The following is a 57,671-nucleotide window of genomic DNA, read 5'->3' as shown; positions in this document are numbered from 1 at the left end:
GATAAGGAAAAGAACAACTCTGCCAAAGGGCAGGAATAATTCCATAAAATAATCAGGCTCCGGGAAATTTCCATTCCCTGGGGTTTTGCTTTGCATTGGAAAAACTTCCCTCATCTGCCAAAAAACACTTTATCCGCACCGGCAGTTGTGCTATACTGAATACTGGATATCAGATACTGGATACGAAACCTGTTTTCCATTTTCAGGGAAACGATCACAGGGATTCATAAACGAACTTCGGAGGACGTACATGGACAGAATCAAGCAAAAAGACAACGGCGGCTGGCGGAACAATTACTTCCTGAAAGCCTTTTTCCTTGGCATGGGGCTTTCTCTGCTTATTTTTCTGCCATTCCTGGTGGTGGACGGCGGGCGCTTCCTGTTTTACGGGGACTTTAACGTCCAGCAGGTGCCCTTCTACCGGCTGGCGCACGACGCTGTGCGGGCGGGCGAATGGGGCTGGAACTACAAGACCGACCTGGGCGCGAACTTTATCGGCTCCTATTCCTTCTATCTGCTGGGCAGCCCCTTTTTCTGGCTGACCATTCCCTTCCCCTCGGAGTGGCTGCAATTTTTGATGGGTCCCCTGTTCATTTTGAAATTTGCCTGCGCATCGCTGACGGGCTACGTTTACATTCACCGCTACACCAAAAACAGGGACAGCGCCCTGATCGGCGCGGTGCTGTACGCGTTTTCCGGCTTTTCCATCTACAATATCTTTTTTAACCATTTCCACGAAGCCATCATTCTGTTCCCGCTGCTGCTGGCGGCGCTGGACGAATACATGGAGAACCGCCGGCGGGGGCTGTTCGCCCTGGCGGTGGCGTTCTGCTGCCTGACAAATTACTATTTCTTCGTAGGGCAGGTCACCTTTACGGTCGTCTATTTCTTTGTGCGGCTGCTGTGCAAAAGCTGGCACATCAGCTTTAAGGACTTCCTGCTGCTGGCGCTGGAGGCTGTTCTGGGGCTGGGCATTTCCTGCGTCCTGCTGGCGCCCTCGGTACTGGCTGTGCTGCAGAACAGCCGGACGGAAAACCTCATCAACGGCTGGAACGCGCTTCTCTACAACAAGAATCAGCGCTACCTCCACATTATCGAGTGCTTCTTCTTCCCGCCGGACCTGCCCGCCCGCCCCAATTTCACCCCGGAATCGGAGTCGAAATGGGCGTCGCTGGGCGCGTGGCTGCCGCTGTTCAGCATGACCGGGGTCATCGGCTGGCTGCAGCTGCGGAAGCGCCACTGGCTGAAAAAAATGATGTGGGTGCTGTTCGTGATGGCGCTCGTCCCCGGGCTGAACTCCGCTTTTCAGATGATGAACAGCGCTTATTACGCCCGCTGGTTCTATATGCTCACCCTGATGATGTCCCTTGCCACGGTGATGGCGCTGGAAAGTGAGCGCACCGACTGGAAGCGCTCCATCACGTGGACGCTGGGCATTACCGTCGCCATTTCCGCAGCGATCGGGCTGATGCCCTACGCGGAAACCACCGACGGGGTAAAATCCTGGTACGTGGGGCTGGAGCAGTATACCGCCCGGTTCTGGAGCTATGTGGCGATCGCTCTGGTCTCCCTGGCGGCGCTGCTGTACGTGTTCCTGTTCTGCCGGCGGAACCGGAAAACCTTTTATCGGACGCTGCGCACCGCCCTTTCCATTGTCACGGTATTCTATTCCATTTTCTTCATTTCCGTGGGGAAAACCCAGTCCGATTACACCTGGGACCATTTGATCCCTTACGCGTTAAACGGCGGCAAGGATATCGACCTGCCGGACCTGCAGGAATGCCGGTCGGATTTTTACGAATCGCTGGACAATTCCGCCATGTTCTGGGAAATTCCCTCGATCCAGGCGTTCCACAGCATCGTGCCCGGCTCCGTCATGGAGTTCTATGAATCCATCGGCGTCACGCGGGACGTGGCTTCCCGCCCGGACACCACCCACTATGCCCTGCGCGGGCTGACCTCCGTGCACTGGCTGTTTGACGATGACCATGACAACGACTATTTTGCCGGGGAGGAAAGCGCAGATCCCGCCATGCCCGGCTGGGTCTATTACGGCAACGCCAACGGCTTTGACATCTGGGAAAACCAGTATTACATTCCCATGGGCTTTTCCTACAACTATTACCTCACCCGCAGCGAGTACGACAGCATGAGCGAGGATAAACGGGAAAAAGCCATGCTTCGCGCCGTTGTATTGGAGGACGGGGATCGAAGCGACTTCGGGGCGCTGCTGGGCGAGCTGCCCGCGGACAACCGGCTGTTCACAGAGGAAAGCTACCTGAAGGACTGTGAGGACAGGGCAAAGACCGCCTGCTCCTCCTTCCAGTACACCTCCACCGGCTTTACGGCGGAGCTGAGCAGCAGCCGGGAAGCTGTCATGTTCTTCAGCGTTCCCTTTGAACCCGGCTGGTCCGCCCAGGTCAACGGGGAAGCTGCGAAAATCTATCAGGCAAATGTGGGCTTTATGGCGGTGAAGGTCCCCCAGGGGGAAAAGGTAGTCATCGAATTTACCTACCGCACGCCGGGTCTGCTCGTCGGGTTCCTCATCACGCTGCTGTCTTTACTGCTTCTCATTGGATACCTTGTCCTCATGCGCCGCATGAAAGACAGGGTGCCCCCTGCCCCGGCGATCGAAGGCTCCCTCCATGCCGGAAGGTTTTCCGACTATGCCAAATCCAGAAACGCCAGCTTCCTGCGTCCAGACGCTCTGATCCCCCGGTTCCACCGGGAACCCATAGTTCCGCCTGCGCCGGAGGAGCTGCCGCCGGAGATTATAGAAGAAGAGCCGGAGCAGGAACAGCCCGGCGAAGAAATCGAGAACAAAACTGAGGAGGAATAACCATGCAGCCTACCGTATATTTTGTCATTCCCTGCTACAACGAGGAGGAGGTCCTGCCGGAAACCGCCCGGCGGCTGACGGACAAGCTTCATGCCATGCAGGAGCAGGCGCTTGCGAATCACGCGAGCCGCATTCTGCTGGTGGACGACGGCAGCAAGGATAAAACCTGGGAGCTTATCTCCCGGCTGCACGAGGAAAACCCCATGATAGAGGGCGTCAAGCTCGCCCATAACCGGGGGCACCAAAACGCCCTGCTCTGCGGGCTGATGACCGCCATGGAACGCTGCGACTGCGCTATCAGTCTGGACGCGGATCTGCAGGACGACATCGACGTGCTGGACGAATTTGTCCGAAAGTATCTGGACGGCTGCGACGTGGTGTACGGCGTGCGGAACAAGCGGGACACGGACACCTGGTTCAAGCGCACCACCGCCGAGGGGTTTTACAGGTTCCAGAAGCTTTTGGGCGTGGATATCGTGTTCAACCACGCGGATTACCGCCTGATGAGCCAGCGGGCGCTGGAGGGGCTTTCCGAGTATAAGGAAGTGAACCTGTTCCTCCGGGGGCTGGTGCCGCTGATCGGCTACCGCAGCGACTATGTGTATTATGACCGGCACGAGCGGTTCGCCGGGGAATCCAAGTATCCCCTGAAAAAAATGATCTCCCTTGCGTTGGACGGGATCACCAGCTTCAGCGTGAAGCCCTTGAAGCTCATTTCCAATCTGGGCATCCTGATCTCTATTCTCAGCATTTTCGGGCTGCTGTACGCCCTGATCTCTTACTTTGCGGGCTGGGCGGTATCCGGCTGGACCGCCATCGTCTGCTCCATCTGGCTGCTGGGCGGGCTGCAAATGCTCTGCCTGGGCGTGGTGGGCGGCTACATCGGCAAAATTTACAGCGAGGTAAAAGCCCGTCCCCGTTACCGCGTGGAAAAACAGCTGGAACACCCGGGAAAGAGCGGCCCGGCAGGATCGGAACAAAAATAAATTGGTAAAAACTCCTCTGTGTAAACACAGAGGAGTTTTTTGTGATTTTTTGAAAGAGCATGCTTGATTCGGTCCCGCTCCGTTTCCGGCAGGGACTGTCCCTGAAAGCTGCGCAAAAGCCCGCCGTACAGGAAATGCCACTGCGTTTTTACAGCGGTTTTTTCAATCTTTTCGCTGGCAGGCAAGCCATTCCAGTAGGGAAACTTCCCTTCCGCCCAGGGTGACCGGCTTGCCGTCAAAGTCCGTGCGGCAATCGTCGTTCAGCATGGGGATCCAGGCGAAATGCCCCAGATACTCAAAGGGCTCTCCCTTTTCGTCCCGGAAACCCTCGTGGATATCCCGAATGCAGTCCCAGAAGGTGAAGTGGACGTTTTTCGCCCCCGCGGCTATCAGGCGGCGGTAGGTGGGCAGCACGCTGTCCTCCGGCTTTACCACCGGGTCGTTTTTCGCGTGGGTGAACCAGATGGGCAGGTCCCGAATGCCCATGAGCTGTTCCTCCGTAATGGTCTCATCATACAGCGCCTCGCACACGGGAAATGCCGCCGCAAAGGTATTCGGATAATCCAGGATCATTCTCATGGTCATAAATCCGCCGTTGGAGTCCCCGCCGATATAGATCCTGTTTCGGTCAACGCCGGGATTCCTTTCCACAAACTCGTCGATCAGGGCTTTCAGCGCTTCCCCATAAATGCTTTTGCCTGTACGCCCGTATTCGCCGGTGCCGTCGTTCATCCAGAAGGTTCTGGTCTGCGGCGCCAGCACATAGGCGCCCCCAAAAATTTTCTGGATCTTCGGGGAAGCCAGGTTCGTCACCTTGTTTGCCGCGTATGCCACAGTGGGGTCTATGCCGCCCTCCCCCGCGCCGTGCAGCCAGACCAGCAGCGGTCTGGGAGTGGCGCTCAGCTCCTGCGGGACAAAATACCCGTAGTTCAGGGGTTCCCGGAAAGAGGAAGTGGCATTGCGGAACACGGCGACCTCCGGCATACGGTTCTCCAGCAGGAAATCATAAGAAAGCCCGGTGAGAACAGTTTCTTCCCCCTGAATGGGTTTTGTCTGGGTCACAAAATGCCGGGGGTGAATGAATACATTCAAGCCGTTGGGGGCGGAGACCAAAGCGGACAGGGGCTTGGTCGGACCGTACTCCAGCTCCAGCACCAGGTACTCCCCCTCGTCCTGCCTGTCCCCCGCGGGGTCGGCAGGGTAGGCGTCGCGAACAGAGAGGTAACCCCGGCTGGGCTCTCTGTCGTCTGCCGCCATCCAGCTTTTGGGCAGCAGCATTACGTCCCCTTTGTCGTCCAGACGCTCCACATACACGGAAAAGCTGTCCGGGGGAACCTCCTTTACCCTTTCGGGAAGGGGCAGGATCAGCTTTGTAATGTACGGTCCGTAATCCGTGATCCTCGTCAGTGCATAGTATCCTCGTGCCATAGTATCCGTCCTTTCGTTTTCATTTTTGCCGTCTCGAAAACTATCCGCTATTTCTATTATGCAGCAAGTCCGGCAAAAAAGCAAGAGGACCCCTGCCTGATGCAGGAGTCCCTGGTTTAGGAGGATAAGAAAATTCTGTTTATTCCACCTTGGGCAGGGAGGCAAGGCTCTGCTCCAGCTCCTCGTCGGTGGGGATCGTATCGGTCATCTTGCCGTCATTGAATTTCTCATAGGCGGTCATATCAAAGTAACCCGTGCCGGTCAGACCGAACACAATGGTTTTGGCTTCCCCGGTCTCCTTGCACTTCAGCGCTTCGTCAATGGCAACGCGAATGGCATGGCTGGATTCGGGAGCGGGCAGGGTGCCCTCCACCCTGGCGAACATTTCCGCCGCTTCAAACACGGCGGTCTGTTCCACGGAGACAGCTTCCATCAGCCCGTCGTCATACAACTGGGACAGCACGGAGCTCATGCCGTGGTACCGCAGCCCGCCCGCGTGGTTGGCGGAGGGAATGAAGTTCGAGCCCAGGGTGTACATTTTCGCCAGCGGGCAGACCATGCCGGTGTCGCAGAAATCATAAGCGTATTTTCCTCTGGTAAAGGAGGGGCAGGAAGCGGGCTCTACCGCGATAAAACGGTAGTCTGCCTTCCCTTGTATCTTTTCGCCCATGAAGGGGGCGATCAAGCCGCCCAGATTGGAGCCGCCGCCGGCACAGCCGATGATGATGTCCGGCTTGATGCCGTATTTGTCCAGCGCCGCCTTGGTTTCCAAGCCGATGACGGACTGGTGCAGCAGCACCTGGTTCAGCACGGAACCCAGCACATAGCGGTAGCCGGGAGTGGAGGTCGCCACCTCCACCGCTTCGGAAATGGCGCAGCCAAGGCTTCCCGTGGTGCCGGGGTGCGCTTCCAGTATCCTTTTGCCCACCTCAGTGGTCTCAGAAGGAGAAGGAGTGACGGCAGCGCCGTAGGTGCGCATGACCTCCCGGCGGAAGGGCTTCTGCTCATAGGAGACCTTTACCATGAACACCTTGCAATCCAGATCAAAGTAAGAGCACGCCATGGAAAGCGCCGTGCCCCACTGCCCTGCGCCGGTCTCGGTGGTCACACCCTTGAGCCCCTGCTTCTTGGCATAGTATGCCTGGGCGATGGCGGAGTTCAGCTTATGAGAGCCGGAGGTATTGTTCCCCTCGAATTTGTAGTAGATCTTCGCCGGGGTGCCCAGCGCCTTTTCCAGAAAATAGGCGCGCACCAGCGGAGAGGGGCGGTACATTTTGTAGAACTGCTGAATTTCCTCGGGGATCTCAAAAAAGCGGGTGTCGTTGTCCAGCTCCTGCCGGACCAGATCGTCGCAGAACACCGGGGTCAGCTCTTCAAAGCTCATGGGCTGATGGGTAGCCGGGTTCAGCAGGGGGGCGGGCTTATTCTTCATGTCTGCCCGCAGATTGTACCATGCCCTGGGCATTTCGCTTTCGTCCAAATAGATTTTGTAGGGAATTTTCTGTTCTGCCATAGGGTTCATTTCCTTTCAGAAAAATTTTTCAGAAAACCAAAAAAGGCACCTGTCCCAATTTCTTAGGACAGATACCTGACTGCATCTGCGGTGCCACCTAAATTCGCCGAATATGAACCGGCAGAGCCATTTCATATTTTGCGCGCCTCTTTTTCGCGTACTTTCATACGCTAGCCGCTGTAACGGTCAGCCTCCGTCCTTCCTAACGCAGAGTGGAAAGGTGTGCTGTTGTAGCGCCCGCCCGTTCCCTGCCTCGGTCAGCCCTCACAGGTCCATTCCCGCTTCGCCGCACCGCCGTGATCCCACCCTCCACGGCTCTCTGAGGGCTTTCGCCCTATCATGCAGACCTGAAACGGTACTACTCCTGCTCACAGGTGTATTGGTGTTCTGATTTGTGCCCTAGTATAGCACGGCGTTTTCGTCCTGTCAAGGGATTTTGCAAAAAATTTTTTTCAGATTGCAAATCCTCTTTTTTCTTTGCTTTGCGCAAAAAGAAAAAGCAGGAAAATTCCTGCCTTTTCACGAACATCTTCTGTTTTTTGACAAGCTTTCCCTGTCGGATTTTGCAGGAAACCAGCTTATTTCTTGCCAGTCTCCTTAGCAGCGGGCTTCTTGGGCTCCGCTTTCGCCTTGGCTTTGGAAACGGTCTTTGCGGGGGCGGGCTTTTTCTCCACCGCGGTCTCTGCCTTCTTTTCCACCGCGGGAGCGGGCTTTGCAGCCGGAACGGCTTTCTTTGCTGCCGGCTTCTTGGCGGCAGGCTTTTTCGCGGTCTTGGAAGCGGCAGCCTTGGGCGTAGCAGCCTTAGGGGCAACCAGCTTCCACTGCTGTCCGGCGCCGTCCACATCTTCCCATATCTGGGCAGGGGCGCCGTCCTCATCGCTCATATCCACAATGTCCAGCACCTTGCCGGAACGGACATTGACCAGCTTCTTATAGGAAGCAGAGGCGGAAACCACGTTCCACACCTGGCTTTCGCCCGCTACGTCTTCCCAGGTCTGCGCCCAGGTGCCGTTATCGGTGCCCTCGCTCATTACGTCCAGCACCTTGCCGCTTGCCTTATTGACGATCTTCGCGCCGTTCTTTCCTTCTACAATGCTCCACAGCTGCGCGTCGCTGCCGACGGGGGCTGCCTGCTCTACGACCATGCCATTGTCCAATCCTGTTGCCTGCAGGGCCTTTTTGCTCCTGCGGTTGACGATCATAACTTCTGCTGCCTTTTTCGTTGCCATCTCAAATCTTCCTTTCCTGTGTAAAACGGGACTGTATTTCTGTTTTATTCTGATTGTAACAGTATAGTCTGATTTTCCTTATCTGTCAAGGCGAAATGGCGGTCTACCGCGGAATATCGGCAATCTCCCCAAAAATTCAAAGATATTTTCCGCATTTCTAAATATCGGAGACCATTTCCTGCAAACGACACGGCGATCCGGGAACAAACCGAAAGAAAAAGCCTCTTGGAAAAAACTGCGGGTTGGTATATACTAGAAAATAAGCTTATAGCTTTGACTCATCAAAAAACGACTTTCATCGGACGGCAGGGCTTTCCGGCGCTGTCTTTCACAGTATTTGATTATTCCGCAAAGGAGGGAGCTGCTTTGGCTCAAAAAGCGACCAGACAAAGGAAGGCTGCAAGCCCCCAACAGCGCACAGAGCGCACCCGGCAGGTGGAACGGTTCCACCCCGACCCCGGAGAGGGGCTGACTGCCGGGCAGGTGCAGCAGCGCGTGTCCCAGGGGCTGCATAACGGGGATTCCGGCATCAAGACAAAAACCGAGGGGCAGATCATTCGGGAAAATGTGTTCACGTTTTTTAACCTGCTGAACTTCGCCCTTGCCGCCGCCGTGATCCTGGTGGGTTCTCCCAGAAACGCGCTGTTTTTAGGCGTTATCGTTTCCAATATCGTGATCGGCTCCTTTCAGGGGATACGCGCCAAGCACACCATCGACAAGCTTTCCCTGATCTCTTCCCCGAAGGCGCGGGTCCTGCGGGACGGCAGGCAAAAAAATATCCCTGTGGAGGAGATCGTGCTGGACGATATCATTCTTCTGTCCGCGGGGAACCAGGTCTGCTCCGACGCCATTGTGGCAGACGGGGAATGCGAGGTCAACGAATCCCTGATCACCGGCGAATCCGACCCCATTCTCAAGCGGCAGGGCGACACGCTGCTGTCCGGCAGCTTCATCGTCAGCGGCAACTGCTTTGCCCAGGTGGAGCATGTGGGCGCGGACAACTACGCCAACCGCATTGCAGGGGACGCAAAGTACATCAAAAAGCGAAATTCGGAGATCATGGATTCCATCGACATCATCGTCAAGATCATCGGCTTTGCCATCGTGCCCATCGGCGCGCTGCTGTTCTGGAAGCAGTATTTCGTGCTGGGCGACACAGTGCAGAACTCGGTGGTCAGCACTACCGCCGCCGTGGTGGGCATGATCCCGGAGGGGCTGGTGCTGCTGATCAGCCTGGCGTTTGCGGTCAGCGTGATAAAGCTTTCCGCCCGCAAGACGCTGGTGCAGGATATGTACTGTATCGAGACCCTTGCCCGGGTGGACACCCTGTGCCTTGATAAGACGGGCACCATCACCGAGGGCACCATGCAGGTAGACAGCCTGCTGCCCTTTGAGGGCGTTTCCGAGGAAGAAATGTCCGAAGCCCTCACCGCGCTGGTAAGCAATCTTTCCGACGACAACCCCACCTTCCTGGCGCTGCGGGACAGGTTCCCCCAGCAGAGCCCGTGGCACTCCACCGCGCTGGTGCCCTTCTCCTCCGCCCGCAAATGGAGCGGCGCTTTTTTCCCTGGCAAGGGAACCTTTGTGATGGGCGCGGGAGAATTTATCCTCGGGGAGGATTTCAGCGCCATTGCCGACCGGGTGGAGGAATATTCCTCCAAGGGGCAGCGGGTGCTGCTGCTCGCCCATTCCCAGGAAAGCTTTGCCGATAAGGAGCTGCCGGACATCATCGAGCCCATGGGGCTGGTGCTCATCAGCGATAAAATCCGCCGGGAAGCCGCCCGCACCCTGCGGTATTTTGCCGACCAGGGGGTCGATTTGAAGGTCATTTCCGGCGACAACGCCGTCACCGTGTCGAACATTGCCCGGAAAGCGGGCTTGGAGAACGCGGACAGCTTTGTGGACGCCACCACCCTGGAAACCGAGGAGGACATTCGCAGCGCCGTGCGCACCTATTCCGTCTTCGGGCGGGTCACGCCCCAGCAGAAGCTGGCGTTTGTGAAGGCGCTGAAGGAGGACGGGCACACCGTCGCCATGACCGGCGACGGCGTCAACGACGTGCTGGCGCTGAAGGAAGCGGACTGCTCCATTGCCATGGCTTCCGGCAGCGACGCTGCCCGCACCGTGTCCAACCTGGTGCTGCTGGATTCCAATTTCGCCTCCATGCCGCTGGTGGTGCAGGAGGGACGGCGCTCCATCAACAATTTGCAGCGCTCCAGCTCCCTCTTTCTGGTGAAGACCATTTTCTCCGCCCTTATCGGCGTGCTGTTCATTTTCCTGAATTATTCCTATCCCTTTGAGCCGATCCAGCAGACGCTCATCAGCTCCCTGACCATCGGCGTGCCCTCCTTTATTCTGGCGCTGGAGCCCAACAAGGACAGGCTGCGGGGAAAATTCATTTTCAACGTGTTCCGAATGTGCGTCCCCGCCTCGCTGACCATGACCGCGAACATTCTGGCGCTGTGCGCCCTCAGCGGACCGCTGGGGCTGACCGGCGCGGAGATGTCCACCCTGGCGGTGATCATCACCTCCCTGACCGGGTTCATCATGCTGTTCAAGGTCTGTACGCCCTTTAACGGCTTGCGCAGCTTCCTGTTCGGCGGGCTGCTTTCGGTGTTTCTGGCGGCGCTGCTGTTCTTCCGGGACTTCTTCTCCCTGACGGACTTCACCCTGCCCATGCTCATCGCCCTGACGCCGCTGTTGACCCTGTCCATCGTGCTGATGCTGGCGCTGCTCCATCTGGTGGACCATGTGATCGCCAATTCCCAAAGCCCCGTGTACCCCTTCAAAAACAGGAATAAGCGGAAGAACAGGCGGCAGAACAGCTCCCGGCACACCGCGAGGTAAGCAGCTGCACGGTAAAAATAAGGTTTCCTCTGATTAAGATAAGAAAAAAGCCGTAAAAGCAGCCTGCTTTTACGGCTTTTCCTATTTCTTTCCATTCACAGCACACAGTATTGCGCCATGTAATCCTCCATGGCGCGGAGCAGGTCCTTGTCCGCGCCGGTCATTTCCAGATATTCATGGATATCCACCACCGTGACGATGGGGTGTACCTTGATCCCGAACTCCTCCTCCACCTCCATGATGGCGGTTTTGCCGGGGGTTTTCCCCACCTCGCAGCGGTCCACGCTGATAAACATATGGGGCACCCGCACCTTGGCGCAGGCTTTCAAAATTGGCATGGTCTCCCGCACGGCAGTCCCGGCGGTGATCACGTCCTCAATGATGAGAATACGGTCGCCGTCCTTGGGCTGGTAGCCCACGGTCACGCCGCCCTCCCCGTGATCCTTGCTTTCCTTGCGGTTGAAGAAATAGGGCTTGTCGATGCCGTGGTCCCGATACAGGGCAATGGAGCAGGCGGACGCCAGCGGAATGCCCTTGTACGCGGGACCGAACATGGCTTCAAAATCCTCCCCCGCCGCTTCCTTGACCAGGGCGGCGTAATAGCTGCCCAGTCTCGCCAGCTGCGCCCCGGTTTTATAGTTTCCGGTATTCACGAAATACTGGGTGTTCCTGCCGCTTTTCGTGACGAAATGCCCGAACCGCAGCACATCGGCAGACATCATAAATTCGATAAATTCTTTCTTTTTTTCCGTCAGCATACTGTTCTCTCCTTTTATTCTGTTTCCATCAGGGTCAGCCCGGTGGTAAAGGCGATCCTGGTGCCGTCGCTTTTGGCAAGAATGGTTTTCTCCGTGTCGGTGCGGTAAATCACCGTTCCCAGCCTGTTCAGCTTTTCCATGGTTTCCTTGTGGGGGTGCCCGTAGTCGTTCTCCAGTCCGCAGCTGATAACGGTATACCGGGGGTTCACCGCCTTCAAAAATTTGGCGGAGGTGGAGGTGCGGGAGCCGTGGTGCCCGCATTTCAGCACATCGGCAGACACGTCCGCCCCGTCCTCCAGAATGTGGGCTTCGCTGCCCTTTTCCGCGTCCCCGGTGAACAGGAACGCGTTCTCGCCGTAGGTCAGCCGGAGCACCCCGGAATAGTTGTTCAGGTCCTCCCACGCTTCCCCCTCCCTGGGGGCAAGCACCTGGAGCTCCGCCCCCTCCGGGCAGGAAATTTCTGTGCCGCTGTGCAGCTCCACCGCGGTCAAATGTTTCCTTTCCAGCGCGTTCAGCAGCGCTTCATAGGCGGAGGTGGTGGGCACCTGCTCGTCCGGGATACGGGGCAGATACACTTCCCCGATCTCAAACCGCTGCACGATCCGCGCCATGCAGCCCATATGGTCGGTGTGGGGGTGGCTGCAGATCAAAGCGTCTATCCTTTCCACGCCCAAACTGCGGAGAGCGTTGGTCAATCGATCGGCGTAAGCATATTCCCCGGTGTCGATCAGGGCGCAGAACACGCCGTCGCCGCTGGGAATGCGAATAAGCTCGCTGTCCCCCTGCCCCACGTCCAGAAAATAGACCTCCAGCCCCTCCGGGGGCTCAGCGTCTACCGCCGCCGACGCCGGGCTGCCGCCCTGCTCCGCCGGTGGCAGGGAAAAAGCATCGTCAAATACGCCCTGCTCCTCTGCCAAAAACAGCAGCAGGCAGAAGAAAATGATCCCCAGCAGCCAGCCGAAGCGCCTGCCGTTTTTCCCCATTCTCCGTCTTTTCATAGCACACCTGCTTTCAGAAAAAAGGCGGCACCGCGGCGCCGCCTTTCCTTATTCTTCATCTTCGCCGGATTTCTTGTACAGGTTGAACCGAAACAGCTTGGATTCGTCCGATTCCTTTTCGCACATGATGAAGGCCTCGGCGATTTTGCCGCCCTCGATCAGCCTTGTCAAGCCCACCAGCTGGCACAGCTTGCTTTTCAGGTTCAGGCGGTCGCCGTCCCGGGTCATCAGATAGATTTCCCCCTCGCAGCCGTCCAGCACCTTCAGAAATTCAGGGACATCTACATCGTGCAGTTCTACCATTTTGGGAGACATACGCCTACCTCCTTTTTTTAATCGTGAACCCTCTTTGTACAAACCGCAGGCAAATCACCCGACCGTGACTGCACTGGGCAATCGTGCAACCACTTTTCGTGAACCTTCTTTGTGCAGGGCGCACCTACACCGCCCGACCGCAGCTTTGTTGAATGATTACAGAACCGCTTTTCGTGAACCCTCTTTGTGCAAGCCGCGGGCAAATCACCCGCCCGCGACTGCGGTGAGCGCGTCCCGGTGGGACGCTGGTGCGAACTGACCGAGCCGACAGGCGAGAATGGGCAATCGTGAAACTACTTGCTGCAAGTCACATTTTCCCCCGCCCGACCGCAGCTTTCGCAACCATAATACTACTCCTGCGTTTGGCGTCCGTAAAACCGGCGGCTTTTGCTTTCCAGCGCGGAACCCGGTGATTAAAGTCCCGTGCTCCCCGCCCTTTTCCAGCATCCAGTATCTAGCATCTAGTGTCTATTATAGCATATCGCCGCCCGGTGTGCAAACCCTTTTCACACCTTGCCCAGCACACGCCCCTGACAGCGGAGGTCGTCAAACTCCCGAATGGCGATGGGGTCGTATTTCGGGTTCAGGGAAATCAGCTCCCGGTTTCCCAGCCGCTTTAAGAAGCCCTCGCCGTTCAGGGCAAACACGCCGATCTCCCCTTCCCGCACGGAACCGTCCAGCCGCTCCACGAATACGATGTCGCCGTCCCGATAAGCTGGCTCCATACTGTCCCCGTTGACCCGGACGCAGTAGTGCGCGTTTTCCGGCACCCGCTCGGTGGGGATTTCCAGCTTGTTGGTATAGTAGGTGTCGCCCATAGGCTCGCCGATCCCGGCGGAAACCGCCAGGTCATAGCAGTTGATATAGGTGATCCAGCCCTTCTGCTCCCGCTCCACGATATGGGTCATGCGGTCGTGCTCCGTGTCCAGCACGGCGTCTACCGCCCGCTTTCCGTACACGTCCAGCACACGGTACTTTTTCAGGTGCTCCAGCTCAGAATCGCTGATTTCCCCGCCTGCTACCTGCACCTCGTCAAAATCCGCTAGCCGGCAGCCCAGCGCCCGGCAGATCGCCTGCAGGGTCTCCAGCTTTGGATTGGTATTGATGCCCGCCGTGATCTTATCCAGCGTGCTCTGGGTCACGCCGGAAATCCGGGCAAGGTCGCCGTTGGTAAGCCCCTTTTCTTTTTTCAGCCGATTGATGATCTCCAGCCCCATGCTTCCACCGCCGTTTGCCGTAAATATCTTTTACCTGCTTTTATTATAGTTGGCAAAGTGGAAGCTGTCAAGCCCAAAAACTTCATTTTATTGAAATTTATTTTCTGCCTTCCTCTTGACAACTTCAATTAAATGGGGTAACCTGAATATAGAACTTCACTGAAAGGAAGTTTTCGAGCAAGGAGGTATTGGTATGGAGCTCACACGGAAAAATACGAAACAGACGGTAGGGGGCTGGGACGCTCCCTGTGAAGCCATTGATTACGGAAAGCTGGCGGAAAATGCCCGGCAGCAGGTGGAGCTGCTGCGGAACAGGCTGCACGAGCTGAACGGCAGCCGCTTGCAGCAGGGCGAAACAGAGCTTGCCCGGCGCAGGACGGTGCGTATCCTCACCGATATGTATTATGAGCAAAAAAGCTATTGGGCGCTGTTTGCGCAGCGGGCGGAGCGGCAGGAGCGGCTCCGTGAGGAAAAGGTTTTTTCTGCACAGCCAAAAACCGGGGAAGCTTCCCCGGCTGGAATTTCTGTCTATTCGGAAAACAAAGGGAACAGGGAGACGGTCACCCCTGCCAGCCCTCCACCTCCCCCAGGGTCGGCAGCGAAGGCTGTGCGCCTTTGCGGGTCACGGACAAGCCGGACGCTTTGACGGCAAAGCGTACCGCCTGCTCCACGCTGTCCCCGGCAACAAGGCGGCAGGCCAGAGCGGCAGTAAAGCAGTCCCCTGCGGCGGTGGTATCCACCACAGGCAGCCCGCTTTGTGCCGGGAAGCTCTGCACGCGCCCGGCTTCGTCCCGCAGCAGCGCGCCGTTGCCGCCCAGCGTTACCAGTACGTTTTTTACGCCACGGCTCTGCAAAATCCCGGCGGCGGCTTCCGGGTCCCCCTCCGGCACGCCGGCAAGCAGCGCCGCTTCCCCCTCGTTCGGCTTCAAAAAGTCAACGCAGGGGTATAGGGAACCGGGAATGTCCCGGCGGGCGGGGGCGGGGTCGAGAACCACCGTTTTTCCCAGCTCTTTTGCCCGTTTCGCGGCATAAAGCACGGTTTCCAGCGGGATTTCCAGTTGCAGCACCAAAATGTCACTGCGCTGTAAAATGTCGTCGTTTTCCTGTAAATAGGGGACGTCCACCGCCCGGTTCGCGCCCTGCGCCACCACGATCTGGTTGTTCCCCGCCGCGTCCACGCAGATAAACGCCGAGCCTGTGGGCTCCTCCGCCACGTGCCGCAGCCGGGAAATGTCCACCCCGGCGGACCGCAGGCTTTCGCACAGCGCGGCGCCTGCCCCGTCGCTGCCTACAGCGCCCAGCATGGTGACGTCCGCCCCCAGCCTTCCGGCGGCGACCGCCTGATTTGCCCCTTTCCCGCCGGGCAGCAGCTCCAGCGTCTTGGAAAGCAGCGTTTCACCGCTTTGGGGCATATGGGGCACGTTCAGCACGTAATCCATATTGACGCTGCCCACCACGACCAATCGCTTCATCACACTCTCCCCTTTCCGTTTTGCTTAGGATAGCACAAATTTCCTCAATGGGAAAGGGAAACTTGCGAATTTTAGGACACTTATGTTGATGCAGTGCAATGAAAAAAGGCTTTGCGTTATTTCCTGCCGCAAAGCCTTTTTCCGTCCATTCTCCGAATTTTAGAGCACCAACGTCCATAGGACAGTGCACCCGTGAGGCACTGAAAAAAGCGGTTTTGCAAAAGAAAGGCTGCGCCTTTCTTCCTGAAATTTGATTTCACAAAAGTAAAATCAAATTTTTCAATTAAAGATGTGTGACCGAAGCTTTTTTGTCCATTGATGGCAGTGTACCTTAGAGACTATGAAAAAGAATGTTCGGCGCTCTTTGTCGAACATTCTTTTTCCGTCCATTCCCGCCCATTCTCCGAATTTTAGTGCACCAACGCCTATAGAACGGTGTACCCCAGAGACTATGAAAAAAGCGGTTTTGCTTCGCAAAATCGGTCACGGTGTGACCGAAGCTTTTTTCCGCCCATTTTGCGAATCTTAGAACACTTGTGTCTATAGAACGGTGTACCCTCAACGCACTGAAAAAAGACGGTTCTCCGCAGGAGAATCACGGCATTTCATGCCGTGAAGTCTTTTTTCCGCCCCTTATTCCCAAGGCCACTCCACCGTATGGGAGCCCTCCTCAGAGGAATCCTGCCTGCCGGAATAGATTTGGGTCAGCCTTTCCCGGTCCTGCCGGAACGACTCCTCCAGATCCTCCACCAGCACCTCCTCGGTAACTCCCGCCCACAGCGAAAAGCGGCCTTCTATGCCATAGAGGATCGTGTCCTCGCCCAGACCCACCTTGCCGGAAAGCACCTTCACCGGCAGTACCACGGCAAAATGGAAATAAGGCTTTCCCGTGCGGACCGGGTCGGTCTTTTCGCTTGCCACATAAAATCCGTCCGCAGCCGCGTTCCAATTCAACGCGCCCTCCGCTTCCTGCATATCGAGCAGTCGTGCTCTCTCCAGGGAAGTGACGCTTTCCGTCCTCATGACAATCGTTCGGTTGGGAAGAGTTTTCCCATCGGAAAAACAGGCGAGGGTCACATAGGGCCAGGGCAAAGCGCCGTCCTGCCCTTCCTCAGCGCAGAACAGGTCGATGCGCCGGTAAACAACATTGTCCCCTCCCACCGGGACAGGCTCCATATTTCCCACGTGCCAGCCCTCGGCATACTCTGCCGCCATGGTTTCCAGCATATTGCGGCATTCCTCCGGCGTGACCTTTTTCAGCAACCGGCGCTGGTAGCCATCGTGGGAACAGGCGCGGCGGTTTTTCATGTCGATCACGAACTCCGCCGTCACCCGGGGCTCTTTCAGGGAAACCCCGGAATCTGCCAGCTTCCCGTCCCAATCGAACAGGGTAAACACCACCTGTTCCTGGCTCATATCCACATTGGTAAAGGTCCAGGTAGCGGTAATGTCCCCTTCGGTCAGGTTTTCTTCCAGAAAATATTCCGACCTGCCTGGAGCGTCCTCCGAAGCTTCTGTTTCCCCCTGTATCTCAGTGCGCGCCGGGGAAAATTCCGCTTCAAAGGAGGTGTAGCTTTCCCCCTCCACCAGCCGTTTCCCGTACAGCACGCCGTAAGTGCCCAAAGGCGTGGCGTCATAATAGCAGATGGGAAGATAGCTTTTCCTGCCCATGTAGGGCACTGTTGCCGTCAGCTTCAGAGTGGTGCCGTCCACCTCTATCTGCTGCAGCACCGTCCCGTTATCCGTGACGGGCAGCACATCGGTGGATTTTACTTTTACGGAGACCGGCGGCAGCGTATCCTGCCAGCGGTTTTCATTGAACTGCCGGAACAGCACCCCCACGCCCGGCAGGCCCTCGATCAGCTCCGGCTCGGTGGCGTTGATCCCGATCAAAATAATGCACAGCGCCGCGCAGGCTGCCGCCAGGGTCGCCGCCCCCCGGAACAGGGCGTGCAGGGGGCGTTTCCGGGCAATGGGACCGTCCGGCAGCTTGGAATAGGTCTCCTCCAGCGCCTGATAATAGGTGATGGGCGGGTCCTCCACGTCCCACGCCCTGGAAATCGTCCGGCGGAAGGACGGGCTTCTTCGCAGCGCCCGGCGGGGGACCCTTTCCCTCTTGAGCTTCTCTTTCCTTGTTTTCATAGGTACGACCACCTTCCTCTTTCGTTCAGCGGAATGTTTTGCAAAGCCAAAAAATTGTTTCCCGCAGGATCTACTCTTCTCCGTCCTGCGTATTTTCATAAAGCAGCTGAAATCTTTTTCTTCCCCGGAACAGCCGCTTTTTTACGGCGCTTTCACTGAGGGACAGCAGCCGGGAGACCTCCTTTACGGAAAGGTCGTTCAAATAGTACAGTGTCAAAATAAGCCTGTCGTTCGGGCCCAGGGCGCTCAGCAGCGCCTGAATGTCCAGGGCGCTGTCGCTTTCCCCGCCGCTCCAGCCACCGGGCTGGGCAGAATCGCAAAACAGCTCCAGCGGCAGCTCCCCCCGCTGCTGCCGCAGCAGGTCGTAGCAGCAGTTCAGCAGGATACGTGTCAGCCATGTTTTGAAATACCGGGGCTGCCGCAGCCCGGAAAGCCCTGCAAACGCCTTGCAGACGGTCTCCTGCACCGCGTCCTCCACGTCCTCCTCCGTGGGAAGAATGGCTTTTGCCGCCCGGTACATGGCAAGCTCATTGTTTTTCATCAGCTTCAAAAAGGCGTCTTTTTCGCCATTTTGCGCCCTGCGCACCAGCAATTCAGTGCTCAAAAAGCCATTCCTCCCCTCTTCCTTCCAATCATTAGACGGAAAATTTGCCTCTTTGGTTCCCCAAAAATAAAAAAATTTTTTTCGCCTTTATCTTATTGCTTTTCCCAAGGGTCCGTCAAGGAATTTTCCGCAAAAAAAAAGAAAGGGTTCCCCCTTTCCTTTTCACTTGCCGTCCTGTTCCAGCCGGCTGACCTTTGCCGTCACCTTTATTTCATACCCGCACTCCGGCAGCAATTCGCTCCATCGGCGGGAAACCTGCCGCCAGTATTCCGGGGTCTGCCGGTACACCAGCGTGCCAAAGCCGAAAATATCGCAGCCGTCGTTGATGACCGCTTTTCGGAGCGCCGATTCGATCTCCCCCTGCAGCTCCCCCGCAAGCAGCCGCTCCAATTCATCATATTCCTCCGGCGCAAGCTGCGTTTTTCCGCCGGATACGGCGCTGACGTCGCCGGTCACCTGTACCGTGAGGAGAAACTGGGGCAGCTTCCCTTCCTGCCGCCGGGACATTTTCCCGCTTCCGCCGGAAAGGGAGAGGGTGACCTTTTGCAGCCCATCTTCCCCGGCAACCACCATTTCCCCGTTTTCCAGCTTTTCCTTTACCGCCAGATATCCCCGGGTCTGGTCCAGCGTCAGGAAATCCTTAAGGACATAGCCGTCAAAATAAGCGGTGGAGACGATTTTCACCCCGTCCTCCTCCGCCCGCAGAACGGGCAGCATGGGGGCGGAGCCCTGCCGCTTCACGCCGTTCACGAAATCCAGAATTTCCACGCCCACCGTGCGCCCGGTGTCCCGGCTGCTGTCGCCAAGCTGCTGCAGCTCCCCCATTTTCAGATATTTGCCGTCCTTCTGGAAGCTCAAAATATCCTCCGCCCGCTCCTCCGCCAGATAAAGCTGCACTGCCGGGCGGGTGTTGTGGTACCTTACGAAAAAGTCCAGGCATTTGTCCAAGCCCTGTTCTCCGCAGCTTTTTCCGAATACCGTCAAATAATTGTGGGCGTAAAAGGGCTTCCGCCCGGTGGAAAGGGACAGGCTGTTCAGGGCTTCCAGCACGGAGCTGCCCCGGCACTTAAAATATTCCTCTCCCTCGTCCTCCGAGGAAACAGAGGAGCGCACCGTAACGGTAAAGGTGCCGTCTTCCTCGGCGTCCACGCCGATCCCGTGGATCAGCAGCCGCTCGTACAGCTCCCTGCCGCCGCAGCCGGAAAGGACCGTCAGCAGCGCCACACAAAGCAGCACGCAAAGGATTCTCCGCTTCATTCCTTTTCCCCCTTTCTCAGCCGCCCGACGATCCACAGAAGCAGGGGCAGCGCCGCGCCTGCTCCCACCGTGGCGAAAAGCAGCAGCTTTGTGTCCAGCAGCAACCGCTGCGCCGCCGGGCTGGCTGCCGCCCAGAACGCCAGCGCCAAGACCAAACCCCCGGACAGCAGCAGGGACGTTTTCGGGCAGCGTTTTCCTACAAGGGACGAAAAGCACACCCGGCAGGCGTACAGGTCGCAGGCGAGCTTCACGATCATGCCCATCATCCACACCCCCACGAACACTGCGTCCAGCCGCTGCATGGAGCGGATCTCCGTCAGGGAGGAAAGGGCAAATACGGGGAAATTCTGCGTAGCCGCATAGGGTCCCAAACACCCTGCCAGCAGCAGGAGCAGCACGCCTACGAACAGGAAGGTCCCCCCTGCCCAGCCGAAAAAGCCCGCTTTCTTTCTGCCGTTGACCATGGGCAGCAGCACCGCCATGTCGGCAAAAACGGAGGTCCTCGCCAAAAACAGCTCCGTGCCCTGAAGCGTCTGGGAAAAGCCGTGGGTAAACAGCGGCTCTAAATTTTCCGGGTCAAACCGAAAGGCTACAATGGCAAACAGCAGCCCTGTGCCTGCCAGCAGAATGGCAAAAATGCAGACAGCGCAGCGCGCCACCGTTTCCAAGCCCCGATACGCGCCGTACAGCGCCACCAGAAGCACCGCCGCGATGGTCAGCTCCGCGGAAAACTCCGGGTTCACGGTGTCCAGCAGAAAAATTTGGAACAGCCCCAGAGAGGAGCCGTTCACCAGAATGAAGTACAAAATGTAACACAGCGGAACGATTTTTCCCGCCCTGCCCAGCGCCAGCTGAGCCGCGTCGCCCACCGTTTTGTCAGGGTACCGCCTGTGCAGCCCCCACACAGGCAGCGCCAGTAAAATGCCCACCGCCATGGCAATGCCGCAAGAAAGAATGGCTTCCAGCATGTTTTCCCCGCCCAGGTACCGGGCGTTCAGGGCGATGGTCACCACCACCCGGGACACGAACATCATCAGGAAAAACTGCGCCGAGCTGATCCGGTGCTTCACTGCTTCCATGGCTCACTGTCCTTTCTCCCGGCTGCCGGGCATATCCTGTATCTTTGCGTCCCACCGGGAAAGCCGGTTCCAGTTTTCCCTGCCTGCCACGTCCCGCCGTACCAGCCGCCCCCGGAAAGGCGAGACCGGCGTCAGCAGCGGCACGCCGAAGCTGCCGGTGCCGCACAGGTCCATCAGCAATAAGGCAAAGCCTATCATCACACCCCACACGCCGAAAAAACCTCCCGCCAGCAGGAACCCCAGCCGCAGCAGGGACAACGGCTCGTACAATCTGGGCACGGCATACCCGGCAATGGCGGTCAGCGCCACCACCATCAGGGACGGCGCGCTGACAAGCCCGGCGGATACCGCCGTATCACCTATTACAAGCCCGCCCACGATGCTCACCGTGGCGCTCAGCGACCGTGGCGCCCGCAGCCCCGCTTCCCGCAGCATTTCATACAGGAAATAGAGCAGCAGCGTTTCCGCCAGCACGGGAAAGGGCGTTTCCGCCTCCGCCTGGGAAATTTTCAGCATCAGGCTTTCCGGCAGCAGCTCCGGGTGATGGGCGGCGATCGCCACATACAGCCCGGAAAGCACGGCGCTGACAAAAAACGCAATGTATTTCAGCCAGCGGATAAAGGCAGCATAAAAAGGGCGGGCGAGATAATCGTCCAGCGTCTGGAAATTTTCCACAAATAAAAAGGGCACCAGCAGCACGCTGGGCGTTCCCTCTACCAGAATGGCGATCCGCCCCTCCTCGATCTTGCCGCAGACCACGTCCGGGCGCTCGGTCTGCCCCACGCCGCTGAACAGCCCGCCACGCTCCAGAAAGCTGGTGAGGTAGCCCGCCCCAAGGGCTGTTTTCAAATCGCACTGCTTCAGCCTTTCCTTGACCTGCTTCAGGATTTTTTCCGACGCGACCCCCTCCAGATAGCACAGGGCAAGGGGCGTGTGGCTCTGCGACCCCACCTCCGCCTTTTCAAATTTCAGCGCCGTGGTCTTCATGCGGCGGCGGATCATGGCGATATTGTTCTGGTAGCTTTCGGTAAAGCCGTCCTTCGCGCCCCGCTGCATCACCTCGTTCTGCGGCTCCTCCGGTCCCCGGCTGTCGAAGCCCTGCACGCCGAACACCACCGCTTCTTCGCAGCCGTCCACACACAGCACGGCAAAGCCGCTCATCAGCAGCACCAGCAGAGTGTCTATATCGCTCTCCCGCTTCTGTTCCATGGTGCCCAACACGGTTTCCTCAATGAATTTGAGCCTGTCCTCCGTGTGCCGGGGCAGCTCGCTCTGCATCAGGGGGTTCAGAATGCTCAGGGTGATGTTTTGCTTGCTCACCAGCCCGTCCAGCGCGAACAGCACCGCCTTTACGCCGGAAAGGTCCATTTCCCGCGCCATGAAATCCATGGAATTTTGAAATTTGCTTTCAAAAAATTTCTGGTTCACCCCGACATAAGCGGAAACCTTTTTTATCTCTGCCGTCTGTTCCATGCTTTCTCCCCCTTTCGCTTTCGGAATATTTTTCCCGTCCCATCGAAAAATATTCCGCCGGCATAATGGGTGAAAAACGCGGCATATTAGGGCATAGACACATTTCAGAAATCGGAAAGGAGAGCTCGCCATGATGATTTCCCTGCTTCGCACGCTTTTGATGTACGCCATCATTCTGCTTGGCGTGCGTATTATGGGCAAGCGGCAGATCAGCCAGCTGCAAACCTCCGAGCTCGTGGTCACCCTGCTGATCTCCGAGCTGGCGGTCATGCCGATCCAGGAGCACGACGAACCGCTCTGGAACGGCATTGTCCCCATGCTGGCGCTGATCCTCTGCGAGATCGTGGTGTCCCTGCTCATGCTGAAGATCGGCAAATTCCGGCAGCTCATCTGCGGCAAGCCCATTCTGGTCATCGAAAACGGGAAAATTTTGCAGGATCAGATGCGAAAGCTGCGCATGAGCACGGAGGACCTGTTCGAGCAGCTCCGGCAGAACGGCGTGTTTTCCCTGTCGGAGGTCGCCTATGCCGTCATCGAGACAAACGGCATGATGAGCGTCGCCCGCCACGCAAAGGACGACCCCCTCACCCCGCGGCAGGCGGGGGTAGCCGTCCCAAAGGAATATCTGGAGCTGGTGGTGGTCAGCGACGGGGAGCTTTCGGAAAGCTCATTGACCCTCTGCGGCAAAACAGAGGAATGGGTGCGGCAGAAAATCAAAGACGCCGGGCTGACCCTGCCCGACGTCTTTCTCATGACCGCCCGCCAGGACGGCAAATATCATATCATACCAAAGGAAAAGAAGCGCTGACCGGCGCCAATCGCATGTTTTTGCTCCTCCCTTGCCTCCTGTCGGCGGAACCGCTGTGGACCCCGGCAGGAGCAATGGGTTTGCGCCCGAGCGGTTTTCAGCCCTGCCCCTCTATTTCTAATCGCCGCATGGAAGCTTTCAGCGCCAGCACCGTGTCTGTAAGGAGCTTCCGTTCCTTGTCGCTGCAATCGGAAAAGATTTCGCCGATCCAATCGTCAAATTGAGGTTTGGCTTTTTTCAGCTCGATACAAAGCAGCTCATCAGCAGAGCAATCCAACGCATTCAAAATATCCACAAAGACCTGCAGGCTGGGTATACTGTTCCCTGTCTCAATGTGGCTGATATGGGTCACTCCAACACCCACAGCGTCCGCAAGCTGCTCCTGAGTCATTTTTTGATCCTGCCGGGCAGTCCGTATGTGGGCGCCGATGCTTTTATAATCAATCATATCCCAAATATCCCCTGAAATTTCTTAGAAACCCTGTTACTTGTATTGTAAGTGCAATTTGGCTGTGTTATAATAACCTTAAAGTGCAATGGACTTTATAAACCATGCTCCGGCTGCGCTTTAGTCTATGCTCTATCAGGAGGTTTTATCATGCCAATAACATTATCCAGCGATCCTCAAACAAAAACCTGCCGGGACTGCGGGCGGGAAATCCCTGCCAGCGTTGAAAACTGCCCCTATTGCAGGAAAGCAAATAGGAAACCATTTTATCAGCAAATCTGGTTCTGGGGCGTTGCCTTGGGCTGCGTGGTCGGTATTCTTCTCGTTGTTGCAGATATTATCTTTTTTCAACCTGATTATCGACCAAAAACCAATATGGCAGTGTCTTCTCCAGAGGCTGCCCCTGTACATAGTACGGCAGGGTCGGCGGAAAGTGACCCGGCAGCTTCTGAGTCCGAACCATCTTCCTCGGCAGGGTGGACAAAACGCTATTACACCGACGAATCTGGGGCAGACACAACGGATTGGTATATCGTCAATTCCAAGGTGTTCGAGGGGGAAGGTCTGTTTCCCATCTATCTTAACAGCTCTGCCGGCAACCCTTTAGCGTCTGTGCCGGTGACTATTTCCGCTCTTCTTCAGGTAGACCGGGATTCCCTGTCGTTCCTTGTCACTGTTCCCGGTCTGGGGTTAGTGGACTCTATTGGCGATGAAGACGAGCTGTGGCAGGTTACTATTGAGAAATCAAACGGGCAGGAATACTCTGCCACGGGGACCTTATACAGCAATACCAAAAGGATCTCCCTTGAGGGCGAGGGGTTCGCTCTGGTGCTTTCCGAGTTTCAAAAAGGGAACCCCATCAGCTTCTGTTTGGAAAAAAGCTTTCCTCTAAAACGCTCGTTCACATTTTCAGTGGACTCGCAGGGATTTGCGGATGCAATGGGTACTCAGGAACTACAGGAGCTGCTATCCTCCCTGCAAGTTCAGAACGGAGACGAACCATTTTCTGCGGAAGAATCTGATTTTGAAGGCAGCTGTGGAGTAGAAGCGGTCCCCTATTTGGACAACGGCATTTCCGGAGAGCAGTATATACAATGGATCTCTGTAACAAATATTTCCGGGAAAGATATTGATTCCCTTCAATTTGCCGCAATATATTACGATGGTTCCGGGGACATCATCGACAGCCTGACAGATGTCATATCGACCGATGCAAAAATCGGAGCGGGTGAGCAGCGGGATATTGTCTGCGATTCGGTCGGTACGGACGCCGTCTCAGCAAAATTTTACCTTTACAGCGTGCATTTTACCGATGGGACAACATGGGGAAGCAGAAATGCAGATATGGATATGGCTTTACGCTGGGGCGCTCTGTTTGAGGCAGAAGTGCATGGTGACGCCTGGAGACTGATGGAAGAAGCAAAGAAAAAGAACTAGCTTCAATTTTCCCTTGATTATCATGCCGGATATTATATAATATAGATAAAACAGGAAGCCGGAGCAGAGCGCCGCAAAAATGGCTGAACACAGTAGGCGCCGCCACAAGCCTGCGGAAGCTCCCGCCGGAATTTCTCAGGGCAAAAATGATAAAAAACTTCAGGGGGATTTTGCATGAACAAGCTTTGTCAATTGGCGATCGGATCATTGGTGCTGTTTGCTCTCCTGTTCGGCGGCTGTGCAAAGCTGTCGGAGCCCGTCCCCGCCCCAAAAGCGGAAAGCAGCGCACCATCGGAATCTTCCGAGAGCCAAATCTCCTTTGAAGGCGTAGACCTAGAGGGAAACGCGGTTTCCGACGAGGTTTTCTCCCAGTCAAAACTCACCATGGTAAATGTGTGGGCGACCTACTGCAACCCCTGCCTGCGGGAAATGCCGGAGCTGGGGGAGCTGGCGGCAGAATACAAAAAAGAGGAGTTTCAAATCATCGGCATTGTCAGCGATGTGATGGAGGGAAACGACCAGACCCTTGTGGAAAGCCTCGTCCAGCAGACGGGGGCGGATTACACCCACCTGCTTTTGAACGAGTCCCTGTATAACGCGCTGCTGACAGACGTCAGCGCCGTGCCCACCACTTTCTTCCTCGATGAAAACGGGGAAGTTTTAGATACGGTCATCGGCGCGATGGAAAAATCGGCGTGGGAGGAAAAGATCAATGAGCTTCTGGAAAAGCGCTAAGCGGCATCTTTGGGTACTGGGAGTGCTGGTGGGGGTCCTTTTCCTTGCGCTGGGCGCTTTTTCCGACCAGTTCACCGTCATTTGGAACAAGGCGGTCATGATCTGCCTGGAATGTATCGGGATCGGGTGACGTATGAAAAAAATTCGGCTTTGGGTACAGCTCCTGTTCACCATCGTGACAAACGGATACCTGTACGGCTTTGTAAATGGAAAAATCTACCGGGGCAATCTGAAATACGTCTGCGTGCCGGGGCTCAACTGCTATTCCTGCCCGGGGGCTGTGGCTTCCTGCCCCATCGGGGCGCTGCAGGCGCTCTTAAATCAGCAGGGCTTTCAGGTCCCCTTTGCCGTGCTGGGCTTTTTCTTCCTGTTCGGAAGCCTTCTGGGGCGCTTTGTCTGCGGCTGGCTGTGCCCCTTTGGGCTGTTGCAGGACTTACTACATAAAATCCCTGTTTTCAAAAAGAAAAAGCGCTTGCCCGGGCACCGCGTTTTGAAATACGGAAAATATGTGGTGCTGGTTCTTTTGGTGGGGGTCGGCTCCCTGTTTTTGTTCGGCGGATATGCCAAGGTGCCTGCGTTTTGCAAGTTTCTCTGCCCCTCCGGCACGTTTTTCGGCGCTCTCCCCCTGCTGGGGACCAACGGCGCGCTGCGGAGCCAGGCGGGCGGCCTGTTTTTCTGGAAGCTGGGGATCTTGCTGTTCCTCGTGGTGCTGTCCGTAAAGGTGTACCGCCCCTTCTGCCAGTACCTGTGCCCGCTGGGGGCGATCTATGGCTGGTTCAATCGGTTCAGCCTGGTGCAGATCCACTGGGAAAAGGAGCGGTGCACCTCCTGCAGCGCCTGTGAAAAGGCGTGTCCCGTGGCACTTTCCGTGCGGGAAATTTCCCACTCCCCGGAATGTATCCGCTGTGGGAAATGCGTTTCCGCCTGCCCCCAGAATTGCCTGCACTTTTCCCCAAAAGCGCCGGGGAAAGCTTCAGACAGCTCACCCCTGCCGAAAAAGTGAGGGCAGCATGGAAAAAACGGCAGGAGGAGCATGAGACCCGCCTACAGCGTCCTTTTCCGTTCCTGCCATGGAGCTGCCTTTGGCGAGAATAAAAAAACAGTTCTGCTGCGTTCATAAAAAGACCTCCTGTGTTTGACGGCTTCCTTTCAGCCCGCACAGGAGGTTTTTCGGTCGCTTGCAAAGCGACCTGTGAACGATTGCAGTCAGTTTGATAAACGGAATTTCATGCTTCTTTCTTTAACTCCATGAAACTATATATTCCCAAAATTATATACACGGGTACAACAATGTATAATGTTAAATCAGCATATCCGTTTATACTTGAAAAACAATAAGGCAAAGCACAAACATTGATAAGAAAATGAATAATAATCGGCAGCCACAAGTTACTTGTTTTCTTATATACCATTCCGAAAAATATACCCATACCTACAGTCCAGACAACTTTGCTTACTATAACAAGTAATGACTGGTTTAATACACCAAATATATGTCCAACTCCAAAGACTACGGCTGATAATACAACTGCAATCAACGTGCTGTTTTTACTTTTTGCAAACATCTTTTCAATAAGATTGAGGAATAAACCACGCACATATAGTTCTTCGATCATTGCAACACCAACATAATATATGACGCCTTCCATAAGCACTTTTTCAATAGACGGCTGACGGTCAAAAGGCGATAAGCCGACATAAAAAGCAATAAATCCCACTATCGCAACTGCCACTCCGATTATTCCATATTTTTTGAATCCGTCTATCAATCCTTTTTTTGTAAATCCCAAGTTCCACGCAGGGCATAGTATTCTTAAAAACAAGAAAGCGATTATCCCTATGAGCAAGAAATTTGTCATCAATGCAAAATAGAAGGGCTCTATGTCTGCAACCTGAATATGGACAAAAAGCACGCTTGGCATACCAGTGATATCCATAAATGCAATTATCAAAGTCAAAACAGCAATATAGACAAGTTCTTTCTTATTCATAGCACTATCTCCAAATTTTGATTTATTTTCCCGCCCTGTCTTCCCAGCAGCTCGATAAATGAAAACTCACGGAATTTCCCGTAAAAAGTCCTCGACCGCTTGGTTAAACGCCGCAGGTCTCTTATTTGCAATGAAATGGTTGCCTTTCAGGATCATCAGCTTTGCGTTGGGGATATGTTCTGCGATCTCTTTTGTATGGGCTTCCTTGATCATATCGTTTTTCCCGCAAATCACCAGCGTTGGGGCGGTTATTTTCGATAATTGGGTTGGTTCGATCATCGGCTCGTTCACCATCAGCCCGAGGATTTCAGCGTTCCTTTCTGCGTCGGGCGATTTCGTGGCAAAACGTCTGGCAATTTTGTATCCCAGCTCAATGGGAATCTGCGTGGTTCTTTTCACGCCTTTTGGATTCAAATTTCCTCCGTTTAAGATCAGCGCCTTTACCCTGCCCGGATAGCGCATGGCAAATTTCATGGCGATATTCGCGCCGTCTGAAAATCCCAGAATGATGGCGCTTGAAATTGCAAGGCTTGCCATAAAATCGTACAAGTCACGGGAAAACTGCTCCATCGTAAAGGGCGCCGTACCTCTCGGCGATTTGCCGTGACCCCGCGTGTCCAAAGCGATCACCCTGTATCTGCCGCTGAAATAGTCCATTTGGTGCTGGAAATAGGAGCCGTCCTCTCCGTTGCCGTGCAAAAGGATCAGCGGCTCCCCGCTTCCTTTTTCCTGATAATGTAACGTGATATCCATTTGCGCTTCCCCACAAGCTTCCGATTTGCACCTGCGGTACGGCAGATTGTGGAGACAGCGAGCACTTTCCGCTGCGAACTCTCCCAACCGCAGGTTTTTTGACAGCTTTACCGCCGCGCGGCTCTGCACCTATTATAGCAGACCGCCCAAAAATCGCAACCGTCAAAACTGGAGGGAAGACATAAGATACATCATTGTGATACTGTTGGTCATGTAATATAATTTCAGTGCTGCTGACAGCGGCAAGCCGAAGGTTTTGGAGGTTTAGATGACAAAATCAATTGTGTTTGATTTGGGCGGAACCTTAATGGAATATGCTGGAATGCAGGAATGCCGGATGTGATTTTGCTTCTATCGGCGATTTCCTGAAAAACGAAAAAGTATTTCTATAAGTGCGAACTTCAATTTATCCACTTCCAAGGAATAACTGCATAACAAAAGCAGCGGGAAAGGGTTCCCGCTGTTTTTCAGCCTATCAGAAGAAGGGCGGGTGATCTTATGAAATGCCGCTCTCCGATATTGGGCGTATCGCCCATTACTCCTGTCCGGCAGGTGGAATTTCTTATTTTAGATCAGATCCTGTGAGAGCCCTTTCCCTCATTCCTCCCCCTCAAATTTTTCCCGCAGCTTCTGGAGCGCTTTCTTTTCAATGCGGGACACATAGCTGCGGGAAATGCCCAGCTTCTTGGCAACTACCCGCTGGGGCAGCGGCTTTCCGCCGCCCAAGCCGTACCGCATACAGATAATGCTTTTTTCCCGCCGGGTCAGCGCCCGGTCGATAAAGCCGTACAGCTTTTCACTTTTCATCTTGACGTCCAGATCGTCGATGATGGAATCGTCTACCGCCATGGTGTCCATCAGCGTCAGCGTGTTCCCGGATTTGTCCGTTTCGATAGGCTCGTTGATGGAAACGTCCTGCGCCGACTTCTTCCCGCTGCGAAAGAACATCAATATTTCATTTTCAATACACCGGGACGCATAGCTGGACAGCTTGATCCCCTTTTCCGCGTCGAAGCTGTCCACGGCTTTGATAAGCCCTATCGTGCCAATGGAGATCAGATCCTCCTGATCGTTCTGGTTGGCGTAATATTTCTTGATAATATGCGCCACAAGGCGGAGGTTGTGCTCGATGAGCTTGCGTCGGGCGGTTTCGCTGCCCTGCGCCATTTCTTCCAGGCACTTTTTTTCCTCCGCCGCGCTTAAGGCTTTCGGGAACGTCCCCCCGCCGGTCACGTGTAGGAACAAATAGATGATGCCTGAAAGAAAATCCAGAATCTGCGTCAAAAACATAGTTCTCCCCCATTTCCTGTTTCCTCTGGAGCGCTCCCAGAGGTACGGTTCTATTTCTATGCTTTTTCCCGCCGAAAACTGCCTGTACGGCGGCGGCTTCCCGTTTGCCGCCAGATTTTTCCCATGCGCCCACAGCACGGTTTTTTCCGCAAAGCGAACCGCCGCCCCTGGAAAACCAAAGACGGCGGTTATTCTCCGCAAGCGGTCCTCAGGAATCCTCCGGCTTCCCGCTCAGGAGATAGATCGGTTCGATTTTGAGATTTCTTCCCAGCAGGAGCAGCCCCAGCACAAGGACTGCCAGCCACACGGCAAAGGGCGCTGCCAGGCGGAGCCAGAGGGAGACGGCGCCTGTCTCACCCGCTTCTGCGGAAACGTCCTGCCAATCACTGAACATGAGACTAAACTCGCTTTCCACAGCTTCTCCGTTCCCCATATGCTCTACGGAAATGCCGCCCAGCGCCGCCCCAAGGCAAACTGCCAGCAGCGCCAGCACCAAGAGCCCCGAAAGCAGGGACACGGCGCATTGACCCTTTGTCATGCCCAGGCTTCTCTCAATGGCGGTGCGTTTTTTCTCCCGCACCACAAAGAAATACAGCAGCAGGGTCACGATGGCAAGGGTGCTGCCAAGCCCGGCAAACAAAAGCAGCGCCGCCGTGCTTTTGGCGCGGTTCAGATCGCCCATCACCTCGGTATAGCCGTTATCATAATAATTGATAGTCAGCCCCGCCGCTTCCGGCACGGCTTCGTGGAGCTTCCTGTCAAATTTCTCTATTGTCCCGTTGGGAATGCGGAACGAGGTGGATTTCGCGTTCATGGGGGCATAGTAGGCGATGTTGTTTTCGTCGGAAGCGGTAACAGATTTCGCGGGAATGATGACAGTATCCACCATCAATTCTGTCCTTCCGGCTTCCTGCTCCTTTGGGTCTATCGAATAGAAACCTACCACCGTATATTTGTCGTTTGCAAAGGGGGAATAGGGCGCCCCGTCAGCATTCAAAAGACTGTACCGCCGCAGGAAAGGGCTTGTTCGGTAATTGCCGGTGGATTCTACCTGCTTCCCTCCATCGTAGTTGTAAAGGGAACAAAGCAGCGGCAGGGAAATCTCTGTACCGATTCCAATATAATAATAATACAAGTCATTGAGAAACGCGTCGGAAACAAGGCACACTTTTTCGCCGGATTCATATTCCTCTTCTGTAATCGCCCGTCCCTGTACAATTTTTGCTTTCCCATTGTGAAAGCTGGGAAGAAGAGATAAATCATTGGTGGGGATCACGGGAGAAAGCCCATACTGCATTCGGATATTCTGGGTCCAGCTCAGCCACTGATCCCCACGCAGGATCTGATCTGCCGGATCGTCCGAATCAGCGGAAATCTCTTCCACGCCGATAGAGGGATCGTCAAACGCAGGAAAACTTTGTTCCGCGGTGGCGTGGACCACAGTTTTCTCCGTCTCCGCGTACAGTCTGGGAACTGCAAAAACGCCGTTGCCGGGCAGTAGTTTCCCGTCGATGTCGTATTGTGTGGAATGCGGGCGCTGGTAGATGACAAATTCGCCCTCCGGCGATCCTTCGCTGTGGGAAGAACACGTTCGCCATACCATAGACGCAAGATAGGTTTTTCCCTTTTCCAGCTTTGCCGGATTCCCGGAAAAATGCTGGCACACCGAAATGACGTCTCCCACTTTCAAATTGTCCGGCGGCGGCAAAAAAACCTGCTGGTAGATCACATTGGAATAGAAAACACGCGTCACTTCCACCTTTACAGGCTCTTTTCCATCGCCGGTTTCCAGTGGGGTAAAGGCGGCGACAAATTCTTGATGAATAATGTTCCATGTGCGAGGACTGGGATCCATCCAGCTTGACAGATATACCGGGCGGCTTTCCGGCTCGCCGATATACGAAAGCTCAGCGTCTTTCAGTACATCAAAGGAAATGAGCTTGTCATAAACGGGGAACTCATTCCCATGAGCGCCAAGGCAGCTGTTGTAGCCCTCCTCCACATAGGTGGAGACCGGCTTCTGCTCCACGGTGGCAATGGTGGTAAACTCGCTTTCCACCGCAGCGATCCGCTCTGCGGTCCGGGCAAACAGGCACGCGCCCACGGCGAGCAGAGCGGTTCCCGCCGTCAACAGCAGGAAGAACAGCAGGGCTTTCATGGGGGTGCGCAGAAGCTGTTTCAAGCTGTTTTTCATCTTTTATTTTCATTCCTTTCTCCGAAATTTGCGAAGCAAATCCGCAATGGAAAACATAGTTTTCCATTTGCCCTTAATCCGCTTTTGTCAACAGGGACAGCGTGTCGAACCGCAAAAGCAGGGAAAGCGCCAGCAGCGTGCCCAGCAGGGTGCAGAGCAGGAACAGCCCGCAGATCACCGCCGCGCCCGGCAGGGATATCCCGCCCACAAGGCACATCACAGGCAGAACGGCGCAGCAGCTCAAAAGTGAAAGCAGCAGCACGGCAAAAAGCTGCGCCAGCCCGCTTTTCCATTTGGAACGTCCCAGCGAGCTTGCCAGCGCCAGCCCCCGGCGGGAGCCGCGCAGGATCAGGAAAACCGACAGTGTGACCAGCGCGATGACCAGCAGGAAAAAGGGAAGCAGAAAGCCCTGAAAGGTGCGGATATTCCGCTGCAGTTCCCGCGCCGAGCGGATAAAAAGACCGTCGCTGACGACCAATACGTTGCCCGGCAGGGTATTGCTTCCAACGGCCGCTTCACGGAAACCCTCTTCCCGCATTTCCGTTTTGAATTCGTTTAGGTGCAGCGGGTCTTCGACCCTTGCGGAAAGGCTGTCATAGAAAAAAGCAAGCCCGGCGTCCTCCGTCCGTTCCCGCAGCCAGCCGACGGGAACATAAATGTCCAGCTTTTCGTCTTCTGTGACGTCCTCTAAAACGCCTGCCACCTGAAGCTCAACTTCTCCCAGCTCCTCATACTGGATAAAACCATTGTTCCTGCGGTTACGAAGGAAAAGCGGCAGGGAAAAGCTGTCGCCTGGAGAAAGCCCGTACTGCTCCGCAAAGCGCCCCGTTATCACGGCTTTCCCCTCTTTCCCCGAAAAAAGCGTTTCGCTGCACCCGGCGGCAAATTTCACCTTTTCCGGTCGGAAGCCGGAAAACTGTTCCCAACCGTTGGCGGCATAAACTGTTGTATCTACGCCGCCTGCCGCCGGGGGAACTGCACGGGCTTCCCGCCCCATTGCCGCCACCGCCTGCGCCGTACAGCGCAGGTCGTATACGGCGGCTTCCGAGAGAAGATCGTACATCTGGCAGGGTATCCTCAGCCCGGTGGAGCTCTGTCCCGTGCTGTCGCATACCTTCACGGGAACCTCTATCACATTCGAGAGATTCGCCAGGGCTTCCTCGTTGGAACGCAGGTTGCCCAGATAAAACGCCATGCAGGAAAGCAGCAGCGCTGCCACCGCAAGGGTCAGCAGCGTCTGCCCCTTTTTCCTCAGCTGATATCCTGTCTCGCGCAGAAATAGCATGGTATCCTCGCCGTCCTTTCTCTTTGTTTTTTCATAGTCAAGCTGCTATTCCGGCTTCCCGCTCAGGAGATAGATCGGCTCGATCCTGAGATTGCGATTGATAAAAAGAAGCGCAAGCAGGAACAGCAAGATGACAAATGCAGCGGGCACCGCCGCGTAAAGAGCCGATGCGGCGGCGGGAGCGGCTTCTCCCACTTCTGCCTGGGAAAGCGCCGCCGTCCACTGGCTGTACCGGGTGGAAAATCCGTAGAGAAAGCTCTCCGAGCCGAGGAAATCCCCATTGTCCACTGTGACAAGGCTGTCGCCGGACGGGGTAGACGAATAGCGTTCCATCAGCATGGCGGCGCCGCTGCCAAGCCCCGTTCCCAGCAGAACCAGCACCAGCAGCCCCGCCAAAAGGGAGCGCCTGCACTGCCCCTTGGTCATGCCAAGGCTTCTTTCAATGGCGGTGCGCTTTTTCTGGCGGACAACGGCAAAATATAAAAGCAGCACGGCAATGACCACCGCCGCCAAAATACCCGCTGTAAGCAGCAGTACAGCGGCGTTTTTTGCCCGCTGCAAGCCGGACATCACATTGGTATACCCGCCGTCGTCATAGCTGATGGTCAGCAGGGCGGTCTCCGATGCCGCCGCGTGAAGCTTTTCGTCAAATTCGGAGATCGTCCCATTTTTGATCTGGAACGAAGCGGTCAGCCTGTTCATGGGGGAAACCTGGATCAGGTTGTTTTTGTCGCTTGCCCCCACAGACTTCATGGGAATGATGAACAGATCTGCCGGGATCTCTCCCGCGCCGCCACCGCCCTCGTTTGTGAGGGAGTAGGTCCCGACAATTTTATAGTCCGCTTTCCAGAACGGCTCAAAGTATTCCCCGTCTGCGTCCAGCAAAATCCCTTCCGGCAAGGTGCTGACGATATTGTCCCTCGTGCAACCGTACATGGCGCAGAGCAGCGGCAGGGTCACGGTATCCCCCACCGCCAGCCGGTTCCTGTCGGCAAGGGCTTTCGGCAGCATACACACCGGCGCGCCTGATTCAAATTCCTCCGCGGAGATGGTCCTGCCGCCGTCCACATACGCCAGCTTTTTGTGGAAGGAGGGCAGCAGCTCCAGCGAATTGGTGGGCAGGACGCGGAAAAGGTAATCTTCCATTTCCTTCATCTCCACCAGCTTCAGCCAATCCTGCCCAGGTTGCCCCGGCTCGTAAAAATCCGCTGCCACTTCTTCGATTTTCCTGCCGCCGCCCTCCGGGAAATGCCCTGTATGGACGGGTTCCCCATTCCTGTCGCATTGGCGGGAGCCGGGGCTTTGATGAGCGACCCATTCCGCGTAATGATGGGTGGGGCAGCTTTCCGGGTAAAGATAAAACAAATTTCCGATATAGGTTTTGCCCGTTTCGATGGGCTGTGGGTTTCGGGACAAATGCTGGCAGAAATCGATCACGTCCCCCACTTCAAGATTTTTGTCCCAGCCGCCCCCGGCGCCGTTTTGCTCTTTCTGATAATCCCGTACATTGCTGAACAGCACCCTTGTGACCTTTGCCTTGACCGGGGCGCTGCCGTCGGAATCCTCCAGAGGGGTAAACTCCACCGTATGCATTCGCCAGGAAAGCTGCGCCCCCACGCGGGTGGTATAAATATCCGGCAGGTACGCCACATAACAGGGACGGTTTTCCGGCTCGATGAGATATTCCGCGCCTTCAAATTTCAGCGCTTCCGGGGAAAGCAGCTCCCCATAATCGTAGTCAAGATAGGTGCGGGTGCCAAAGCAGCAGTTCGGTCGAATGTCCAGGTCGGTGACTAAGGGCTGCTGCTCGATGGTGCCGATGGTGGTAAATTTCCGCTCTGCCTGACGGATCTGCCCGTCGGTCCTGGCATAAAGCACGGAGCTGAACACCAGCAGCGCCGTACTGGCGACCACCAGCAAAAAAAGCAATGCTGTTTTCCCCGGCGTGCGCAGGAGCTGTTTCAAGCTGTTTTTCATAGTTACATCTCCTTGTAAAGAGATTTGCGGTTGGTTCTGCGGAGCAAAATTGCCGTCACTTACGATGGGCAAAAGCCGCGAATCCCAGGCTGAACGCAGGTCTAGTTTTCCTCTTTTGTCAAGAGCTCCATCGGCTCAAAGCCCAGCAGCAGGAGCAGCGCCAGGCTCCCGCCCAGCAGCATAGAGGCGGAGAAAATCCCGCAGACCGCAAGGGCGGCAATGGGGGAAAGCCCTGCCCCAAGGCAGATCACCGGGAACATGACAATACCTGCGATCAAATCGACTGCCAAAACAAACAGGAGATACTTCCCCAGGATCGCCCCTTTGGGCTGTCCCAGCGACAGGGAGACCGCCATCTCCCGGCGGCTGCCCCGGAAGGTCAGGAACACGGTAAGCAGGGAGAGGAGCAAAATCAGGCAGAGGAAGGGCAGCAGCATACTTTGAAACAGGGAAAGGTTCTGCCGCAGCCGCCCGGCAGTTTTGATGAACATTTCATCGTCGATCACCACGGTGTCCCCGCTGTAGGTGACAGCGCCCTCCGGGGCAGGCTCTAAAAAGCCCATGGCGGGCAGAGAATGCTTGAATCCGTTCAAATCCATGGGATCGTCCAGCACGCAGGAAAGGGACTGATAGCAGAAGTCCACGCCCGCGCGCTCCGTTTCCTCCCGCATGGCGCGGACAGGCATATAGAACGCGGTGGAATTGTCCGCCGCCCCCTCCGGGGAGCAGACGCCGATGATTTCAAGGCTCATTTCTCCCACCAGGGCATAGTTCAGATTGTTCCCGGCGCCCCACTCCACCAGATAGACAGGCAGGGTCACGGCGTCGCCCGGCTTTAAGCTGAATTTTTCAGCATAGCTTTCGCCCACCAGGGCGTAATTCCCCGTGCCGGAGAAGAAGGAGCTGTCCCACCCGTCCTGGAAGCGGACATTCTCCGGGTCAAGCCCGGCGGCTTCCATGGAATTTGCCCCCACAATGCTGGTATCCCCGCCGTTAAAGGGGTCTTCCGCCCGGGCGGTTTCTCCATACGCCCCCACAAAGGAGGAATGGCAGCGGACGTTGTGCACGCCTGCCGCAGTCAGGGCTTCAAAGCGCTCTGTGTCGATACAGAGCCCGCCCGATCTCCCGCCGTCCCGGCTGGTGACAGTCACCGTGACCGGCGTGCTCTCCGCCAAGCCGTCCAGCGCCGCCCGTGTCGATTGGATATTCCCGAGATAAAAGGTCATGCAGCCGATAAGCAGCGCGGCGGCAGAAATCAAGATCATCGTCTGCTTTTTCCGGCGGAGCTGATAGGATAGTTCCCTGAAAATAAACATAAGCCTTCCCCTATTCCAGCTTCCCGCTGAGCAGATAGATCGGCTCGATTTTCAGGTTGCGGTCGATGAGGAACAGCGCCAGAACCGCCACCAGCAGGGTCAGCAGCAGCGGGGCGGCAAGGTAGAGCACGGGCGGGGCGGTCACATCGTCCAGCTTTGCCTGGCTGCCCTTGACGTCCCACATTGCCCACGGGCTGTAGCTGGCGGAAAAATGGTACAGACCGCCAAGGTCGAAATTCCTGATCTGCACTGAAGTTCCGTCTTCCACGCTCTCCGTGACTTCCGTGCTTTCCGCGCTTCCCGTACTCTCCGTGCCCTCTGCACTTTCTGCGCTTTCCATATCCTCCGTCTCCTCGGCAACGGCGGTGATCTCCCGGCTCCTTTCCCGGGATTCTACCGCGCCGAACACTACATAGGCGGCACCGCTGCCTATGACAGAGGCGATCAGCGTCAGCACCAGTATCCCCGAAAGCAGGGACACTCTGCACTGGCGTTTGGTCATACCAAGGCTTCTTTCGATGGCGGTGCGCTTCTTTTCCCGCACCACAAAGAAATACAGCAGCAGCGCTACGATGGCGGCGGTGGCGACCGCGCCCACGATCAACAGCAGCAGCGCCGTTTTCCTGGCGGATTCCAGATTTTCCCTGGCATTGGCATAGCCCATGTCGTCGTACCGCAGGGTGAGCTGCTCCGCCACCTCCGGCGCGGCTTCCCGCAGGCGCTGTTCAAAGGTCTCGATACTGCCGTTTTTGATCTGGAACGAGGTCTGCATATCGTCCATGGCACCGAAATAGGCGATGTTGTTCTCATCGGAAGCTTCCACAGAGTTTTTGGGGATCACGAACATATTGTTAAAGGCAAGGTCCCCCTTGTCGTAATTTACCCGGTAAATGCCCACGATCTCGTATCCCTCTTCCCAGAACGGCTCGTACAGCTCGCCCTGGGCGTTCAGCAGGCTGCAATCCCTGGGGAAGGTGAACCAGCGGCGCAGGGTGCTGCCGGACTGCCACAGGTCGCCCACGTCCTGCGTGGGCCGATAGCCGTACATGGAGCACAGCAGCGGCAGCTTGATCTTTTCCCCAGTATGCAGGGTGTTCTTCGCGGCAAATGCCTGGGACACCATACAGACTTTGGCGCCCTGCTCGTATTCCTCATCGGTGATCATTCTGCCGGTGACCCGGACGTTTCCCTCCCGGAAGCTGGGAACCAGCCGGGGGTCCGTCACAGGCAGCACGGGAAACAGTTGGGTCTTCTTTTCCTCCTGCTCCAGCAGGTCCATCCAATATTCGCCGTTGCCGCCCTCGTCGTAAAAGCCCTCGGTGACCTCCTCCAGCCGCAGCGGGGAGCCCGAAAGCCCGGCGGGGAACACGCTGCTGAGCTTTTTTCCATGGCTGTCGTACTGGGAGCTGAAGGGACCGATAAAGGGCGAAAGCTCGTTTTTGGTCACTCCCGAATACTTCGCGTACATCGTTTCCAGATATTCCGCTTCCGCCACGTTCAGTACCATGCCGGAATTTATGTTCAGGGCGGAGAGCTCATCATTTCCCCGCATGAAATATCCGATGTACTTTTTCCCCGCTTCAATGGGAACGGCGTTTTCCAGTCCGTGCTGGCAGAGGGTGGTTTCCCAGCCCACGTCCATAAAATTAGTGGTCATGATGGGTTTGAAATTTCCGTTCTCGTCCTGAATGTACTCGCCGGTGGCTATCTCTGTCTGCTGGGTGGAGTTCCCAAAGTATTTTTCATGTTCTTTGCTTTGCTTTTCCAGAAAGACCCTGGTGATCCTCACCGGCACTTCGCCCCCGTCCGGGGAAGAGCCCAGCGCCTCCACCTCCAGAAGGTCGTAATAGGCGGGCTGCACCGCCACGGTAGCCTCCGGCAGATAGGCAAGATAATAGGGGCGCTGCTCCGGCGGGACGATATATTCCACGCCGTCCACATTCAGCTGCTCCGGGGTGATGCGCAGGTCGTCGTTCCGGGTCTGCCACGAGCGGTAGGGAAAGCATTCCCCGCCGGTGGAAAGGTACTCCGTGGGAAGCCGCTGCTCGGCAGTGACCATGGTGCTGAACGCCTTGTCCAGCGCGCCCATGCGCATTTCGTTCTGGGCGTACATCACGGTGCCGAACACCAGCAACATGGTGGCGGAAATCGTCAAAAGGAAAAACAGCAGCGTTTTTCCGGGGCGTCTCAATAATTGCTTCATACTCTGTTTCATTTTTCTTCCTCCTATTCCGCTTTCAGCAAAAGCTCCATGGCGTCAAAGCGCAGCAGCGCCAGCAGCCCCACCACATCTCCCAGCACGCAGCACAGCAGGAAGCTGCCGCAGATCAGGGCGGCGGAGATAAGCTCCAGCCCGGCAAACAGCAGGGTCAGCGGCACTACCAGCCCGCAGGCGATCAGCTGGGCAAGGAACGCCCCCAGGAAATGGGAACAGGCAATGGCGGGCTTCGGTCTGCCCAAAGACAGCGCCACCGCCATATCCCGCCGGCTGCCCCGCAGCACCAGGAAGATCACCAGCGTGGTGAGAAAGGCGATCATCACAAAAAACGCGGGCAGGAACATTTTGTAGTATTGCAGCGTGCCGCCCAGCTTCTCCGCCGTTTTGATAAACGCCTGATCGTCTATCAGCACGGTGGAGGCTTTGGAGTAATCCAGCGTCTTCGCCCCGTTCTTGAGCTGCATGGCATAGGGCTGGGAATAGCCCAGCTCTTTCAAATAGTCCTTGAAAACGTTCAGCTCCATGGAATTTTCCAGGCTGGCGGAAAAGCTGTCATAGGTAAAGGTGTCGTACCCGGTGAGCCGCTCCTCCGCCACGCTTCTGACCCACTCCACCGGGACAAGCATATCCTCCGCGACCCCTTCCGCCTGCTCGCTGTCATAAATGCCAGCCACGGTAAGCGTTACCGGCTCCGTGCCGATTTGGAAGTAGGTGGGCTGCTGGTTCATATCAAAGGAGGTGTGGCAAAGCTCCATGGAAATGGTGTCCCCCAAAGAAAGCCCATGCTCCTTCGCGTAGGTGTCCCGCAGCACGCACAGGTTTTCCGTGCCGGAAAATATCGTTTCGTCCCTGCCGTCAGCAAAGGTGATGTTTTCCCCTGTCTCAAAGCCGGCAGCCAGAAGGCAGCTGATACCCCGTATCTCCGTGTCGCCCGGCACGGGGTCGCTGGGCTTGTAGGGCTTCTTGAGGCAGCCCCTCTCCCGGCTGGTGACCACCGGGTCCCGCAGCCCTTTGATCAGCAGCAGGTCGTGGTCCACCGTCTGGATATTCATATTTTCCAGGGTGCTCATGGACGGGTTCGTAATCTGAAGCTTTGCCGGGGTGCTTTCGTTCAAGGTGTTCAGGGCGATCTCACTGGCGCTGAGATTGCCCATGTACATGGCGACGCAGCCGCACAGCAGCGCTGAAATCAAAATCAGCAGCACCGTGCGCGGTCGGTTCCTCAGCAGTTGGTATTTCGTGTCCGTAAGCAGCATAAAGTTTTCCTCCTAAGTATACTCCGCCCCTTATTGCGGAAGATTTGATATTTCAGTTCCGTCAGCAGCATGGTATCCGCCCCTCAGCTTTCTTTTGTCAGCAGACCGTCCGTCATGCGGTACACCACGTCCGCCTGGGCGGCGATATCCCTGTCGTGGGTCACAACGATGACGCAGTAGCCCTTCTCCTTCACCAGGCTTTTCAGCAGGTCGATGACGTTTTTGCCGTTTTCGCTGTCCAGGTTTCCCGTGGGTTCGTCCGCCAGAATGATCTTCGCGTCGGAAGCCAGGGCTCTGGCGATGGCGACCCGCTGCTGCTGCCCGCCGGAAAGCATGGCGGGGAGCTTCCGGGGGTCAACGTCTCCCAGTCCCACGGCGGAAATCAGCTCCTTTGCCCGGGCTTTCGCCTCTTTCGTGGATTTCCTGGAAAGCTGCATGGGGTACATGACGTTTTCCAGAATGTTCAGGGTGGGGAACAGATTGAAGCTCTGGTAAATGACGGTCACATTTTCCCGCCGGTGCCGCTCGTTCCCGATTTCTTTCAGCGTGCGCTCCGGGTCGCCGGCGAGGATCTCCCCCTCGGTGGGCGTGCCCAGCCCCGCCAGCATGGAAAGCAGGGTGGTCTTGCCGGAGCCGGAATGCCCCACGATGGCGTAGAATTTCCCGGGCTCGAACTCGCAGGAAACCCCCTTGAGCGCGTGGACCTTCTGGTACTTGCTCTGATAAACGTACTGAACCTGATTTGCTGTCAAAATAGCCATAAAAGTGCCTCCTTTTTTGGACAGAAATCTCCTGTTTCTGTCTCATTTACTCATTAGACGGAGAAAAGGGGCAGTTGGTTCCCGGAAAATAAAAAATTTTCAAAAAAATTTTGGGCTGATAATTGTTCGTTGTTAAATTGGCACAAAAAACCTCCCCTGAAAGGGGAGGTGGCGCAGTATTTGTTCTTTTTGGCTGTTAGTTATTAGATTTTAGAGATTAGGCTTTTCACTCTGTTCAGAGCATCGGTTATTGCTTCCAATTTGGCAAGCCCATATTATCATGATTCGTTTCTTTCCGATGTACTTGCCATTTTTTCTAGTAACTGATAATCAATTTTACCCACCTTTGTCAAAGGAAAATGTTGTATAAAAATGAATTTTTTTGGCTGATATATATAATCGAGATTGTTATTGCAATAATCTATAATATCAGCCCTTAGCTCGTCAGTTTCTACAATGCCGTTTTTCAAAACAATAAATGCACAGGGCGCCTGTTCTTCCTCATTGCCAGTTTGAAAAGGAACTACAGCGCAATTATTTACAGAGCTGTGCCTGAGGAGAACTTTCTCTATATCAAGGCTAAAGACTTTTTTATAAATATCATTATATTTTGTTAAAATGTATCGTTTCAGTCTCCCACTGATATGTACGAACCCGTTTTTGCTGATATATCCCAAATCCCCAGAATGTACCCAATCTTTTCCATCTGCGTGTCTGCGAATAATATTTTCTGTTTCTTCAGGATTATTTATATATTCTGTCATTACAGACGGTGTATGTATGCATATTTCTCCCTCTTCGCCAATCGGGAGTTCTTCGCCCGTATCAATATCAAATGCAGAAATGATAGTTTTTACAAGCGGAACTCCTACACTTCCAAATTCATATGCTCCAGCAAAATTAACTGATACGGCAGCAGCTACCTCTGACATTCCATAGCCATTCAAAATAGGCGATTTAGAGCCATGAGATGCAAAATAAGCGTTGATTTTAGTCTCGACCGGTTCTGAAAGTTTATCTCCACCAGATATTCCCTCAACCAAAAATGAGAGGTCAATATCTTTTCCTTCATCCACAAACTGTTCCCAAAATGCGGGACCGTACATGATGTACTGAGGCTTCTTTTTACACAACTCTCCTATAGACGCTGAACCTACAAGCCTTACTAATACTGTCATACCTACCATAAGTGGTATTTGCAGGGCACAAGCCGCGCCATAGGCAATAAACAACGGTAGTATTTCAACCCACAAGGAATCGCGGCTATATTCGATTCTCCATATAAATTGTTGTGCAACAGCAAGAATACTTTTGTTGGATAGAACAACACCCTTTGATCCGCCTGTCGTTCCGCCAGTATAACAAATGACAGCGGCATCATTAGGGCTTCCTTTTTGTTCAGGAAGAACAGCCTTTTCAGATAAAAACTTTTCCCACGACATAAAGCGTTTATCTGAAGGAATCGGTTTAGGCTTCATTTTCTTGAAACTGCGTGCTGCAAACCTTGTCAATGCAGGCATGGACTGTGTCAAGTTGGAAACAATGACGTGTTTCAGATTCGTCTTATCAATAATTGACAATATGCGAGTCTTGAAAATATCCAACGTAAATAGAATTGGGCTAGTTGCATTTCCGATATGTTCAATTATTTCTTTATCGCTGTCTAATCCCGAAATCAAATTTGCCACTGCGCCAATTTTATTTAATGCATAGATCAGATAAATCGTTTCGGGAGAGTTCAACATACATATGGATACGATGTCTCCCCGCTTTATGCCTAGCTTAGCAAGAGAATCCGACACAGAATCGATATGGTCGAACAAGTCTTTGTAGGTGATCCTTTTGCCATAATAATCAATGGCAACTCTTCTGAGATTGTCATGGTTTCTTTCACGTATAATTTCATAGATTGATGACTTCGGTAACGGTGCATTGATAACTTCTTCGCTGTAATACTTCAACCAAGGTTTATCAATAGAGGGATAACCTGTTTTCAAATTTGATTTCACTCCTAAGTTTGTCAAAAAGTGTACTTTTTGACATAAGCCCAAAAAAGATATGGTTCAAACGAAACAGGGCATTTTTTTAGAGAAAAAGAGAAATTTTCCTTGACAATTCCTGTCTTTTCCTGTAACATTTGTATACGGAAAAAACACTGTCAAAAAGTACACTTTTTGACAGTATTTTTTCATTGTCTTTCTTTTGCAAAAGCAGCAGCCCCTTGTGATCAGCGGGTCGCTGCTTTTTCTTTCTGTCAGGTCTGGGCGAACTGGCTGTTGTAAAGCTCGGCATAGAAGCCGCCGCGCCGCAGCAGCTCCTGATGGTTCCCCTGCTCGATGATATGCCCGTCCCGCATGACGAGGATCATATCCGCGTCCCGAATGGTGGACAGCCGATGGGCGACGATAAAGCTGGTGCGCCCCTGCATCATCTTGGCGAACGCCTTTTGAATGCGCGCCTCGGTGCGGGTGTCGATGGAGGAGGTGGCTTCGTCCAGAATCAGCATGGGCGGCAGGCAGAGCATGACCCGGGCAATGCAGAGCAGCTGCTTCTGCCCCTGGCTGATGGCGCCGCCGTCCTCGCCAATGACCGTATCATACCCCTGGGGCAGCCGCTTGATAAAGCTGTGGGCATGGGCTGCCTTCGCCGCCTGCACTACCTCGTCCAGCGTGGCGTCCGGCTTGCCATAGGCGATATTTTCCCGAATGGTCCCCTGCTTGAGCCAGGTGTCCTGAAGCACCATACCGTAATTTTTCCGCAGGCTTTTCCGGGTCATGCGCCGGATATCTGTGCCGTCCACGGAGATTTCTCCCCCATCCACATCGTAGAACCGCATGAGCAGGTTTATCACCGTGGTCTTGCCGCAGCCGGTGGGACCCACCAGCGCCACCCGCTGCCCGGGCTGCACCTGCAAATTGAAATTTTCGATCAGCCGCTGATCCTTTCGATAGGCAAAGGATACGTTTGCAATGTCCACCTGCCCGGCGGCTTCCTCCAGCGTGACGGCGTCCGGCGCGTCGGGAAGCTGGGGCTCCTCCTCGATCAGCTCGAACACCCTCCCGGCGCACGCCAGTGCGTTTTGCAGCTCCGTCACCACGCCGGAAATTTCATTAAAGGGCTTGGTGTACTGGTTGGCATAGCTCAAAAAGCAGGAAAGCTGCCCCACGGTAAGCCCGCCGCCTATCACGGACAGCGCCCCCACCACGCCCACGCCGGTATACACCAGCGAATTGACGAACCGGGTGGAGGGGTTGGTGATGGAGGAAAAGAAAATTGCCCGCAGGGAGTAGCTCCGCAGCCGCTCGTTGATCTCATCGAACTGCTCCAGCGCTTTTTCCTCCCTGCCGAACGCCTGCACCACCTTCTGCTCGCCCACCATTTCCTCCACAAAGCCCGTCTGCTCTCCCCGCACTTCGGACTGCAGCCGGAACATCTGGTAGGTGCGCCTGGCGATAAACGCCGCCACAAGCAGGGAAACAGGGGTGACCAGCACCACCACCAGAGAAATGGTGACATTTACGGAAAACATGAAAAACAGCGTGCCCAAAATGGTCAGCACCCCGGTAAACAGCTGGGTAAAGCCCATGAGGAGCCCATCGGCGAACTGGTCCACATCGGCGATGACCCGGCTGACGATCTCTCCTGCCGGGTGGGAATCCAGATAGCTCAGGGGCAATTTTTGCAGCTTGTGGAACGCCTCGTTGCGGATATCCCGCACCACCCGGTAGGTGATACGGTTATTGATGACGTTCATCACCCACTGCGCCAGCGCCGTGATACCGACAATTACTGTAATTTCCATTAAAATTCGGAAAATTCCGGGAAAATCCACATGCCCCGGGGAGAGGATCAGGTCCACCGCGTTGCCTGTGAGAATGGGGATATACAGCGACGCCGCCACGGACACCGCCGCCAGCGCCATGGAAAGCGCCACAAAGAACCAGTAGCGCCGGATATAGCGCAGCACCTTTTTCAGCGTTCCGGGAGGGGATTTCCGTTTGCGTTCCGTTTTCATAGCTGTTCCCCCTCCTTTTTGAACTGGGATTCGTATATTTCCCGATAGACCTGGCAGCGCTCCAAAAGCTCCTCATGGGTGCCGATGCCTGCCGCTTCGCCGTCGTCCAGCACGATGATCTGGTCGGCATAGCGCAGGGAGGACGCCCGCTGGGACACCAGGAACACCGTGGGCGAGGGGTTCATATTTTTGATCGCCGTGCGCAGCTTCAAATCCGTGGCAAAGTCCAGCGCGCTGGCGCTGTCGTCCAGGATCAGCACCGCCGGGGTCTTCACCAGCGCCCGGGCGATGGTCAGCCGCTGCCGCTGCCCGCCGGAGAAATTTCTTCCTCCCTGCGCCACCGGCTCGTCCAGCCCCTTTGCCTTTTCCCGGACAAAGTCCTCCGCCTGCGCCGTGCGCAGCGCCTGCCAAAGCTCCTCCTCCGTGGCGGTTTCCCTGCCCCACAGCAGGTTTTCCCGAATGGTCCCAGTAAACAGCACCGCTTTCTGGGGCACCACGCCCACCTGCTCCCGCAGGGCGGACAGCGGCCATTCCCTCACGTCTCTGCCGCCTACCTTCACGCAGCCGGAGGTTGCATCGTAGAACCGGGGGATCAGGCTGACAAGGCTGGATTTTCCGCTGCCCGTGCCGCCGATCACACCGATGGTCTGTCCCGGCTCTGCCGTGAAGCTGATATCCGTCAGGGATTCCGCCCCCGCGCCCTTATAGGTCAGGGTCACATGGTCAAATTCCACAGAGCCGTCGGCATTCCCCACAGCGCCCTGGGTCGGGGAAACAAGGCTGGGCTTGATTTCCAGCACGCTCTGCACCCGGTTGGCGCAGGCAAGGGATTTCGTGATATTGATGATGAGGTTGGCAAGCTTGATGAGCTCCACCAGGATCTGCGCCATGTAGTTTATCAGGGCGATGACCTGCCCCTGGGTGATTTTTCCCGCGTCCACCTGCCTGCCCCCTACCCAGATGAGCAGCACAGTGGCAAGGTTGATTAAAATATAGGTCACCGGGTTCATCAGGGCGGACACCCTGCCCACGAACATTTGCAGCCCGGTCAGGGCTTCGTTGTCCGCTTCAAAGCGCCGGGTCTCGGTTTCTTCCTTTCCAAAAGCGCGAATGACCCGCACGCCGGTCAGGTTTTCCCTGGTCACGTTCAGCACCCTGTCCAGCCCGGACTGCACCTGCTTGTACCGGGGCATGGTCCACAGCATGATGCCGAACACCACCAGGGACAGCAGGGGGATCACCCCGGCAAACACCAGCGCGGCTTTCCAGTCGATGGTAAACGCCATGACCATGGCGCCGAACACCACAAAGGGGGAACGCAGCAGCAGCCGCAGGGTGAGGTTCACGCCGTTCTGCACCTGATTGATGTCACTGGTCATGCGGGTGATCAGCGTGGAGGTGCCCGCGGTGTCCATTTCCGTAAAGCTCAGCCCCTGAATATGGGCAAACAGCACGTGCCGCAGCTTTGCCGAAAAGCCGACGGAAGCCTTTGCCGCAAAATACTGGGCGGTGACGGCGCAGAGAAAGCCCACCACGCCCAAAGCCACCAGCAGTAGGCACATTCGGATAATATAGGGCTTGTCGCCGTTTGCAATGCCCGTATCGACCACCGCTGCCATCACCAGCGGGACCAGCAGCTCAAAGGAAGCCTCCAGCAGCTTAAACAGCGGTCCCAAAATACATTCTTTGGTGTATTCTTTCATGTGGACCAACAGCTTTTTCACATCGAAGCACCGTCCTGTTCCAAATTGCTAAAATCCCCCATTATTGTTCCCCAAAGCCGCCGAAAAAGAATGTCCGGCACACTTTATCAAACATCTTTTTTGTTCGCTGCGTCTTGGTGGCAGTGTACCCCCAAGCCGCCGAAAAAGAATGTTCGGCGCTCTTTGCCGAACGTTCTTTTTCAGCCCAATTTTGTCAGCCGGGCAAAATTCGCCATCAGCTTTTTTGTCCCCACCCTTTCAAAGGCGATCTCCAGCAGTGTGTCGTTCGCCATAGGGGTTGCGCTTAACACCAGCCCCGTGCCAAAGGTTTTATGCTCCACGCTGTCTCCGGCGTGGTAAGTGCCTGCCGGGGCGGGCTTTACCGGGCTGGGGCGGTAAAAGCTTTCCGTCTGCCCTGCAGCGGGCTGCCCCTCAGAGCCTGCCATATCCGAAAATTTAGAACCGCCGAAGCTGGGCAAAAACGGCGCTGCGCGGTAGCCGTACTCTCTGGAATAGGTACGCTCCAAAAGCTCCTCCGGGATCTCCTCGGCAAACCGGGAAATGCGGTTGCGGTTGGTAGAACCGAAGATCATACGGGAATCCGCGTTGTACAAATACAGTTCCTCCCTGGCTCTGGTAATGGCGACATAGGCAAGCCGCCGCTCCTCCTCCACCTGAGAGGGGTCGTAGATCACGGCGCTGCCGGGGAACACGCCCTCCTCCCAGCCGGGCAGGAACACCACCGGGAATTCCAGCCCCTTGGCGGAGTGCATGGTCATCAGCACCACAGAATCCGCGCCGCTGTCATAATTGTCGATATCCGTAAAGAGGGAGACCTCCTCCAAAAAGCCGGACAAGCTGGCTTCCTCGCCGGCTTCCTCCTCGTACCGCCGTAGCATACTGGAAAGCTCCTGCACGTTCTCCGTGCGCTCGTCCGCCTTTTCCGGCTCGTCCGTGCGGAGAAAATCCAGATACCCTACGGTGAGCAGCAGCTCGCCGTACAGCTCGCTGGGCAGCAGCTCTTCCCTTTGGTTCCTGTCGATAAATTCCTGCATCATCTCGGAAAATTCCCGCAGCTTCTTCGCCGCCCGGGAAATCGCCGGATACTCCTCCGGGTGGGAGATCACCTCGAACAGGCTCTCCCCTACCTGCTGACCGATCTGCACGGCGGTGTCCACCGTTTTATCGCCAATGCCCCGCTTGGGCACGTTTACGATCCGCCGCAGGCGTATTTCGTCGCTGGGGTTATTGATGACGCTGAGGTAGGAGATCATGTCCCGCACCTCTTTGCGGTCAAAGAACCTTGTGCCGCCGATAATGCGGTGAGGCACGCCCTGCTTGGCAAACATTCTTTCAAAGGTCACGGACTGGGAATTCATGCGGTACAAAATGGCGTAGTCGGAAAAATTCCTGCCCTGCGCCACCCCTTCCAGAATGGTCCGGGCGACCCGGTCGGCTTCGTCGATCTCATTCTCCGCCGTGTGCAGGCTCAAAAGCTTTCCCGGTCCTGCCGCCGTCCACAGTGTCTTTCCCTTCCGCTCGGTATTGTTGGAGATCACCGCGTTGGCGGCGTCCAGGATATTCTGGGTGGAGCGGTAATTCTGCTCCAGCCGCACCACCTTTGCGCCGGGAAAATCCTGCTCAAAGTTCATGATGTTTTCGATGGTCGCGCCGCGGAACTTGTAAATGCTCTGATCGTCGTCGCCCACCACGCAGAGGTTCTGGCTTTTCTGCGCCAGAAGGTTCACAAACTCATACTGGGCGTGGTTGGTGTCCTGGTATTCGTCCACCATGATATAGCGGAAGCGGTTCTGATAATTTTCCAGCACGTCCGGGCATTTTTGGAACAGCCGCACTGTGTTGACAATCAGGTCGTCAAAATCCATGGCGTCCGCTTCCTCCATGCGCCGCTGGTAGACCTCATAGGCTCTGGCGATCTGCTTTAAGCGGAAATCCGCCCCGGCGTTCTGCTCGTATTCCTTGGGGGAAACCAGCTCGTCCTTGGCGCGGGATATCTCATGCAGCACCGCCTTGGGGGACAGGGCTTTTTCGGAAATGCCCAGGTCTGCCAGCACCGTTTTCATCAGGCGGCGGCTGTCGTCGGTATCGTAAATGGTGAAATGGGAGGAAAAGCCCAGCCTGTCCCCGTCCCGCCGGAGAATGCGGGCGCAGCCGGAGTGAAAGGTGGAAGCCCACACGTCGTTCCCCGCTTCCCCCAGCATGGCGCAAAGGCGCTCCTTCAATTCCCCCGCCGCCTTGTTGGTAAAGGTGATCGCCAGCACCTTCCACGGCGCGCAGGCGGACACGGACAGCCTGCCCCGCACCTCGTCGGAAAGTTCTTTTTCCCCCGCCAGGTATGCCCGGCAATCGTCAGCGTCCTGCGGGGAAAACTCCGGCTGGACAAAATCGCTGTCATACGCCTTGCCGTACCGGATCAGATTGGCGATGCGGTTGACCAGCACCGTGGTCTTCCCGCTGCCCGCCCCTGCCAGCACCAGCACGGGACCCTCGGTAGTGAACACCGCCTCCTGCTGCCTGTCGTTCATGCGGGAGAAATCCTTCTCCATCACCTGTCTGCGCAGCGCCAAAACGCTGTTATTTCCAGAAATTCCCATAGTTTTCCTGTTCCCTCTCTTAAAAAAGCCCTTTCCAGCGCCTGCGGCGGGCAATCGTGAAGCAGCTTTTCGCAAACCAAAGATACATCACCCGACCGCGGCTTTTGTCCTTTCCAGAATCCAGCATCTATCCAGAATCCAGCGTCCAGTAGATAAGGCGCAGAATGCGCCTAACCGCATAATGATCGCTTGCGATCATTATAGCATAGGCGGCTCCATTTTTCCATCTATCTTTTTTCAAGAACGCCTTGCCGGGATAGATTGTATTTCCTTCCAACCCCCTTTTTATTTCTGTTGACAATTTCTTTTGATTGTATTATAATAATTCTATTAAAACAGATTATTGCTTTTTATCGGAAAAGGGAGACGGTTTCCATGCGCAAATGGTTCAGCAGGAACAGCGAAAACCTCAAGAGTATCGTGGCGCGCACCTTTTTCGTGATACATGCCGTTGTGCGTCTGTGGTACTATTTTCGGGATTGCTGGGGCGTTTATGTTCAGCCTGACTATGTGCTGGTGTGGGATATCCTGTACCTTATCGTGACTCTTTGCTTCCTGATACCTCCCATCGTCAACATCGTTGAGGACGAAAGGGACAGAAAAGCCAGGCAGACAGATAAACCCGCCGAAACCAGAGTTTTCCATGATGAAGAATGGGACAGCACTGAAAAAGCAAAGAATGGGAAGGGGTAAATTTCATGCGCGCGTGGTTTCGCAGGAACAACGATCATCTTCGGAGGATCACGTCAATGTGCTGCTTCCTGATAGTCGGGGTTTTGAACCTGTTGCAATACATTTGGGAAAAGGGCTGGGAAACCCACGACCCGCCCTATTTGATGATAGTCTTTTGGTCACTGTATATCGCTTTGGTTCTCTTTTTTCTGCTTCAGGCAATTGTTGGAATCATTCGGGACGAAAAACTGGAAAAGTCGTATCGCCCGGAAGAGCCTGTCGGTCCGAAGGTTTTCCATGATGAAGAATGGGAAAAGCCTGACAAAATAAAGGGGGAATCCGAATGAAAAAACATTTGTGCCAGATTGGGATCATTGCCTGCCTTTTGCTTTTCCTGTGCAGCTGTAAGGCGGGGCGGTCCCGGGCAGTTTCTTCCGAAGCGCCCGCCGGGCTTTCCGAAGCCGACAGGAACGCGCTGGTGGAGGCGTTCATGCCCCCGCCGGACAGATGGCAGGAGGGCTACGCCGCCCTGCCGGAGGAACAGCAGAACGAGGTGCAGGACTGGCTCCTCTGGTACGCCGCGCGCAGCGATGAAGACAAGGAAATGCTGGGTTACCGCCCCTGGGGCTTTGGCTGCTTTTCCGAAGCGGACGTGGCGGCGGTGATGGCAGAGCAGGACGAAGCCGTGCTGCAAACGGTGGAGACCTATTCCGGCGGGCAAGCCCAGCTTTGGTGGAGCCAATTCTGTTCCCTGCCGGAGCATGACCCCAAAAGCTCGCAGACGGCGGCACTTGCCGCGCTCCGGGATTTCGCGGCTCTCTCCCCGGAGGAGCAGGCTCTCGTCAGCTCCCTGCCCATCGCCCCGCCGGAGGTCTACGACGAAAAAGAGCTGCCCGAAAAGCTGAAAGACATCGACCCCGGCGTGGTAAAGGCGGTGGAAGAGCACGTTTTCTCTCCTGCCGCCTGGTGGCAGCACTATTTTGACCAGCCGGATACCTCGGACAGCGGTCTGGAAAGCCGGGAGCAGATTATGAGCTGGCTGCTGTGGTACAAGGGGCTTTCCCCGGAAGACCAGAGCAGGACGGATCAGCGCACCCATCTGTTTTTCGCCGACTGGGAGTTTTAAGAAACTATCTGTATGAGAAACCGCCCCTGCTTTCGCAGGGGCGGTTTCTCACTGAATTCTCAAAAACTTTTATTCTTCCAGCGTTTTCAGAAATTTCTTCATGGGCAGCGCCAGCAAAACGCACATGAGCCCGGCGAACCAGACCACCAGACAGGCAAGCTTCCCCGCCCAGTCAAACAGCAGCCCGTACAGCGCCTGTCCCAGGGGCATGGCGCACATGGCGGCGGTCATGGTCACCGCCATCACCTTGCCCAGCAGCTCCGGCGGGGTCATTTTCTGAAGCAGCGTCTGCGCCGTCACGTTGAAAATGGTGCAGCTGCCCATCAGCACCGCGACGCTGACCAGAAGCACACCAAAGGAGAAATGCGGCGCGGCGCCCGAAACTACCGCCAGCCCCATGGGCAGGGTCATTATGCCGACCAGCAGTAAAAAGCGGTGCATCTGGCTGGTTTTCACCCGCTTTGACGCCGCGCCGGAAAGCATTCCGCCCAGGATCATGCCCACGCTCAGCGCTGCTTCCGCCACGCCGTACAGCAGATCGGGAAGCCCCAGCCGAAGCTTTACAAGGCAGGGCAGCCCCACGTTCATCATCGGCGAGAAAAACAGGTTCAGCCCGGCAACCACCAGCAGCACCTGAAGCAGCCCCTTTCTTTCCCCGGTCAAAAATTGCAGCGCCGCCCCAAAATCCGCTTTCATCGTCCGCAGCACGCCGCCTTCCGCAGGTCTTTTTTCATAGGGGATATGCAGGAAACATTCCATCACGGCGGACAGGAAAAAGCAGACGATGCTTACGGGCAGGATCATTCCCAGCCCAAACAGCCCGTACAGCAGACCGCCCAGCACAGGTCCGAACAGGTTCGCCAAGGCGCTGCCCTGGGTAACGACCCCGTTTGCCGCCGCCAGATGTTCTTCCTCCGCCAGCAGGGGAATGCTGGAATTCACCGCCGGGGAATAAAAGGACTGGATCACCGCCAGCGCCATCATCACGCCGCCGATGAGAAGCACTTCTGAATATACCTGGAAAGCCAGAAAGAAGACCAGCAGCAGCCCGGACGTAAGGAAGTCCAGCGCAGCCATGATCCCTTTCCGGCTGACCCTGTCCGCCAGCAGCCCCCCAAAGGGCGACAGCAGCACCGTGGGCGCCATGGACAGGGCGGAAATCCCGGCGAACTGCGCCGGCGAGCCTGTCATATCCAGCACCGCCATGGATAGGGCGAACCGCAAAATGCCGTTGCCAAACAGGGAAATGACCTGCCCGACCACCATCAGGGTAAAATCCCGCTGGAACAGCCCCCTGAGGCTGCCCCGCTTCTCTGTGCTCTGTTCCATCACATAACATCTCCTTAACAGTAAAATGAAGCTTTTGCTGGCACGCCGCGTGGCGTGGAATCTTTGCTAAGCGTTTTGAAAATTGCCGCCCCTTGCCGGAAAAGCGCCCCCGTGATTGCCCGATTTTCAGGCAGAAAGTTGGTCTTTACAGCGCTTTTCGGCTAGCCAACAGGTTTTCTGTAATTGTTTTTTAGTTAGGAAGCAGGCTTTCACGGTCGTTCTTTTGTTTGGAAAGAAACTTCCCTTTGCCGTTCTATAATACATACCGGCTGTCGGTATGTATATTCTGGAAAGAAAAAGCCAGAGAAATCCTGACTTTTCACGGGAACACTTTTCCGGCAGTATGTTCCATCGTGAAGCGGCTCCGCATAGAAGGACTCCACTTCACCCGACCACAGGTTTTTGCCCTTTGGAGAAACGCTGCCCTCAGGGGTTCTCTGTGATGATCGTTTACGATCATTTTCACCTAGCGGCGGGCGAGTCGCGAACCGCAGGTTTTTCTTTGCTTTCTCTGAGTGGCTCGCGCTAAACCTTCTGCTTTATGGCGAAATCCGCGCCTGCGGTAGGCAAGCCGCGAACCCCGCATTTTTCCGTTTTCTTTCCTGGGGCTCGCGCTCACCATCTATATTTGTGGCGAAAGCCGGAATGCTTTTGCCCTGCGCCAGCGGAAAAGCAATCGGGAAAATCTAAAATTTACGGCGCTTCTTTCTCAAAAATTTCGCTGTGCTTCAGCACGGCGTCATAATAGGCAAGCATTCGGACAGTCAGCTCCTCGTTGAACAGCGGGATACCCATTGCCGCAAAGCTTTGCCCGGTCACCTCTACCATGCGAATAAATTTTTCCCGGCTCTCCGCGAACAGCGACAGCCACACGTTGAACAGCACCATCATCATTTCCGCCGTTTCCAGCGGGTGGTCCACCCGCAGCGAGCCGTCCCGGTTCCCCTCCTCGATCAGCCGGGAAATATCCACCGCCGCCGAATTTACATTCAACTGCAAATTTTTCAGAAAAAATTCCGGGTCGGTCTGCCGGGCGAAATACAGGTTATCCATTTGCAGCTTTTCCTCGCTGGCGACCTCATGAAGGAATACCTCCCGCAGCTTTTCCAGCCCATTCTTTGAGGGGTCCTGAGCAATAGCTTTGAACCAGTCCTCCTGAGAATAGAAGCTGTCCACCACTGCCACCAGCAGCGCTTCTTTCGAGGGAAAATGGTGATAGATCGCGCCCTTGGACATTCCCAGCGCGTTCACAATATCCTGTATCGACGTTTTTTCGTATCCCTTTTCCAAAAACAGCCGCCGGGAAACTTCCAGAATTTTCCGCACAGTCTCTTCCGGGTACTTATTCCGAGCCACGGGAAAGCCCTCCTCTATATTTTAAGATAAGCGAAGATAAGTGAAAAAATAGGCAAAAATCAGTTTTCTTCTTCTGTTCCTTTTCATACCGACTGACGGTATCTTTCAATGCCATATTACTTCTTCTTTCCCCGTTTGTCAAGCCCTTGCCTGAAAAAATCAGGGGACTTTCCGGCGCGCTGCCATTGGGAACGCTGAAAATCAAACGCTCAGGCGCCGCCGGCTCCCCCGCAGGCTTGCGCAGCCTGACCACGATCGCGCCAGGTATCCGATGATCCGGCGCGACTATTTTTTCTCTACAGCTTTAACGCCGCAATGACTTCCTCTTCGTCCATGTCCCCGGTTTCCCGGAAGCCGAAAGAATAGTACAATCTGCGGGCGACCTCGTTTTCCGGCTCATAGGAAAGCCAGCAGTATTCCGCTTTGCCGCAGGGCTGCGTCCTGATAAAGTCCAGCGCCAGCCCCATGGTTTCTTTCCCGTAGCCCCTGTTCTGGTAACGCTCGTCTATCATCAGCCGCCACAGGTTGTAATTATTTTTCGCGATCTCCGGGGGATTTTCCCAGTATTCGTCCGTGTCGAAGCCCACCATGAAAAATCCTACCGGGGTGTCGCCGTCATACACGCCGAAGGGAAAGGCGTACCCGCCGCCCGTAATGGTCGTATACGCTTCAATGATACTGACGTCATTGCCTGCCACAAAGCTTTTCTGCCCTTCCCCTACCCGCAGCTTCAAAATTTCCCACACATTGTTTGCCGTCACCTTTTCTATTCTCAACATTTCATTTTTTCCTCTCCATGACATATCAAAAATTTCCCGGGCACCAGTATAGCATATTGCCCGCGCCGCTGCAACATTTCCCGCGTTCTGCATAGAATAAAGGCGAAGGGGGTTTTGCTATGTGTGGTTTCGCTGGTTTCAGCGATTACAGTGACAGCCTGACAGATGAAAAATACTTATGGATCGCCCTTGCCCGGCGAATGGCGCGGCGCATTTCCCACCGCGGTCCCGACGACAGCGGCGCCCATGTTTCGGCGCACTGCGCTTTGGGGCACGCCCGGCTTGCCATTATCGACCCGGAAAACGGCGCCCAGCCCATGACTGTCCGGCGGGACGGAGCGGAGTTCACCATCGCCTACAACGGCGAGATATACAATGCCCCGGAGCTTCGCAGCGAGCTGGAAGCACAGGGCTATGTGTTCGAGACCAATTGCGACACCGAGGTGGTGCTGAACGCATACCTGTGCTTTGGGGAGGACTGCGCCGAAAAGCTCAACGGCATTTTCGCCTTTGCCGTGGACGATGTGCCGCGGCAGCGCACCTTTCTCTGCCGGGACCGTTTCGGCGTGAAGCCTCTGTTCTATACCCTACAGGGCGACCGGCTGGCGTTTGCCTCGGAGATCAAGGCGCTGTTCGAGTTCCCGGGGGTCAACCCGGTGCTGGATAAAAATGGAATTTGCGAGATTTTCGGGCTGGGTCCTGCCAGGACCCCGGGCTGCGGCGTGTTTGAGGGCATTTCCGAGCTGAAGCCCGGTCACACGGCTGTTTTTGACCGGGAAGGCTTCCGGGACAGGCGCTATTTTGACCTGCAGGCCGCCCCCCACGAGGACGATTACGACACTACGGTACGGCAGGTGCGGGAGCTGCTGCTGGACACGGTGGAGCGGCAGATGATCTCCGACGTGCCCCTGTGCACTTTCCTGTCCGGCGGGCTGGATTCCAGCGTGGTGACCGCCATTGCCGCGCAGGTGCTGGAAAGCCGGGGCGAGAAGCTTTCCACCTATTCCTTTGAATTTGAGGGCAACGAGGAAAATTTCCGCCCCTCCTCCTTCCAGCCGGACCGGGACGAAAGCTGGGCGCTGAAGGTCAGCTCCGCTCTCCGCACCCGGCACACCACTCTGCTCTGCGAAAAGGAGCATCTGGAGGATTCCCTGTTTGAGGGGGTCATTGCCAAGGATCTGCCGGGAATGTCCGACATTGACGGCTCCCTGCTGTATTTCTGCAGGCAGGTAAAAAAGCGCCATGTGGTGGCGCTGTGCGGCGAATGCGCCGATGAGATTTTTGGCGGCTACCCCTGGTTCCACCGCCGGGAAATGTTTGACGGCGCGCACTTCCCCTGGTCCAACAATCTGGATACCCGCTCCTCCCTGTTGAAGCCCGAAGTGCTGGAAGCCATCGGATTGGAGAATTATGTAAACTCAAGATTGCAGGAAACGCTGGACGCCGTGCCCGTGCTGGGCAATGAAACCCCGGAACAGCTTAGAATGCGGCAGATATCCTATTTGAACATCAAATGGTTCATGTCCACCCTGCTGGACCGAAAAGACAGGTGCAGCATGTGGAGCGGGCTGGAGGTCCGCGTGCCCTATGCCGACCACCGGCTGGCGCAGTACGTGTTCAACACCCCCTGGGAATTTAAGTGCCCCGGGGGCAGGACAAAGGGACTCCTGCGGGACGCCGCCCGGGGGCTGCTGCCGGAAGATGTGCTGGAGCGCCGGAAAAGCCCCTATCCCAAAACCTACGACCCCGCCTATGAGCAGGATCTGAAGCGCCGGCTGGGTTACGTGCTCCGGGACAGCTCCCAGCCCATTCACAAGCTGCTGTCCGAGGAAGCCGCCCGTTCCCTGCTGACGGAAAGCTTCGACTACGGCAAGCCCTGGTTCGGTCAGCTCATGGCAGGACCCCAGCTTTTGGCGTACCTGCTCCAGATCAATTACTGGCTGCTACACTACAACATCTATGTGAGGCTGTAAAAGCGCACCTGCTCTGGGGAAGCTTCCCAGGAGCAGGTGCTTTTTCTGTTATCGGTCAAGTTTGCCGTGATATGCCAGCTGGTTCATCAGCACAAGGTCTTCCGTGTCCAGCTCACCGTTATGGTTCAGATCGGCAGCGCGGGAGCTGGGATCGTCCACCGGGGTATCGGCAAGGAGCATGGTCATTGCCACCCGCAGGTCGGCGCTGTTTACCGTGCCCGTGCCGTTGCAGTCCCCCAGGACGACCACCGTCCAGCCCTCCACTGTCATTCCCGTTACCAAACTGCCGCGGTACAGGGGTCTGCCGGAAAGATCAAAGACTTCCACGGATTCCGGGCGGAACAGTTCCCGCAGCTCCGGCACGGTGGTTCCGGCGGACAGCAGCAGATAGCTGCCCTCCATCTTGAGCGGCGGCTCCTCGGGCACAGGTTCGGAGGGCGGGGAGGGTTCGGGCGTGCTGATTTCCGGCGAAAAAGCAAAGGCGCTGAAATGCAGTCCGTCCTTTTCCCGGAAAACCGCCCCTGCCGGACACACGCCTAAAGCGGTATGAGGAAGATGGCAGGTATCTCTGGCTGTGCCATCGGCACTGTAGCGGGTCACTGTACCGGCGGTATTCGACAAAATCAGATAATTTTCGCCGTCAAGGCAAAAAGAAAAAGTATCGTAGATATATTCCGAACAGCGAAACCGCGGGAAGAGCAGGTAGTTTTCCTCTTCCTCCCGCAGATCGGAAACCACGCCGTCCCGGTCCAGGACCATCGTGCTGGACAACCTCTTCCAGGGCGGAGAAAGGCAGGAAATTTCCTGAAAATCTTCCCCTTCCCCGAAAAACAGCTTTCCGCCCGCAAACACAAGCAGGCTGCCGTCTTCAGCGGTTTCCAAAAAATCCACAGAGCCGGGGAACTCCCGCTGCCGTTCCCCTCCGGCGGAAGGAAGCGCGTGTAAAATCGCGGGCGTTTGAGCGCGGGAATAATAAATGTTTCCATCAGGGTCGCAATCGAACTGAATCATTTCATCGGAGCGGCAGGGCAGCGGCAAGCAGGAAACTTCCATGAAATTTTCCGTGTTATAAGCGGTCAGAGCCGTGCTGTTGCCGGTGTCTTCCCGGACAAGCAGGGAAGACACCCGCACCGCCGCCCAGGAGGAAAAGACCGGCAGCTTCTTTTTCAGCTCCACCTGACCTGCTCTGTCCAATCGAAGCAGCAGGGTATCTTCTCTCCCGGAGCAGACCAGCAGCACCTTTCCTCCCCGCTCCGCCGTGAGAATGGGCAGGTAGCTTTCTTCTTCGTCCGGCAGGACGAGCACGCTGGGAAGCGTTTCCTTTTGTACGCTGCCCAGCAAAACACAGACCACAGCAAGGAGAATCGCCGCAAAAAGAAAAAACGCCGCTCCCGCGACTGTTCCTTTCCGATTTCCCTCGCCCCTCATAACTCCACGTTCCTTTATCTTTTTTGCTTTTTTGCTCGTGAACCCTCTC

Annotated in this window: 46 protein-coding genes (1 of these 46 running past the window's edge); 13 read left to right on the top strand and 33 right to left on the bottom strand. The window is 55.7% G+C overall.

The window, feature by feature from the left end:
* From AB8996_RS10060 to AB8996_RS10050, 3 genes are all read left to right on the top strand, one after another.
* On the top strand, positions 1 to 39 hold the 3' portion of the coding sequence (locus AB8996_RS10060) for a sulfite exporter TauE/SafE family protein (protein ID WP_369298854.1). Its footprint begins 360 nt before the window's first position; the window shows 39 of its 399 coding nt (coding positions 361–399); its start codon lies beyond the left edge, outside the window; it ends in the stop codon at positions 37 to 39.
* Between the two features lie 211 nt (positions 40 to 250).
* Positions 251 to 2,839, top strand: a complete 2,589-nt coding sequence (locus AB8996_RS10055) for a YfhO family protein (protein WP_369298852.1) — start codon at positions 251 to 253, stop codon at positions 2,837 to 2,839.
* A 2-nt stretch (positions 2,840 to 2,841) separates the two neighbouring features.
* Positions 2,842 to 3,825: a glycosyltransferase family 2 protein gene (locus tag AB8996_RS10050; protein WP_369298851.1), complete on the top strand. Its 984-nt coding sequence runs from the start codon at positions 2,842 to 2,844 to the stop codon at positions 3,823 to 3,825.
* A 162-nt stretch (positions 3,826 to 3,987) separates the two neighbouring features.
* On the opposite strand, the gene AB8996_RS10045 is transcribed toward AB8996_RS10050, so the two are convergent.
* The 4 genes from AB8996_RS10045 to AB8996_RS10030 all read right to left on the bottom strand — a co-directional run bounded on the left by AB8996_RS10045 (position 3,988) and on the right by AB8996_RS10030 (position 7,995).
* The gene (locus AB8996_RS10045) at positions 3,988 to 5,253 is read right to left on the bottom strand and encodes a prolyl oligopeptidase family serine peptidase (protein WP_369298850.1); all 1,266 of its coding nucleotides are present in this window, start codon (positions 5,251 to 5,253) and stop codon (positions 3,988 to 3,990) included.
* A gap of 139 nt (positions 5,254 to 5,392) precedes the next feature.
* Positions 5,393 to 6,766 carry a TrpB-like pyridoxal phosphate-dependent enzyme gene (locus tag AB8996_RS10040; RefSeq protein WP_369298849.1) on the bottom strand — a complete coding sequence of 458 codons (1,374 nt, stop codon included), beginning with the start codon at positions 6,764 to 6,766 and terminating at the stop codon, positions 5,393 to 5,395.
* 358 nt (positions 6,767 to 7,124) lie between these two features.
* On the bottom strand, positions 7,125 to 7,289 hold the full coding sequence (locus AB8996_RS10035; RefSeq protein ID WP_369298848.1) for a hypothetical protein: 165 nt from the start codon (positions 7,287 to 7,289) through the stop codon (positions 7,125 to 7,127).
* Positions 7,290 to 7,344: 55 nt separating this feature from the next.
* Positions 7,345 to 7,995 carry an RICIN domain-containing protein gene (locus tag AB8996_RS10030; RefSeq protein ID WP_369298847.1) on the bottom strand — a complete coding sequence of 217 codons (651 nt, stop codon included), beginning with the start codon at positions 7,993 to 7,995 and terminating at the stop codon, positions 7,345 to 7,347.
* 366 nt (positions 7,996 to 8,361) lie between these two features.
* Between AB8996_RS10030 and AB8996_RS10025 the strand changes: the two genes are divergently transcribed.
* On the top strand, positions 8,362 to 10,842 hold the full coding sequence (locus tag AB8996_RS10025) for a cation-translocating P-type ATPase (RefSeq protein ID WP_369298846.1): 2,481 nt from the start codon (positions 8,362 to 8,364) through the stop codon (positions 10,840 to 10,842).
* A 95-nt stretch (positions 10,843 to 10,937) separates the two neighbouring features.
* On the opposite strand, the gene pyrE is transcribed toward AB8996_RS10025, so the two are convergent.
* From pyrE to AB8996_RS10005, 4 genes are all read right to left on the bottom strand, one after another.
* Complete coding sequence (gene pyrE / locus AB8996_RS10020; RefSeq protein ID WP_369298845.1) at positions 10,938 to 11,600, bottom strand: orotate phosphoribosyltransferase; 663 nt, start codon at positions 11,598 to 11,600, stop codon at positions 10,938 to 10,940.
* A gap of 14 nt (positions 11,601 to 11,614) precedes the next feature.
* Positions 11,615 to 12,598 carry a ComEC/Rec2 family competence protein gene (locus AB8996_RS10015; RefSeq protein WP_369298844.1) on the bottom strand — a complete coding sequence of 328 codons (984 nt, stop codon included), beginning with the start codon at positions 12,596 to 12,598 and terminating at the stop codon, positions 11,615 to 11,617.
* A gap of 48 nt (positions 12,599 to 12,646) precedes the next feature.
* Positions 12,647 to 12,913 (bottom strand): hypothetical protein, encoded by a 267-nt coding sequence (locus tag AB8996_RS10010; protein ID WP_369298843.1) that lies wholly within the window; start codon positions 12,911 to 12,913, stop codon positions 12,647 to 12,649.
* Positions 12,914 to 13,419: 506 nt separating this feature from the next.
* Positions 13,420 to 14,130 carry a S24 family peptidase gene (locus tag AB8996_RS10005; protein WP_369298842.1) on the bottom strand — a complete coding sequence of 237 codons (711 nt, stop codon included), beginning with the start codon at positions 14,128 to 14,130 and terminating at the stop codon, positions 13,420 to 13,422.
* A 193-nt stretch (positions 14,131 to 14,323) separates the two neighbouring features.
* On the opposite strand from AB8996_RS10005, the gene AB8996_RS10000 reads away from it, so the two are divergent.
* Positions 14,324 to 14,776 carry a hypothetical protein gene (locus AB8996_RS10000; RefSeq protein ID WP_369298841.1) on the top strand — a complete coding sequence of 151 codons (453 nt, stop codon included), beginning with the start codon at positions 14,324 to 14,326 and terminating at the stop codon, positions 14,774 to 14,776.
* Here the strand turns inward: AB8996_RS10000 and rbsK are convergent.
* The 6 genes from rbsK to AB8996_RS09970 all read right to left on the bottom strand — a co-directional run bounded on the left by rbsK (position 14,691) and on the right by AB8996_RS09970 (position 22,157).
* Complete coding sequence (gene rbsK, locus AB8996_RS09995; protein ID WP_369298840.1) at positions 14,691 to 15,602, bottom strand: ribokinase; 912 nt, start codon at positions 15,600 to 15,602, stop codon at positions 14,691 to 14,693. The two genes, AB8996_RS10000 and rbsK, sit on opposite strands and share 86 nt — an antisense overlap.
* Positions 15,603 to 16,235: 633 nt before the next feature.
* Entirely contained in the window at positions 16,236 to 17,744 is a 1,509-nt protein-coding gene (locus tag AB8996_RS09990; RefSeq protein ID WP_369298839.1) for a hypothetical protein, read from the bottom strand.
* Positions 17,745 to 17,814: 70 nt separating this feature from the next.
* On the bottom strand, positions 17,815 to 18,348 hold the full coding sequence (locus AB8996_RS09985) for a sigma-70 family RNA polymerase sigma factor (RefSeq protein WP_369298838.1): 534 nt from the start codon (positions 18,346 to 18,348) through the stop codon (positions 17,815 to 17,817).
* 162 nt (positions 18,349 to 18,510) lie between these two features.
* On the bottom strand, positions 18,511 to 19,605 hold the full coding sequence (locus AB8996_RS09980; protein WP_369298837.1) for a Ger(x)C family spore germination protein: 1,095 nt from the start codon (positions 19,603 to 19,605) through the stop codon (positions 18,511 to 18,513).
* The gene (locus AB8996_RS09975) at positions 19,602 to 20,684 is read right to left on the bottom strand and encodes a GerAB/ArcD/ProY family transporter (RefSeq protein WP_369298836.1); all 1,083 of its coding nucleotides are present in this window, start codon (positions 20,682 to 20,684) and stop codon (positions 19,602 to 19,604) included. The genes AB8996_RS09980 and AB8996_RS09975 overlap by 4 nt, the downstream gene beginning before the upstream one ends.
* 3 nt (positions 20,685 to 20,687) lie before the next feature.
* Positions 20,688 to 22,157 carry a spore germination protein gene (locus AB8996_RS09970; RefSeq protein WP_369298835.1) on the bottom strand — a complete coding sequence of 490 codons (1,470 nt, stop codon included), beginning with the start codon at positions 22,155 to 22,157 and terminating at the stop codon, positions 20,688 to 20,690.
* Positions 22,158 to 22,287: 130 nt separating this feature from the next.
* On the opposite strand from AB8996_RS09970, the gene AB8996_RS09965 reads away from it, so the two are divergent.
* Positions 22,288 to 22,965 (top strand): DUF421 domain-containing protein, encoded by a 678-nt coding sequence (locus AB8996_RS09965; protein WP_369298834.1) that lies wholly within the window; start codon positions 22,288 to 22,290, stop codon positions 22,963 to 22,965.
* A gap of 97 nt (positions 22,966 to 23,062) precedes the next feature.
* Here the strand turns inward: AB8996_RS09965 and AB8996_RS09960 are convergent, their stop codons facing one another.
* Positions 23,063 to 23,413 carry a helix-turn-helix domain-containing protein gene (locus AB8996_RS09960; protein WP_369298833.1) on the bottom strand — a complete coding sequence of 117 codons (351 nt, stop codon included), beginning with the start codon at positions 23,411 to 23,413 and terminating at the stop codon, positions 23,063 to 23,065.
* Between the two features lie 150 nt (positions 23,414 to 23,563).
* On the opposite strand from AB8996_RS09960, the gene AB8996_RS09955 reads away from it, so the two are divergent.
* The 4 genes from AB8996_RS09955 to AB8996_RS09940 all read left to right on the top strand — a co-directional run bounded on the left by AB8996_RS09955 (position 23,564) and on the right by AB8996_RS09940 (position 26,588).
* Positions 23,564 to 24,850, top strand: a complete 1,287-nt coding sequence (locus AB8996_RS09955) for a hypothetical protein (RefSeq protein WP_369298832.1) — start codon at positions 23,564 to 23,566, stop codon at positions 24,848 to 24,850.
* A 174-nt stretch (positions 24,851 to 25,024) separates the two neighbouring features.
* Positions 25,025 to 25,585, top strand: coding sequence for a TlpA family protein disulfide reductase (locus AB8996_RS09950; RefSeq protein WP_369298831.1), 561 nt, complete (start codon positions 25,025 to 25,027; stop codon positions 25,583 to 25,585).
* Positions 25,563 to 25,715: a CD1871A family CXXC motif-containing protein gene (locus AB8996_RS09945; RefSeq protein WP_369298830.1), complete on the top strand. Its 153-nt coding sequence runs from the start codon at positions 25,563 to 25,565 to the stop codon at positions 25,713 to 25,715. The genes AB8996_RS09950 and AB8996_RS09945 overlap by 23 nt, the downstream gene beginning before the upstream one ends.
* Before the next feature lie 3 nt (positions 25,716 to 25,718).
* On the top strand, positions 25,719 to 26,588 hold the full coding sequence (locus AB8996_RS09940) for a 4Fe-4S binding protein (protein ID WP_369298829.1): 870 nt from the start codon (positions 25,719 to 25,721) through the stop codon (positions 26,586 to 26,588).
* 223 nt (positions 26,589 to 26,811) lie between these two features.
* On the opposite strand, the gene AB8996_RS09935 is transcribed toward AB8996_RS09940, so the two are convergent.
* The 14 genes from AB8996_RS09935 to AB8996_RS09870 all read right to left on the bottom strand — a co-directional run bounded on the left by AB8996_RS09935 (position 26,812) and on the right by AB8996_RS09870 (position 48,959).
* Positions 26,812 to 27,576 carry a lysostaphin resistance A-like protein gene (locus AB8996_RS09935; protein WP_369298828.1) on the bottom strand — a complete coding sequence of 255 codons (765 nt, stop codon included), beginning with the start codon at positions 27,574 to 27,576 and terminating at the stop codon, positions 26,812 to 26,814.
* A 66-nt stretch (positions 27,577 to 27,642) separates the two neighbouring features.
* Positions 27,643 to 28,329, bottom strand: coding sequence for an alpha/beta fold hydrolase (locus AB8996_RS09930; protein WP_369298827.1), 687 nt, complete (start codon positions 28,327 to 28,329; stop codon positions 27,643 to 27,645).
* Positions 28,330 to 28,926: 597 nt separating this feature from the next.
* On the bottom strand, positions 28,927 to 29,619 hold the full coding sequence (gene sigK / locus AB8996_RS09925; RefSeq protein WP_369298826.1) for an RNA polymerase sporulation sigma factor SigK: 693 nt from the start codon (positions 29,617 to 29,619) through the stop codon (positions 28,927 to 28,929).
* Between the two features lie 208 nt (positions 29,620 to 29,827).
* Positions 29,828 to 31,813, bottom strand: coding sequence for a hypothetical protein (locus AB8996_RS09920; RefSeq protein ID WP_369298825.1), 1,986 nt, complete (start codon positions 31,811 to 31,813; stop codon positions 29,828 to 29,830).
* Between the two features lie 73 nt (positions 31,814 to 31,886).
* A complete protein-coding gene (locus AB8996_RS09915) occupies positions 31,887 to 33,098 on the bottom strand; it encodes a hypothetical protein (RefSeq protein WP_369298824.1) in 1,212 nt (403 codons plus the stop codon).
* 45 nt (positions 33,099 to 33,143) lie between these two features.
* Positions 33,144 to 35,075 carry a hypothetical protein gene (locus AB8996_RS09910; protein ID WP_369298823.1) on the bottom strand — a complete coding sequence of 644 codons (1,932 nt, stop codon included), beginning with the start codon at positions 35,073 to 35,075 and terminating at the stop codon, positions 33,144 to 33,146.
* 101 nt (positions 35,076 to 35,176) lie between these two features.
* Positions 35,177 to 36,340 carry a hypothetical protein gene (locus AB8996_RS09905; protein WP_369298822.1) on the bottom strand — a complete coding sequence of 388 codons (1,164 nt, stop codon included), beginning with the start codon at positions 36,338 to 36,340 and terminating at the stop codon, positions 35,177 to 35,179.
* Positions 36,341 to 36,401: 61 nt separating this feature from the next.
* Entirely contained in the window at positions 36,402 to 38,606 is a 2,205-nt protein-coding gene (locus AB8996_RS09900; RefSeq protein WP_369298821.1) for an FtsX-like permease family protein, read from the bottom strand.
* Between the two features lie 11 nt (positions 38,607 to 38,617).
* Entirely contained in the window at positions 38,618 to 39,865 is a 1,248-nt protein-coding gene (locus tag AB8996_RS09895; protein ID WP_369298820.1) for a hypothetical protein, read from the bottom strand.
* 83 nt (positions 39,866 to 39,948) lie between these two features.
* Positions 39,949 to 40,626: an ABC transporter ATP-binding protein gene (locus AB8996_RS09890; RefSeq protein WP_369298819.1), complete on the bottom strand. Its 678-nt coding sequence runs from the start codon at positions 40,624 to 40,626 to the stop codon at positions 39,949 to 39,951.
* A gap of 278 nt (positions 40,627 to 40,904) precedes the next feature.
* Positions 40,905 to 42,623, bottom strand: coding sequence for a class I adenylate-forming enzyme family protein (locus AB8996_RS09885; protein ID WP_369298818.1), 1,719 nt, complete (start codon positions 42,621 to 42,623; stop codon positions 40,905 to 40,907).
* 257 nt (positions 42,624 to 42,880) lie between these two features.
* Positions 42,881 to 44,641: an ABC transporter ATP-binding protein gene (locus AB8996_RS09880; protein WP_369298817.1), complete on the bottom strand. Its 1,761-nt coding sequence runs from the start codon at positions 44,639 to 44,641 to the stop codon at positions 42,881 to 42,883.
* The gene (locus AB8996_RS09875; protein ID WP_369298816.1) at positions 44,638 to 46,365 is read right to left on the bottom strand and encodes an ABC transporter ATP-binding protein; all 1,728 of its coding nucleotides are present in this window, start codon (positions 46,363 to 46,365) and stop codon (positions 44,638 to 44,640) included. The genes AB8996_RS09880 and AB8996_RS09875 overlap by 4 nt, the downstream gene beginning before the upstream one ends.
* Before the next feature lie 179 nt (positions 46,366 to 46,544).
* Positions 46,545 to 48,959 (bottom strand): ATP-dependent helicase, encoded by a 2,415-nt coding sequence (locus tag AB8996_RS09870; protein ID WP_369298815.1) that lies wholly within the window; start codon positions 48,957 to 48,959, stop codon positions 46,545 to 46,547.
* Positions 48,960 to 49,334: 375 nt separating this feature from the next.
* Between AB8996_RS09870 and AB8996_RS09865 the strand changes: the two genes are divergently transcribed.
* Together AB8996_RS09865 and AB8996_RS09860 are read left to right on the top strand one after the other, a co-directional pair.
* Positions 49,335 to 49,652 (top strand): hypothetical protein, encoded by a 318-nt coding sequence (locus AB8996_RS09865; RefSeq protein ID WP_369298814.1) that lies wholly within the window; start codon positions 49,335 to 49,337, stop codon positions 49,650 to 49,652.
* Between the two features lie 322 nt (positions 49,653 to 49,974).
* Positions 49,975 to 50,757 carry a hypothetical protein gene (locus tag AB8996_RS09860; protein ID WP_369298813.1) on the top strand — a complete coding sequence of 261 codons (783 nt, stop codon included), beginning with the start codon at positions 49,975 to 49,977 and terminating at the stop codon, positions 50,755 to 50,757.
* Positions 50,758 to 50,826: 69 nt separating this feature from the next.
* Here the strand turns inward: AB8996_RS09860 and AB8996_RS09855 are convergent, their stop codons facing one another.
* The 3 genes from AB8996_RS09855 to AB8996_RS09845 all read right to left on the bottom strand — a co-directional run bounded on the left by AB8996_RS09855 (position 50,827) and on the right by AB8996_RS09845 (position 54,221).
* Positions 50,827 to 52,086: an MFS transporter gene (locus AB8996_RS09855; protein WP_369298812.1), complete on the bottom strand. Its 1,260-nt coding sequence runs from the start codon at positions 52,084 to 52,086 to the stop codon at positions 50,827 to 50,829.
* A 693-nt stretch (positions 52,087 to 52,779) separates the two neighbouring features.
* Positions 52,780 to 53,442 (bottom strand): TetR/AcrR family transcriptional regulator, encoded by a 663-nt coding sequence (locus AB8996_RS09850; protein ID WP_369298811.1) that lies wholly within the window; start codon positions 53,440 to 53,442, stop codon positions 52,780 to 52,782.
* Positions 53,443 to 53,738: 296 nt separating this feature from the next.
* Positions 53,739 to 54,221 carry a GNAT family N-acetyltransferase gene (locus AB8996_RS09845; protein WP_369298810.1) on the bottom strand — a complete coding sequence of 161 codons (483 nt, stop codon included), beginning with the start codon at positions 54,219 to 54,221 and terminating at the stop codon, positions 53,739 to 53,741.
* Between the two features lie 119 nt (positions 54,222 to 54,340).
* On the opposite strand from AB8996_RS09845, the gene asnB reads away from it, so the two are divergent.
* Entirely contained in the window at positions 54,341 to 56,194 is a 1,854-nt protein-coding gene (gene asnB, locus AB8996_RS09840) for an asparagine synthase (glutamine-hydrolyzing) (protein WP_369298809.1), read from the top strand.
* A 48-nt stretch (positions 56,195 to 56,242) separates the two neighbouring features.
* Here asnB and AB8996_RS09835 read toward each other — a convergent pair whose 3' ends face one another.
* Positions 56,243 to 57,547, bottom strand: coding sequence for a dockerin type I repeat-containing protein (locus AB8996_RS09835; protein WP_369298808.1), 1,305 nt, complete (start codon positions 57,545 to 57,547; stop codon positions 56,243 to 56,245).
* Positions 57,548 to 57,671: the final 124 nt, after the last annotated feature.

The sequence above is a fragment of the uncultured Neglectibacter sp. genome (assembly GCA_937958185.1).
Taxonomy (GTDB): Bacteria; Bacillota; Clostridia; order Oscillospirales; family Acutalibacteraceae; genus Acutalibacter.
This window is presented reverse-complemented; position numbering and strand designations above follow the sequence as displayed.

Coding starts and splice junctions, on each gene's coding strand:
- AB8996_RS09920 (WP_369298825.1), bottom strand. CDS start 31,813: ATGAAAAACAGCTTGAAACAGCTTCTGCGCACCCCCATGAAAGCCCTG.
- AB8996_RS10000 (WP_369298841.1), top strand. CDS start 14,324: ATGGAGCTCACACGGAAAAATACGAAACAGACGGTAGGGGGCTGGGAC.
- AB8996_RS09980 (WP_369298837.1), bottom strand. CDS start 19,605: ATGAAGCGGAGAATCCTTTGCGTGCTGCTTTGTGTGGCGCTGCTGACG.
- AB8996_RS09845 (WP_369298810.1), bottom strand. CDS start 54,221: ATGTTGAGAATAGAAAAGGTGACGGCAAACAATGTGTGGGAAATTTTG.
- asnB (WP_369298809.1), top strand. CDS start 54,341: ATGTGTGGTTTCGCTGGTTTCAGCGATTACAGTGACAGCCTGACAGAT.
- AB8996_RS09890 (WP_369298819.1), bottom strand. CDS start 40,626: ATGGCTATTTTGACAGCAAATCAGGTTCAGTACGTTTATCAGAGCAAG.
- AB8996_RS10055 (WP_369298852.1), top strand. CDS start 251: ATGGACAGAATCAAGCAAAAAGACAACGGCGGCTGGCGGAACAATTAC.
- AB8996_RS09975 (WP_369298836.1), bottom strand. CDS start 20,684: ATGGAAGCAGTGAAGCACCGGATCAGCTCGGCGCAGTTTTTCCTGATG.
- AB8996_RS09900 (WP_369298821.1), bottom strand. CDS start 38,606: ATGAAACAGAGTATGAAGCAATTATTGAGACGCCCCGGAAAAACGCTG.
- AB8996_RS10030 (WP_369298847.1), bottom strand. CDS start 7,995: ATGGCAACGAAAAAGGCAGCAGAAGTTATGATCGTCAACCGCAGGAGC.
- AB8996_RS09915 (WP_369298824.1), bottom strand. CDS start 33,098: ATGCTATTTCTGCGCGAGACAGGATATCAGCTGAGGAAAAAGGGGCAG.
- AB8996_RS09945 (WP_369298830.1), top strand. CDS start 25,563: ATGAGCTTCTGGAAAAGCGCTAAGCGGCATCTTTGGGTACTGGGAGTG.
- AB8996_RS09865 (WP_369298814.1), top strand. CDS start 49,335: ATGCGCAAATGGTTCAGCAGGAACAGCGAAAACCTCAAGAGTATCGTG.
- AB8996_RS09895 (WP_369298820.1), bottom strand. CDS start 39,865: ATGCTGCTTACGGACACGAAATACCAACTGCTGAGGAACCGACCGCGC.
- AB8996_RS09960 (WP_369298833.1), bottom strand. CDS start 23,413: ATGATTGATTATAAAAGCATCGGCGCCCACATACGGACTGCCCGGCAG.
- AB8996_RS09965 (WP_369298834.1), top strand. CDS start 22,288: ATGATGATTTCCCTGCTTCGCACGCTTTTGATGTACGCCATCATTCTG.
- pyrE (WP_369298845.1), bottom strand. CDS start 11,600: ATGCTGACGGAAAAAAAGAAAGAATTTATCGAATTTATGATGTCTGCC.
- AB8996_RS09870 (WP_369298815.1), bottom strand. CDS start 48,959: ATGGGAATTTCTGGAAATAACAGCGTTTTGGCGCTGCGCAGACAGGTG.
- AB8996_RS09990 (WP_369298839.1), bottom strand. CDS start 17,744: ATGAAAACAAGGAAAGAGAAGCTCAAGAGGGAAAGGGTCCCCCGCCGG.
- AB8996_RS10040 (WP_369298849.1), bottom strand. CDS start 6,766: ATGGCAGAACAGAAAATTCCCTACAAAATCTATTTGGACGAAAGCGAA.
- AB8996_RS09950 (WP_369298831.1), top strand. CDS start 25,025: ATGAACAAGCTTTGTCAATTGGCGATCGGATCATTGGTGCTGTTTGCT.
- AB8996_RS10010 (WP_369298843.1), bottom strand. CDS start 12,913: ATGTCTCCCAAAATGGTAGAACTGCACGATGTAGATGTCCCTGAATTT.
- AB8996_RS09935 (WP_369298828.1), bottom strand. CDS start 27,576: ATGAATAAGAAAGAACTTGTCTATATTGCTGTTTTGACTTTGATAATT.
- AB8996_RS09910 (WP_369298823.1), bottom strand. CDS start 35,075: ATGAAAAACAGCTTGAAACAGCTCCTGCGCACGCCGGGGAAAACAGCA.
- AB8996_RS10005 (WP_369298842.1), bottom strand. CDS start 14,130: ATGGGGCTGGAGATCATCAATCGGCTGAAAAAAGAAAAGGGGCTTACC.
- AB8996_RS09855 (WP_369298812.1), bottom strand. CDS start 52,086: ATGGAACAGAGCACAGAGAAGCGGGGCAGCCTCAGGGGGCTGTTCCAG.
- AB8996_RS09880 (WP_369298817.1), bottom strand. CDS start 44,641: ATGAAAACGGAACGCAAACGGAAATCCCCTCCCGGAACGCTGAAAAAG.
- rbsK (WP_369298840.1), bottom strand. CDS start 15,602: ATGAAGCGATTGGTCGTGGTGGGCAGCGTCAATATGGATTACGTGCTG.
- AB8996_RS09860 (WP_369298813.1), top strand. CDS start 49,975: ATGAAAAAACATTTGTGCCAGATTGGGATCATTGCCTGCCTTTTGCTT.
- AB8996_RS09930 (WP_369298827.1), bottom strand. CDS start 28,329: ATGGATATCACGTTACATTATCAGGAAAAAGGAAGCGGGGAGCCGCTG.
- AB8996_RS09940 (WP_369298829.1), top strand. CDS start 25,719: ATGAAAAAAATTCGGCTTTGGGTACAGCTCCTGTTCACCATCGTGACA.
- sigK (WP_369298826.1), bottom strand. CDS start 29,619: ATGTTTTTGACGCAGATTCTGGATTTTCTTTCAGGCATCATCTATTTG.
- AB8996_RS09955 (WP_369298832.1), top strand. CDS start 23,564: ATGCCAATAACATTATCCAGCGATCCTCAAACAAAAACCTGCCGGGAC.
- AB8996_RS09905 (WP_369298822.1), bottom strand. CDS start 36,340: ATGATCTTGATTTCTGCCGCCGCGCTGCTTATCGGCTGCATGACCTTT.
- AB8996_RS10015 (WP_369298844.1), bottom strand. CDS start 12,598: ATGAAAAGACGGAGAATGGGGAAAAACGGCAGGCGCTTCGGCTGGCTG.
- AB8996_RS09970 (WP_369298835.1), bottom strand. CDS start 22,157: ATGGAACAGACGGCAGAGATAAAAAAGGTTTCCGCTTATGTCGGGGTG.
- AB8996_RS10050 (WP_369298851.1), top strand. CDS start 2,842: ATGCAGCCTACCGTATATTTTGTCATTCCCTGCTACAACGAGGAGGAG.
- AB8996_RS10045 (WP_369298850.1), bottom strand. CDS start 5,253: ATGGCACGAGGATACTATGCACTGACGAGGATCACGGATTACGGACCG.